Annotated in this window: 52 protein-coding genes (1 of these 52 running past the window's edge); 18 read left to right on the plus strand and 34 right to left on the minus strand. The window is 73.0% G+C overall.

The features are described 5' to 3' along the window. Positions 1-422: 422 nt before the first annotated feature. From proC to ACWCWD_RS31460, 6 genes are all read right to left on the minus strand, one after another. Entirely contained in the window at positions 423-1,232 is an 810-nt protein-coding gene (gene proC, locus ACWCWD_RS31435; RefSeq protein WP_450778093.1) for a pyrroline-5-carboxylate reductase, read from the minus strand. 132 nt (positions 1,233-1,364) lie between these two features. Next, complete coding sequence (locus ACWCWD_RS31440) at positions 1,365-2,150, minus strand: ABC transporter permease (RefSeq protein ID WP_450778095.1); 786 nt, start codon at positions 2,148-2,150, stop codon at positions 1,365-1,367. Beyond that, positions 2,147-2,965 (minus strand): ABC transporter ATP-binding protein, encoded by an 819-nt coding sequence (locus tag ACWCWD_RS31445; protein WP_450778097.1) that lies wholly within the window; start codon positions 2,963-2,965, stop codon positions 2,147-2,149. Before ACWCWD_RS31445 ends, ACWCWD_RS31440 begins: the two co-directional genes overlap by 4 nt. A gap of 139 nt (positions 2,966-3,104) precedes the next feature. Next, entirely contained in the window at positions 3,105-3,905 is an 801-nt protein-coding gene (locus ACWCWD_RS31450) for a class I SAM-dependent methyltransferase (RefSeq protein WP_450778099.1), read from the minus strand. A gap of 106 nt (positions 3,906-4,011) precedes the next feature. After that, positions 4,012-4,578 (minus strand): hypothetical protein, encoded by a 567-nt coding sequence (locus ACWCWD_RS31455; protein WP_450778101.1) that lies wholly within the window; start codon positions 4,576-4,578, stop codon positions 4,012-4,014. Positions 4,579-4,665: 87 nt separating this feature from the next. Beyond that, positions 4,666-5,079: an SH3 domain-containing protein gene (locus ACWCWD_RS31460; protein ID WP_450778103.1), complete on the minus strand. Its 414-nt coding sequence runs from the start codon at positions 5,077-5,079 to the stop codon at positions 4,666-4,668. A 124-nt stretch (positions 5,080-5,203) separates the two neighbouring features. Here ACWCWD_RS31460 and ACWCWD_RS31465 point away from each other — a divergent pair, with 124 nt between their 5' ends. Then, positions 5,204-7,543, plus strand: a complete 2,340-nt coding sequence (locus ACWCWD_RS31465; protein ID WP_450778224.1) for a protein kinase domain-containing protein — start codon at positions 5,204-5,206, stop codon at positions 7,541-7,543. Between the two features lie 111 nt (positions 7,544-7,654). On the opposite strand, the gene ilvD is transcribed toward ACWCWD_RS31465, so the two are convergent. From ilvD to ACWCWD_RS31485, 4 genes are all read right to left on the minus strand, one after another. After that, positions 7,655-9,505: a dihydroxy-acid dehydratase gene (ilvD, locus tag ACWCWD_RS31470; protein ID WP_450778105.1), complete on the minus strand. Its 1,851-nt coding sequence runs from the start codon at positions 9,503-9,505 to the stop codon at positions 7,655-7,657. A 120-nt stretch (positions 9,506-9,625) separates the two neighbouring features. After that, complete coding sequence (locus tag ACWCWD_RS31475; RefSeq protein WP_450778107.1) at positions 9,626-10,441, minus strand: TetR/AcrR family transcriptional regulator; 816 nt, start codon at positions 10,439-10,441, stop codon at positions 9,626-9,628. Next, positions 10,438-11,262, minus strand: coding sequence for a sugar phosphate isomerase/epimerase family protein (locus ACWCWD_RS31480; RefSeq protein WP_450778109.1), 825 nt, complete (start codon positions 11,260-11,262; stop codon positions 10,438-10,440). The genes ACWCWD_RS31475 and ACWCWD_RS31480 overlap by 4 nt, the downstream gene beginning before the upstream one ends. A gap of 181 nt (positions 11,263-11,443) precedes the next feature. Continuing rightward, positions 11,444-12,400, minus strand: coding sequence for a Ppx/GppA phosphatase family protein (locus ACWCWD_RS31485; RefSeq protein WP_450778111.1), 957 nt, complete (start codon positions 12,398-12,400; stop codon positions 11,444-11,446). Between the two features lie 39 nt (positions 12,401-12,439). Here ACWCWD_RS31485 and ACWCWD_RS31490 point away from each other — a divergent pair, with 39 nt between their 5' ends. Then, positions 12,440-13,300, plus strand: coding sequence for a hypothetical protein (locus ACWCWD_RS31490; protein WP_450778113.1), 861 nt, complete (start codon positions 12,440-12,442; stop codon positions 13,298-13,300). A 74-nt stretch (positions 13,301-13,374) separates the two neighbouring features. Here ACWCWD_RS31490 and ACWCWD_RS31495 read toward each other — a convergent pair whose 3' ends face one another. Both ACWCWD_RS31495 and ACWCWD_RS31500 read right to left on the minus strand, forming a co-directional pair. Next, entirely contained in the window at positions 13,375-15,510 is a 2,136-nt protein-coding gene (locus ACWCWD_RS31495) for a BACON domain-containing protein (protein WP_450778115.1), read from the minus strand. Between the two features lie 276 nt (positions 15,511-15,786). After that, positions 15,787-16,620, minus strand: coding sequence for a class I SAM-dependent methyltransferase (locus ACWCWD_RS31500; RefSeq protein WP_450778117.1), 834 nt, complete (start codon positions 16,618-16,620; stop codon positions 15,787-15,789). An 82-nt stretch (positions 16,621-16,702) separates the two neighbouring features. Here ACWCWD_RS31500 and radA point away from each other — a divergent pair, with 82 nt between their 5' ends. Together radA and disA are read left to right on the plus strand one after the other, a co-directional pair. Beyond that, complete coding sequence (radA, locus tag ACWCWD_RS31505; RefSeq protein ID WP_450778118.1) at positions 16,703-18,115, plus strand: DNA repair protein RadA; 1,413 nt, start codon at positions 16,703-16,705, stop codon at positions 18,113-18,115. An 80-nt stretch (positions 18,116-18,195) separates the two neighbouring features. Further along, positions 18,196-19,320, plus strand: coding sequence for a DNA integrity scanning diadenylate cyclase DisA (disA, locus tag ACWCWD_RS31510; RefSeq protein ID WP_266707415.1), 1,125 nt, complete (start codon positions 18,196-18,198; stop codon positions 19,318-19,320). A gap of 143 nt (positions 19,321-19,463) precedes the next feature. On the opposite strand, the gene ACWCWD_RS31515 is transcribed toward disA, so the two are convergent. Then, positions 19,464-20,297: a hypothetical protein gene (locus ACWCWD_RS31515; RefSeq protein ID WP_450778121.1), complete on the minus strand. Its 834-nt coding sequence runs from the start codon at positions 20,295-20,297 to the stop codon at positions 19,464-19,466. 264 nt (positions 20,298-20,561) lie between these two features. On the opposite strand from ACWCWD_RS31515, the gene ACWCWD_RS31520 reads away from it, so the two are divergent. Further along, complete coding sequence (locus tag ACWCWD_RS31520) at positions 20,562-21,467, plus strand: A/G-specific adenine glycosylase (RefSeq protein WP_450778123.1); 906 nt, start codon at positions 20,562-20,564, stop codon at positions 21,465-21,467. Between the two features lie 122 nt (positions 21,468-21,589). Here the strand turns inward: ACWCWD_RS31520 and ACWCWD_RS31525 are convergent, their stop codons facing one another. Then, the gene (locus tag ACWCWD_RS31525) at positions 21,590-22,297 is read right to left on the minus strand and encodes a M23 family metallopeptidase (RefSeq protein ID WP_386890337.1); all 708 of its coding nucleotides are present in this window, start codon (positions 22,295-22,297) and stop codon (positions 21,590-21,592) included. A gap of 476 nt (positions 22,298-22,773) precedes the next feature. On the opposite strand from ACWCWD_RS31525, the gene ACWCWD_RS31530 reads away from it, so the two are divergent. Together ACWCWD_RS31530 and ACWCWD_RS31535 are read left to right on the plus strand one after the other, a co-directional pair. After that, entirely contained in the window at positions 22,774-23,133 is a 360-nt protein-coding gene (locus tag ACWCWD_RS31530) for a trypco2 family protein (protein ID WP_450778125.1), read from the plus strand. A gap of 26 nt (positions 23,134-23,159) precedes the next feature. After that, complete coding sequence (locus ACWCWD_RS31535; RefSeq protein WP_450778127.1) at positions 23,160-26,468, plus strand: NACHT domain-containing protein; 3,309 nt, start codon at positions 23,160-23,162, stop codon at positions 26,466-26,468. Between the two features lie 104 nt (positions 26,469-26,572). On the opposite strand, the gene ACWCWD_RS31540 is transcribed toward ACWCWD_RS31535, so the two are convergent. Next, entirely contained in the window at positions 26,573-29,104 is a 2,532-nt protein-coding gene (locus ACWCWD_RS31540; RefSeq protein ID WP_390958465.1) for an ATP-dependent Clp protease ATP-binding subunit, read from the minus strand. A 685-nt stretch (positions 29,105-29,789) separates the two neighbouring features. Here ACWCWD_RS31540 and ACWCWD_RS31545 point away from each other — a divergent pair. Beyond that, positions 29,790-30,329, plus strand: coding sequence for an SCO3374 family protein (locus ACWCWD_RS31545; RefSeq protein WP_450778226.1), 540 nt, complete (start codon positions 29,790-29,792; stop codon positions 30,327-30,329). Here the strand turns inward: ACWCWD_RS31545 and ACWCWD_RS31550 are convergent. The 10 genes from ACWCWD_RS31550 to ACWCWD_RS31595 all read right to left on the minus strand — a co-directional run bounded on the left by ACWCWD_RS31550 (position 30,308) and on the right by ACWCWD_RS31595 (position 39,371). Then, complete coding sequence (locus ACWCWD_RS31550; protein WP_450778129.1) at positions 30,308-30,649, minus strand: histone-like nucleoid-structuring protein Lsr2; 342 nt, start codon at positions 30,647-30,649, stop codon at positions 30,308-30,310. The two genes, ACWCWD_RS31545 and ACWCWD_RS31550, sit on opposite strands and share 22 nt — an antisense overlap. Before the next feature lie 156 nt (positions 30,650-30,805). Further along, on the minus strand, positions 30,806-31,375 hold the full coding sequence (locus tag ACWCWD_RS31555) for an amino-acid N-acetyltransferase (RefSeq protein ID WP_450778131.1): 570 nt from the start codon (positions 31,373-31,375) through the stop codon (positions 30,806-30,808). A 9-nt stretch (positions 31,376-31,384) separates the two neighbouring features. Next, positions 31,385-31,975, minus strand: a complete 591-nt coding sequence (locus ACWCWD_RS31560; protein WP_450778133.1) for a BlaI/MecI/CopY family transcriptional regulator — start codon at positions 31,973-31,975, stop codon at positions 31,385-31,387. Positions 31,976-32,600: 625 nt separating this feature from the next. Beyond that, positions 32,601-32,780, minus strand: coding sequence for a hypothetical protein (locus ACWCWD_RS31565; RefSeq protein WP_327177195.1), 180 nt, complete (start codon positions 32,778-32,780; stop codon positions 32,601-32,603). Between the two features lie 154 nt (positions 32,781-32,934). Next, the gene (locus ACWCWD_RS31570; protein ID WP_450778228.1) at positions 32,935-33,516 is read right to left on the minus strand and encodes a hypothetical protein; all 582 of its coding nucleotides are present in this window, start codon (positions 33,514-33,516) and stop codon (positions 32,935-32,937) included. Between the two features lie 170 nt (positions 33,517-33,686). Continuing rightward, positions 33,687-34,484 carry a type III pantothenate kinase gene (locus ACWCWD_RS31575; RefSeq protein ID WP_450778135.1) on the minus strand — a complete coding sequence of 266 codons (798 nt, stop codon included), beginning with the start codon at positions 34,482-34,484 and terminating at the stop codon, positions 33,687-33,689. Further along, positions 34,484-35,527: a carboxylating nicotinate-nucleotide diphosphorylase gene (nadC, locus tag ACWCWD_RS31580; RefSeq protein WP_450778137.1), complete on the minus strand. Its 1,044-nt coding sequence runs from the start codon at positions 35,525-35,527 to the stop codon at positions 34,484-34,486. Before nadC ends, ACWCWD_RS31575 begins: the two co-directional genes overlap by 1 nt. Before the next feature lie 120 nt (positions 35,528-35,647). Beyond that, positions 35,648-37,324 (minus strand): L-aspartate oxidase, encoded by a 1,677-nt coding sequence (locus tag ACWCWD_RS31585; protein WP_450778139.1) that lies wholly within the window; start codon positions 37,322-37,324, stop codon positions 35,648-35,650. Then, complete coding sequence (panC, locus tag ACWCWD_RS31590) at positions 37,321-38,388, minus strand: pantoate--beta-alanine ligase (protein ID WP_450778141.1); 1,068 nt, start codon at positions 38,386-38,388, stop codon at positions 37,321-37,323. Before panC ends, ACWCWD_RS31585 begins: the two co-directional genes overlap by 4 nt. Further along, positions 38,385-39,371, minus strand: a complete 987-nt coding sequence (locus ACWCWD_RS31595; protein WP_450778143.1) for a Rossmann-like and DUF2520 domain-containing protein — start codon at positions 39,369-39,371, stop codon at positions 38,385-38,387. Before ACWCWD_RS31595 ends, panC begins: the two co-directional genes overlap by 4 nt. Before the next feature lie 227 nt (positions 39,372-39,598). Here ACWCWD_RS31595 and ACWCWD_RS31600 point away from each other — a divergent pair, with 227 nt between their 5' ends. Beyond that, complete coding sequence (locus ACWCWD_RS31600) at positions 39,599-40,744, plus strand: threonine aldolase family protein (RefSeq protein WP_450778145.1); 1,146 nt, start codon at positions 39,599-39,601, stop codon at positions 40,742-40,744. 77 nt (positions 40,745-40,821) lie between these two features. Here ACWCWD_RS31600 and ACWCWD_RS31605 read toward each other — a convergent pair whose 3' ends face one another. Continuing rightward, positions 40,822-40,998, minus strand: coding sequence for a hypothetical protein (locus ACWCWD_RS31605; protein WP_450778147.1), 177 nt, complete (start codon positions 40,996-40,998; stop codon positions 40,822-40,824). Between the two features lie 104 nt (positions 40,999-41,102). Between ACWCWD_RS31605 and ACWCWD_RS31610 the strand changes: the two genes are divergently transcribed. Then, positions 41,103-42,215, plus strand: a complete 1,113-nt coding sequence (locus ACWCWD_RS31610) for a DUF5937 family protein (RefSeq protein WP_450778230.1) — start codon at positions 41,103-41,105, stop codon at positions 42,213-42,215. A gap of 8 nt (positions 42,216-42,223) precedes the next feature. Here the strand turns inward: ACWCWD_RS31610 and ACWCWD_RS31615 are convergent, their stop codons facing one another. Further along, positions 42,224-42,898, minus strand: a complete 675-nt coding sequence (locus ACWCWD_RS31615) for a response regulator (protein ID WP_450778149.1) — start codon at positions 42,896-42,898, stop codon at positions 42,224-42,226. A gap of 38 nt (positions 42,899-42,936) precedes the next feature. Beyond that, positions 42,937-44,136 carry a sensor histidine kinase gene (locus ACWCWD_RS31620; protein WP_450778151.1) on the minus strand — a complete coding sequence of 400 codons (1,200 nt, stop codon included), beginning with the start codon at positions 44,134-44,136 and terminating at the stop codon, positions 42,937-42,939. Between the two features lie 117 nt (positions 44,137-44,253). Here ACWCWD_RS31620 and ACWCWD_RS31625 point away from each other — a divergent pair, with 117 nt between their 5' ends. Together ACWCWD_RS31625 and ACWCWD_RS31630 are read left to right on the plus strand one after the other, a co-directional pair. Beyond that, a complete protein-coding gene (locus ACWCWD_RS31625; protein WP_450778153.1) occupies positions 44,254-45,225 on the plus strand; it encodes an SAM-dependent methyltransferase in 972 nt (323 codons plus the stop codon). Between the two features lie 70 nt (positions 45,226-45,295). Further along, positions 45,296-46,438 (plus strand): NADH-quinone oxidoreductase subunit D, encoded by a 1,143-nt coding sequence (locus ACWCWD_RS31630; protein ID WP_450778155.1) that lies wholly within the window; start codon positions 45,296-45,298, stop codon positions 46,436-46,438. 29 nt (positions 46,439-46,467) lie between these two features. Here ACWCWD_RS31630 and ACWCWD_RS31635 read toward each other — a convergent pair whose 3' ends face one another. From ACWCWD_RS31635 to ACWCWD_RS31650, 4 genes are all read right to left on the minus strand, one after another. After that, entirely contained in the window at positions 46,468-47,757 is a 1,290-nt protein-coding gene (locus ACWCWD_RS31635) for a hypothetical protein (protein WP_450778157.1), read from the minus strand. Positions 47,758-48,038: 281 nt separating this feature from the next. Beyond that, positions 48,039-49,019: a glycine betaine ABC transporter substrate-binding protein gene (locus tag ACWCWD_RS31640; protein WP_450778159.1), complete on the minus strand. Its 981-nt coding sequence runs from the start codon at positions 49,017-49,019 to the stop codon at positions 48,039-48,041. 136 nt (positions 49,020-49,155) lie between these two features. Further along, positions 49,156-49,833 carry an ABC transporter permease gene (locus ACWCWD_RS31645; RefSeq protein WP_450778161.1) on the minus strand — a complete coding sequence of 226 codons (678 nt, stop codon included), beginning with the start codon at positions 49,831-49,833 and terminating at the stop codon, positions 49,156-49,158. A gap of 3 nt (positions 49,834-49,836) precedes the next feature. Beyond that, positions 49,837-50,583 (minus strand): ABC transporter permease, encoded by a 747-nt coding sequence (locus tag ACWCWD_RS31650; protein WP_450778163.1) that lies wholly within the window; start codon positions 50,581-50,583, stop codon positions 49,837-49,839. A gap of 171 nt (positions 50,584-50,754) precedes the next feature. Here ACWCWD_RS31650 and ACWCWD_RS31655 point away from each other — a divergent pair, with 171 nt between their 5' ends. The 6 genes from ACWCWD_RS31655 (at position 50,755) to ACWCWD_RS31680 (ending at position 55,253) form a co-directional block, all read left to right on the plus strand. Then, on the plus strand, positions 50,755-51,918 hold the full coding sequence (locus ACWCWD_RS31655) for an ABC transporter ATP-binding protein (protein ID WP_450778165.1): 1,164 nt from the start codon (positions 50,755-50,757) through the stop codon (positions 51,916-51,918). A gap of 118 nt (positions 51,919-52,036) precedes the next feature. Continuing rightward, positions 52,037-52,897: a dihydropteroate synthase gene (folP, locus tag ACWCWD_RS31660; protein ID WP_450778167.1), complete on the plus strand. Its 861-nt coding sequence runs from the start codon at positions 52,037-52,039 to the stop codon at positions 52,895-52,897. Further along, positions 52,894-53,400 carry a nuclear transport factor 2 family protein gene (locus tag ACWCWD_RS31665; protein ID WP_450778169.1) on the plus strand — a complete coding sequence of 169 codons (507 nt, stop codon included), beginning with the start codon at positions 52,894-52,896 and terminating at the stop codon, positions 53,398-53,400. The genes folP and ACWCWD_RS31665 overlap by 4 nt, the downstream gene beginning before the upstream one ends. Positions 53,401-53,657: 257 nt before the next feature. Continuing rightward, the gene (folB, locus tag ACWCWD_RS31670; protein WP_450778171.1) at positions 53,658-54,017 is read left to right on the plus strand and encodes a dihydroneopterin aldolase; all 360 of its coding nucleotides are present in this window, start codon (positions 53,658-53,660) and stop codon (positions 54,015-54,017) included. Further along, a complete protein-coding gene (folK, locus tag ACWCWD_RS31675) occupies positions 54,014-54,625 on the plus strand; it encodes a 2-amino-4-hydroxy-6-hydroxymethyldihydropteridine diphosphokinase (protein WP_327177175.1) in 612 nt (203 codons plus the stop codon). The genes folB and folK overlap by 4 nt, the downstream gene beginning before the upstream one ends. 145 nt (positions 54,626-54,770) lie before the next feature. Next, positions 54,771-55,253: a DUF3180 domain-containing protein gene (locus tag ACWCWD_RS31680; protein ID WP_450778173.1), complete on the plus strand. Its 483-nt coding sequence runs from the start codon at positions 54,771-54,773 to the stop codon at positions 55,251-55,253. A 97-nt stretch (positions 55,254-55,350) separates the two neighbouring features. Here ACWCWD_RS31680 and folE read toward each other — a convergent pair whose 3' ends face one another. Together folE and ftsH are read right to left on the minus strand one after the other, a co-directional pair. Beyond that, a complete protein-coding gene (gene folE / locus ACWCWD_RS31685; RefSeq protein ID WP_450778175.1) occupies positions 55,351-55,965 on the minus strand; it encodes a GTP cyclohydrolase I FolE in 615 nt (204 codons plus the stop codon). A gap of 151 nt (positions 55,966-56,116) precedes the next feature. Further along, positions 56,117-56,849: the 3' end of an ATP-dependent zinc metalloprotease FtsH gene (ftsH, locus tag ACWCWD_RS31690; protein WP_450778177.1), read on the minus strand. 1,307 nt of this gene lie beyond the right edge of the window; the window shows 733 of its 2,040 coding nt (coding positions 1,308-2,040); its start codon lies beyond the right edge, outside the window; its stop codon occupies positions 56,117-56,119.

Genomic DNA, 56,849 nt, shown 5'->3' on the forward strand with positions numbered 1-56,849 from the left:
CGAAGCGGGTTTCGCTTTCCAGTTCTTCGCTTTCGCGTTTCCCTTTCCGGCGAGTCCGACTCTATCAGATCCTTTCGGGCCTGATTCCCAGTCAGCGGGGCTTGTCTTCCCGGCCGTTGCGGGCCGTTCCGACGAGTGAGACTTTAGCGGATTACCGGGCTCCGACGCTAATCGGGGCTGTTCTCTCGAACGGGCAATCCTCATTTCACACAAGCACACGCAAAGGCACACGACGGAAAGTCGGGCCTTGTTGAGTGGTGGTGCGGAATGGCTGTCCGGGGACCGACCGGGGTCGGCGCTCACGTCGGACAACTCGGAGCACACTACGGATCGGAGGGCGGCGTGTCAACCCCGGGGCTGCCGCCCTCTGCGGGGCCCGCAGAGGGCGGCGTGACGGCGGGCCCCTCGGGGTCCGTACCGGGTCAGCCCTGGCCGGAGGCGAGCTCGCGGCTGCGGTCGCGGGCCGCTTCGAGGGCGGCGATCAGGGCGGCGCGCACCCCGTGGTTCTCCAGCTCGCGGATGGCGCTGATGGTGGTGCCGGCCGGGCTGGTCACGGCCTCGCGGAGCTTGACCGGGTGTTCGCCGCTGTCGCGGAGCATCACCGCGGCGCCGATGGCCGCCTGCACGATCAGGTCGTGCGCCTGGGCGCGCGGGAGGCCCAGGAGGATTCCGGCGTCGGTCATGGCCTCGACCAGGAAGTAGAAGTACGCCGGACCCGAGCCGGAGAGGGCGGTGGCGGCGTCCTGCTGGGACTCGGGGACCCGGAGCGTCTTGCCGACGCCGCCGAAGATCTCCTCGGTGGTGGCGAGGTGGTCGCCCGTCGCGTGGCTGCCCGCGGAGAGGACGGACATCCCCTCGTCCACGAGCACGGGGGTGTTCGGCATGACCCGGACCACGGGGGTGCCGGACGGCAGCTTGTCCTCGATGAACGCCGTGGTGATGCCGGCGGCGGCGCTGATGACGAGGCGGTCGGCGGTCAGGTGCGGGGCGAGCTCGTCCAGCAGGGTGCCCATGTCCTGGGGCTTCACCGCGAGGATGAGGATGTCCGCGCTCTTGGCCGCTTCCGCGTTGCCGACCGACTCGACTCCGTACCGGGTCCGCAGTTCCTCGGCGCGCTCGGCGCGGCGGCTGGTGACCAGCAGGTTCGCCGGGCGCCAGCCGGCCCGGATCATTCCGCTGAGGAGCGCCTCGCCGATCTTGCCGGTGCCGAGGACTGCGACTGTCTGGGTCATGCGGTTCACCCTCCGGGCTGTGCTCACGGTTCTCGGCACGCGGTGTGCTCCGGGCTCCGTCCCGTGCTCGTCGCGGTCATCCTCGCACCGGGCCCGCCCGGAGCCGGTCGGGTGACCGCAGGGCGGACAGGCTCAGGCGGTACGGCGGCGCAGGGTGGCCGCTCCCAGGCCGAGGACCAGCAGGGCGCAGCCCGCGACCACGGCCACGTCCCGGACGAAGTCGCCGGTGACGTCGGGGTGGTGGAGCACCTGGTTCATGCCGTCCACGGCATACGACATGGGCAGGACGTTCGAGATCGCCTCCAGGACGGGCTGCATCTGGTCGCGCGGGGTGAAGAGGCCGCAGAGCAGGAGCTGCGGGAAGATCACCGCCGGCATGAACTGGACGGCCTGGAACTCGGAGGCCGCGAACGCCGAGACGAAGAGGCCGAGTGCCGTGCCGAGGAGGGCGTCGAGCAGCGCCACCAGCATCAGCAGCCAGGGCGAGCCGACGACGTCCAGGCCGAGGAGCCAGACGGAGACCGCGGTGGCCAGCAGGGTCTGGACGACGGCGATCGCCCCGAAGGCGAGCGCGTAGCCCGCGATCAGGTCGCCCTTGCCGAGCGGCTGGGCGAGGAGGCGTTCCAGGGTCCCCGAGGTGCGTTCGCGCAGGGTGGCGATGGAGGTCACCAGGAACATCGTGATGAGCGGGAAGATCCCGAGCAGCGAGGCGCCGATGGAGTCGAAGGTCCCCGGGCTGCCGTCGAAGACGTACCGCAGCAGGACGATCATCACGACGGGGATCACCAGCAGCAGGGCAATGGTGCGGGGGTCGTGGCGGAGCTGGCGCAGGACACGGCCCGCGGTGGCGAGGGTGCGGGCCGGGGTGAGGGGCCGGGCCGGTGCGGGGGTGGCGGCGGGAAGGGTGTCGCTGCTCATCGCGCGGTCTCCTCGGGCTGGGCGGACGCCTCGTCGACGAGGCGGAGGAACGCCTCCTCCACGGTGGTGCCCGCGGTACGGGTACGCAGCTCTTCCGGGGTCCCCGTGGCGAGGAGGGCGCCCTCGCGCATCAGGAGCAGCCGGTGGCAGCGCTCGGCCTCGTCCATGACGTGGGAGGAGACCAGGATCGTGGTGCCCCGGTCGGCGGCGAGGGCGTGGAAGAGGTCCCACAGGTCGCGGCGGAGGACGGGGTCGAGGCCGACGGTCGGTTCGTCCAGGACGAGGAGTTCGGGCTCCCCGAGCAGGGCGACGGCGAGGGAGACACGGCTGCGCTGCCCGCCGGAGAGGCGCCCGGCCAGGGCGTCGGCGTGGCTCGTGAGGTCCACGTCGTCGATGGCGCGGGCGACGGCGGCGCGGCGGGTGGGGCGGTGGGCCCGGCCGGGGAGGAGCACGGCCGCGAAGTACTCCAGGTTCTGGCGGACCGTGAGGTCGGAGTAGACGGACGGGGCCTGGGTGACGTACCCGACGCGCGAGCGGAGGCCGGGGTGTCCGGCGGGGGTGCCGAGGACGTCGAGCGCGCCGGTGACCTGGGCCTGGGTGCCGACGATCGCGCGCATCAGGGTGCTCTTGCCGCAGCCGGAGGGGCCGAGGAGGCCGGTGATCCTGCCGGGTTCGACGGTGAAGCCGAGGCCGCGCAGCACGGTGCGGTCGCCGCGTACGACGGTGAGGCCCTCGGCGCGGACGGCCGCGGGCGCCGGGGACCCGGGGGGTGGTGGCGCGGGGTCGGGACCGCCGGTGCGCTGATTATTCATCATGCGATGAATATGCTCCGCGGCGGTCTCCCCGTCAAGGCATGGGAAAGCCCGGAGTCCCTGGGAATTCCGGGGCTCCGGGCCGGGTGCGGACGGCCTGCCGTCCGTCTGTCTTCCGCCTGCCGCGCGGTGGGCCGGGTCCTCAGACCGTGACGGTCGTGAGGTCGACGACGTACCGCTCCTCGACCGTGCCGTCGGGGAAGAGCTCCAGCAGGCGGGCGCCCTCCTCGGCGAAGAAGCGGCGGTCGGCCTCGGCGTGCTCCTCGCCCCGCACCAGGAACGCGGAGTGGCTGGCGAGGTTGTCCAGGTGGGTACGGACGCTCACCCGGCGGGACCAGGGCAGCAGCCGGCCCACGGGCCCCTCCTCGGGCAGGCCCACGGCGCGGGAGGGGGTGCCGGGGGCGGGGGTGGCGTGCACGCCGTGGTCCGCGCCCAGGTGGCGGCGGATGCGCGCGTCCTGTTCGGCGACCCAGGGGGCCCGGTGGTCGGCGACGTTCCACCAGAGGGCGAGGACCCCGCCGGGGCGCAGGACGCGGACGGCTTCCGGCCAGGAACGGGCCTGGTCGGTCCAGTGCCAGGACTGGGCGTACGTGACGAGGTCGGCGGAGCCGTCGGCGAACGGGAGCCGGTTGCCGTCGCCGCGTACCACCGGCACCTCGGGCAGGGACCGGCGCAGTTCGGCTGCCATTCCGGCGCCCGGTTCGACGGCGGTGACGCGGGCGCCGCGCCGGACGAGCTCACGGGTGGCGATACCGGTGCCCGCGCCCACGTCGACCGCGCCCAGCGTGGAGAGGGCGCGTCCGGTCACCTCCTCCAGGACCGCGAACACCTCCGGCGGGTAGCCGGGCCGGGCCGCGGCGTACAGGGCGGCGGCACCGCTGAACGAGAGCGCGCGGACCGACGCGGGGGCGGGGGACGGTGTGGCGGGTGGTGTGGGCGGCATGCGACACGTCCTTCGGGAGGTCGAATGGGTGCGGGACGGCCCCTGAAGCGTGTTGCGAAAGTAGCGCCGTCCGCCCGCCGGACAGGCGGGACTTCCGCAACACGCTTTACTTGCCAGTGCGGGGCTTCCCGGCGTTCCCGGCCTTGCGGGCCGCCGGGTTGCCGGTACGGGTCGTGCGGCGCTTGGTGTAGCGGGCGAGGGCGGCCTCGTACTCGGTGCGCAGCAGCGTCTCGCCGGGCGCTTCGCGGAGCGAGCGGACGAAGTACGCGAGCAGGGAGCCGACGAAGCCGATCGTCTTGAGGCCCCGCAGGTTGTCCTCGCGGCCCGGGTCCGCCGGGCGGGCGCGGAAGCCGTCCCAGGTCTTGCGGAAGGCGATGGCGCTGCACACGGCGAACATCAGCACGACCAGGATGTTCAGGAAGCTGCCGATCGCGGCGACCTCCAGGCCGCTGAAGGCGAAGCGCAGGACCACGCAGGAGGCGACGGCCGCGGCCAGTGATCCGGCCGAGACGCCGACCCGTCGCAGCGCGTATCCGCCGTCGTGGTCGACCCAGGTGGTGCCGAAGAAGCGGAGCGTCTCCGGCTGCGGGCCGGGGGCCGTTCCGCGGTGCGGGCTCGCGCCGGTTGTTCCGTCGGTTCCGGTGGTTCCGGTGGTCACGCTGTTCTCGCTCACGCCGTCGATTATTCCGCGCGGGCCGGCCGGCGGGGTGCCCCCACGCCCCCGCCGACCGCCCCCGCCGGCCGGCCCGGCCGGATCGGCTCAGGCGCAGCGGCTGGCGACCCAGCCGTCGCTGCCGGTGTGCACGTACGCGTCGGAGACGAACTCGCCGTTCGCGATGCAGTCCCAGAGATTCGAGGAGCCATAGGGGCCGGTGACCCGCTCGCCCGTCTTCTGGCAGAAGATCGGCACGGTCATCCCGTACGGCATCAGCCGGACGATGGGGTATTCGGTGCCCGGGCCGGTGCGGACGTTGACGCGGTAGCCCGGGGCGATCGGGTAGCGGGCGACCTCGTACGAGGCGAGCGTCGCGGTGCCGGCCGCCGGCTCGACGGCCAGGGTCTTCGCCGTCTCCGGTACGACCGGTACCTGCTCCTGGAGCGTGTCCACCGCGCTCCCGGAGCCGGCTTCGTTCGATGGGGCGGTTACTTCGGCGGTGTTCTCTTCGACGGCCATACGGCCCTCCCCCGGGTCGGATCGGTACAGGTGACGCGCAGGCTAACAACCCTTGCGCGGTACGGACGAAGCATCGAATAGGCTCCGTGCGTCGCGCTTGCGGTCGAACACACGGGGGTGGGTGATGGCGCCGCTGCGGGAAGCCGGGTCGGGTCCGGAAGCGGAACATCCCGAGTACGCCGGCCGGTACCGCCTGGAGGGGCGCCTCGGCGAAGGCGGCATGGGGGTGGTGCACCTCGCCACGTCCGCCTCGGGGCTCCCGCTGGCGATCAAGATCGTGCATCGGAGTTACGCGGCGGACCCCGAGTTCCGGGCGCGTTTCCGGCAGGAGGTCACGGCCGCCCGGCGGGTCAGCGGAGCCTTCACGGCGCCGGTCGTCGACGCCGATCCGGCCGCCGCGCTGCCCTGGATGGCGACGCTGTACGTGCCCGGCCCGACGCTCTCCGCCCAGGTGAAGCGGAATGGTCCGATGAGCCCGGCGCAGCTGCGACGCCTCACCGCCGGACTCGCCGAGGCATTGCGGGACATCCACCGGGCGGGCGTCATCCACCGCGATCTGAAGCCGAGCAACGTGCTGCTGCCGGACTCCGGGCCGAAGGTCATCGACTTCGGGATCTCCCGTCCGTACGACAGCGAGCTGCGTACGGAGACGGGGAAGCTGATCGGCTCGCCGCCCTACATGGCGCCCGAGCAGTTCCAGCGTCCGCGTGAGGTCGGACCGGCCGCCGACGTGTTCGCGCTGGGCGCGGTGCTGGTCCACGCGGCTACCGGGCGGGGGCCGTTCGACTCGGACAGCCCGTACCTGGTGGCGTATCAGGTGGTGCACGACGAGGCCGATCTGACCGGGGTGCCCGCCGACCTCACCGCGCTCGTGGCGCAGTGCCTGGCGAAGGACCCGGCACAGCGGCCGACCCCCGACGAAATCATGGCGGCGCTGCTGCCGCCCTCGTACGACGCGGCGGCCTTCGTGCCGGCCCAGCGGCGCCCGGCGCCCGGGGAGTCCCGGGCCGGAGGGAACCCGGAGCGGCTTCCGGAGGACACGGCGGCACCCACGCACGCGCGGGAGCGGGGCGGTGCCCCAGGCGCCGGGGCTCCGGGTGCCGGGGCCCCGCAGGACGTCGCCCCGGCAGGGCCGCCTCCCTCCGTCGGGACGACCCACGTACGGAGCGTGCCCGCCCCACCGGACCGTGCCCCGGTGGCCGGGCGACGGCCGACGCGCCGCGCGCGGTGGGTGGCCGGCGCGGCGGCGCTGCTGACGCTCGCCACGGGAGGCGCGGTGTACGCGGAGGTGGGCGCGGGTACGCCACCGGGCCGGGCGGCGGAGCCGGACGGCGCGGCGCCGGGCACGGTGGCCGCCTTCGTCCCGTGGCGGACCGTCCTGCCGGGGGCGGCGGGCTCGATCCCGTACTGCTTCACGGCGGCCGCGTCCGGCGGCGGGGGCAGCACGTCCCCGTCCGGCGGCGGGGGCGCGCGCGAGGCCGCGCTCTACTGCTCAGCGCCCGGCTACGGCATCGCCCGCCTCGACCCCGCGGACGGGCACACCCTCTGGTCGCACCAGGACTCCTCGTACAAGGGGGAGGCGCTCGCCCCGGGCGGTCGTGCCGTCCTGGTCGACGAGCCGGGCGGGGCTCTCCGGGCCTACGGCTCCGAGGACGGTGCGCCGATCTGGTCGACGGACACGCCCCCGGCCACCGGCACCCTCCGGAGCACCGGTAACACGCTGCTCCGCCTCGGCGGCGGGGGCGCCGCCGAGGGGCTCGACTCCGGGACGGGGGCGGTGCGCTGGAGCGAACGACTCGCGGGGCACACACTTCCGGCCTTCGGCTTCCACGACCCTTCGACCGGGGTCGCCTATCTCTACGAGAACGCGCCGGACCGGGCCACCACCCTCGTCACGGCGATCGACCCGACGACGGGGGGCCTCCGGTGGCAGCGGCGGCTGGACGGCATGCTGACGCCTGTCGGCGTGTCGGAAGGAGCGCTGATCCTGAAGGCGACGGGAGAGGACTCGGCGACGGACGCTCTGGTGCGGTACGACCCCGGAGGGCGGACGGCGCAACGGATTCCGCTGCCGTTCCGGATGACGGGACCGAACATCGTCGTCGGCGGTGACACCGCCTATCTGCTGGCGCCCGGCGGCGCCGTCGTGGCTCTGCGGACCCGCGCCGCGGCGGACGGCGGCAGCGCCGAACGGTGGCGGCTGGAGACCGGGGTGGGTCTGTCGTCGCTCCCGGTGACGGCAGCGGACGACCGCCTGTACTTCACGGCGGCGGACGGACGGCTCCTCGCCGTGGACACCCGGCGGGGCACCCTGCTCGGGCAGACGGCCCCCCGGCTGGGGTCGGGGGAGCTCTCGACGACCTCCTGGCCGGCCGAGCCCGTACCGGTCGGCGGGCACGTCGTCGGCACCGCGCCGGACGGCTCCGTCTTCGCGGTGGACGGGAACGATCCGGGCTCCTGGTGAGGCGCGGGCCCCGGGTCCGGCCGCCCGGCGGGTCCTGCGGGACCCCGGAACGACGAACCGCCCGGCCCCCCTCGCGGGGCGGCCGGGCGGTTCGTCGCGTCGTACGAGCGGTCAGCCGAGCTTGGAGACGTCGCGCACCGCGCCCCGGTCCGCGCTGGTCGCCATCGCGGCGTACGCGCGCAGCGCGGCCGAGACCTTGCGCTCGCGGTTCTTCGGCGCGTACACGCCGTTCAGCGCCTCGCGGCGGGCCGCCAGCTCGGCGTCCGGGACGAGCAGCTCGATGGAGCGGTTCGGGATGTCGATGCGGATGCGGTCGCCGTCCTCGACCAGAGCGATCGTGCCTCCGGAGGCCGCCTCGGGGGAGGCGTGGCCGATCGACAGGCCCGACGTACCGCCGGAGAACCGGCCGTCGGTGATCAGCGCGCACGCCTTGCCGAGGCCGCGGCCCTTCAGGTACGAGGTCGGGTAGAGCATCTCCTGCATGCCGGGGCCGCCCTTGGGGCCCTCGTAGCGGATGACGACCACGTCGCCCTCCTTGACCTGCTTCAGCAGGATCTTCTCGACGGCCGCCTCCTGCGACTCGCAGACGACGGCCGGGCCCTCGAAGGTCCAGATCGACTCGTCGACTCCGGCGGTCTTCACGACGCAGCCGTCCACGGCGAGGTTGCCCTTGAGGACCGCGAGGCCGCCGTCCTTGGAGTAGGCGTGCTCGACGGAGCGGATGCAGCCCTCGGCGGCGTCCGTGTCGAGGGTGTCCCAGCGCTCGGACTGCGAGAAGGCGGTGGCGGAGCGGACGCAGCCGGGGGCCGCGTGCCACAGCTCGACGGCCTCGGGGGCGGGCGAACCGCCGCGCACGTCCCAGTTCTTCAGCCAGTCGGCGAGGGAGGCGGAGTGCACGGAGTGGACGTCCTCGTTGAGGAGTCCGCCGCGGTGCAGCTCGCCGAGGATGGCGGGGATGCCACCGGCGCGGTGGACGTCCTCCATGTAGTACGTACGGTTCCTGGCGACGTTCGGCGCGACCTTGGCGAGGCAGGGGACGCGGCGCGAGATCTCGTCCATCTCCGGCAGACCGAAGTCGAGCTCGGCCTCCTGGGCGGCGGCGAGGAGGTGCAGGATCGTGTTGGTCGAGCCGCCCATGGCGATGTCGAGGGCCATGGCGTTCTCGAACGCGGCGCGGCTCGCGATGGCGCGGGGCAGGACGGTCTCGTCGTCCTGCTCGTAGTGGCGCTTGGTGATCTCGACGATCGTGCGGCCGGCGTTCTCGTAGAGGGCGCGGCGGGCGGTGTGGGTGGCGAGCGTCGAGCCGTTGCCGGGGAGGGCGAGGCCGATGGCCTCGGCGAGGCAGTTCATGGAGTTGGCCGTGAACATGCCGGAACAGGAGCCGCAGGTGGGACAGGCGTTCTCCTCGATACGGAGCATGTCCGCGTCGGAGATCTTGTCGTTGACCGCGTCGGACATGGCGTCGACGAGGTCGAGGGTGCGGACGGTGCCGTCGACGAGGGTGGCCCGGCCGGACTCCATGGGGCCACCGGAGACGAAGATCGTCGGGATGTTGAGGCGGAGGGCCGCCATCAGCATGCCGGGGGTGATCTTGTCGCAGTTGGAGATGCAGATCAGCGCGTCCGCGCAGTGCGCCTCGACCATGTACTCGACCGAGTCGGCGATCAGGTCGCGCGAGGGCAGGCTGTAGAGCATGCCGCCATGGCCCATCGCGATGCCGTCGTCCACCGCGATCGTGTTGAACTCGCGCGCCACCGCGCCCGCGGCGTGGATCGCCTCGGAGACGATCCGGCCGACCGGCGACAGGTGGGTGTGGCCGGGGACGAACTCGGTGAAGGAGTTCGCGACGGCGATGATCGGCTTGCCGATGTCCTCGCTCGCTACGCCCGACGCCCGCATAAGGGCGCGCGCGCCCGCCATGTTGCGACCGTGGGTGACAGTGCGGGACCTCAGCTGCGGCATCGTCGCTCGCTCCTTCGACAGATAAAGAAAAGACTGTCTACTTCGACGGAAAAGACTGTTCCGAGCCTACGCCCCGTCTCCAGGATCTGGACAGCCTGTCCGGATAACGGGACGCTCTGCTCACGGAGCGGTCGGTGCGGCAGGCGCGGCGGGTGCGGACCCGCCGGGATCCGTCCCGCCGGGGGCTCCCGCCGCCGGGTCCGCCGGGTCCGGCTGGGCGTGCGGGCCGTCCTCGGTCAGATAGCGCTGGATGGTGGGCGCGACCATCGCGACGATCCGCTCCGGGTCCGCCGACGCGAGCGGCTCGGTCCGTACGACGTACCGCAGGATCGCGATGCCGACCAGGTGCGAGGCGGCCAGTTCGGCGCGGAACGTCGGGTCGGGTACGTCCAGCTCCGCCGCGATCCGCTCCAGCAGCCGCCGCAGCACGAAGGTCCGCAGCACCTTCGCCGCCGCCTCGTGGGTGAGCGCGGACCGGACGATCGCCAGCAGCGGCGCCCGGCTGACGGGGTTCTCCCACACCGAGACGAAGTAGCGGGCCATCCGCTCCCCCACCCCGTCCAGCGGGCCGCCCAGGATCTGCGGGACGACGAGGGCGGGTACGAAGGAGAGCTCCACGGCTGCCGCGAACACCTCGTCCTTCGTCCCGAAGTAGTGGTGGACCAGCGCCGCGTCGACCCCGGCGGCCCGGGCGATGGAGCGCATCGACGCCTTGTCGTAGCCGCGCTCGGCGAACTCCGTACGGGCCGACTCCAGGATGCGGGTCCGGGCGTCCGGGCCGTCCTGGGCGGCGGCACGCGAGGGGCGGCCCCTGCGGCGCGGGGCGGCGGGCCGCTCAGGGGCGGCGGGCTTCTCCGAGGCGGCACCGTCCGGGGCGGCACGGTCCGGCGTGGAGCGGTCCGGCGTGGCACCGTCCGGCGTGGAGCGGGGGGTCACGGCCGGGGCGTCCGCTTGGCCGCGGCGAGGTGGAGCCGGGTGAAGGCGAGCGCCTCGGCGAGGTCCGCCTCGCGTTCGGCGGAGGACATGGCCCGGCGGGTGTTGACCTCCAGGACCACGTGCCCGTCGAAGCCGGTGCGCGCCAGCCGCTCCAGCAGCTCCGCGCAGGGCTGGTCGCCCCGGCCGGGCACCAGGTGCTCGTCCTTGCCGGAGCCCTTGCCGTCGGCGAGGTGGACGTGGGCGAGCCGGTCGCCCATCCGGTCCACCATGGCGAGGCCGTCCGTACGGGCCGTCGAGGTGTGCGAGAGGTCGACGGTGAAGTGCCGGTAGTCGTCGTGGGTGACGTCCCAGTCCGGGGCGTACGCGAGCATCTCGCGGTCCCGGTAGCGCCACGGGTACATGTTCTCGACGGCGAACCGGACGTCGGTCTCGTTCGCCATGCGCCAGATCCCGTCGACGAAGTCGCGGGCGTAGTGGCGCTGCCACCGGAACGGCGGGTGGACCACGACGGCGGAGGCGCCGAGCCGCTCGGCGGCGGACTTCGCCCGCTGGAGCTTGACCCACGGGTCGGTGGACCAGACCCGCTGCGTGATCAGCAGACAGGGCGCGTGCACGGCGAGGATCGGGACCTGGTGGTAGTCGGAGAGGCGCCGCAGCGCCTCGATGTCCTGGCTGACCGGATCGGTCCACACCATGACCTCGACACCGTCGTACCCCAGGCGCGCGGCGATCTCGAAGGCCGTCGCCGTCGACTCCGGATAGACCGAGGCCGTCGACAGGGCGACCTTCGCATCGGGGATGCGCACCGCTGGATCTGCCACCTGGACAGCGTACGGGCCCGAACGCGCGCCGCCGAGAGGGCGGGAGCGAAAGTGAGAAGGGCCATGACCGGGCGCGAGCGGCCGTGAACGGCCGTGAACGGCCCCGCCCGCAGGCGCCGCTCGTAGGCGGCCCGCTCGTGGACGGCCCCCGCTCATGGCCCCCGCCCGCAGGCCGTCGGCGTCAGCTCAGCGCGCGGCGTTCCGCCGGGAGGTGGTCGAGGCGGCGCAGGATGACGCCCTCGCGGAGCGCCCAGGGGCAGATCTCCAGCTCGGTGATCCCGAAGAGGTCCATCGCGCCCTCGGCGACGAGCGCCCCGGCGAGCAGCTGGCCGGCCCGGTCCGGGGAGACGCCGGGGAGGTGGCCGCGTTCCTCGGCGGTCATCGTCGCCAGCTTGGGCACCCACTCCCCCAGGGCGGCCGCGGAGAGGGTCCGCCGGGTGTACAGCCCCTCCGTGGAGCGGGCCGCCCCGGCTATCCGGGCGAGCTGCTTGAAGGTCTTCGAGGTGGCGACCACCCGGTCGGGCCCGCCGTGGCGGCTGAACTCCCCGACCGTACGGGCGATTCCGGCGCGTACGTACCGGCGCAGCTCGCGCAGCCGGGCCGGGTCGGCCGGGCGGGCGGGATCGCCGGGCAGCCAGCCGGCGGTGAGGCGGCCGGCGCCGAGCGGCAGCGACACGGCCGCCGCGGGTTCCTCGTCCAGTCCGAGGGCGATCTCCAGCGAACCGCCGCCGATGTCGAGCAGCAGCAGCTTCCCCGCCGACCAGCCGAACCAGCGGCGGGCGGCCAGGAAGGTCAGCCGCGCCTCCTCCTCGCCGCTGAGGACCGCGAGGTCGACCCCGGTCTCGGCGCGGACCCGGCCCAGCACCTCGTCGGCGTTGGTGGCGTCCCGTACCGCCGAGGTGGCGAACGCCAGCACCTCCTCGCACCCCTTGTCCTCGGCGGCCTGGACCGCCTCGGCCACCGTGGCGACCAGCCGGTCGACCCCCTCGGGGCCGATCGCCCCGTCCGCGTCGAGGAGCTGGGCGAGGCGGAGCTCCGTCTTGTGCGAGTGCGCGGGCAGCGGCCGGGCGCCGGGGTGGGCGTCCATCGCCAGCAGATGAACCGTGTTCGACCCCACGTCGAGGACTCCGAGTCTCATACCCGGAACGCTACGCCGAAAGGGACTTACGCTTGGCGCGTGCCAAAGACGAACAAGACGAAGCCGGGCAAAGCGACGAAGAAGCCCAGAACGAAGCAGGATCAGGATCAGGAGAGTCAGCGGACGGAACAGAACGGACCCGACCGGTCCGACGAGAAGGGGATCGATTTTCCCCGGGCGTGGGTGGAGTTCCCGGACCCGGCCGACGACGAGCAGGTGTTCCGCTGCGACCTGACGTGGCTGACCTCCCGGTGGACCTGCATCTTCGGCAGCGGCTGCCAGGGCATCCAGGCGGGCCGGGCGGACGACGGCTGCTGCACGCTGGGCGCGCACTTCTCGGACGAGGACGACGAGCAGCGGGTGGCCGGACACGTCGAGCGGCTGACCCCGGAGATGTGGCAGTTCCACGACGTCGGTACAGAGACGGGCTGGGTCGGCATCGACGACGACGGTGAGCGCCAGACGCGCCGCTGGAAGGGCTCCTGCATCTTCCAGAACCGTCCCGGCTTCGCCGGTGGCGCGGGCTGCTCGCTGCACATCCTGGCGCTGAAGGAGGGCAAGGAGCCGCTGGAGACCAAGCCGGACGTCTGCTGGCAGCTCCCGGTCCGGCGTACGTACGACTGGATCGACCGGCCCGACGACACCCGGGTGCTCCAGATCTCCATCGGCGAGTACGACCGCCGGGGCTGGGGCCCGGGCGGCCACGACCTGCACTGGTGGTGCACCTCGGCCACCTCCGCGCACGGCGCCGGTGACCCGGTGTACGTGACGTACCGCCCCGAGCTCACGGAGCTGATGGGCAAGGAGGCGTACGCGCAGCTGGTCGAGCTCTGCGAGCAGCGGCTCGCCTCGCTGCTACCGATGGCCCCGCACCCGGCGGATCCGGTGACCCCGGCCTGAGGCCGGGCCGGTACCGCGTCCGCGTCCTGGTCCGCCTGTTGCTCGGCCCGCCGGTTGCTCGGCCCGCCTGTTGCTCAGCCCGCCGGGGCCGGTTCGCCGGTACCGGTGGGCTGGGCGGATGGCTCCGGCGACCGAGCGGGTGCCCCGCTCGGCGACCGGGCGGGCGGGGACGGTTCGGCCGGGCCCGAGGTCGGGCCTGAGGTCGGGCCCGAGGACGGACCGGGCGGGTCCGCCGCACCGCTCGTACCGGCCGGGTCCGGCGAGGTGCCCGGCGGCGGCCCGGCGGAGTCCGTCGGGCCCGGCGTCTCGCCGGACCGGGCGTCCCCGGACGAGGTGTCCCCGGACGAGGCCGCGAGGACGGGCGTGGGTGCCGTGGGAGCCGCCGGTGCGGCCGGTCCCGAGGGGCCGGGCGGGGCGGTGGGCGCCGCGTGGTGGAGCGGCCCGCCCGCCGGGAAGCCGGTGAACGCGGGGGCCCGGCCGCGGCCCTCGATCCGTACGTGCTGGGACCCCGGCGCCAGGACGACCCGGGCCCGCCAGGGGTGGCGCGGCTCCCGCGGACGGTCGACCAGGACGTGCACGGTGACGCTCCGCCCCGCCGCGAGCGTGCCCGAGGTGTGGCTGAGCCGCAGCCAGCGGGCATCGGTACGGGCCGCCCAGACGACCGGGGCGCCCCCGGAGGCCGTCAGCCGGAGGCTGGTGACACCGCCGGAGGTCCGCGCGGCGACGGTCAGCGCCCCGGCCCGGTGGGGGGCGCCGCCGGTGGCCTCGGCGCTGATCACCTCGGCGGTGACGTCCGGGGCGCGGGACCCGTCCGGCGAGCCGCCGCGGACACCGGCGCGGACGTCCTCCGCGTGCCCGTCACCGCCGCCTCCGCCACCTCCCCCGCCTCGGGAGGTCCCCTCGGGGCGGCCGTATCCGTCCTGGCCGTCCGCGAAGGTCCCGGCCGAGTCGCCGACCGCGTCCATCTCGGTGGCGGCGGCCGAGGCGCCCCCATGGGCGTCGCCGGCCCACGGCGCTCCCCGGTAGGCCGCCGCCCACAGGGCGATGACGGGGGCGGCGACGACCGTAGCGACCACCGTCGTCGTCATGACCCGGGCGCGCAGCCGGTCGCGACGGGCCGCGTGGTCCTTCGGGTCGAGCGGATAGCCGGTCCGGTCGAAGCGCGGGGAACCGGCGCGCGAGCGCTGGGCGTGCACCATGGCCACGCGCACGGACGGGCGCGGCGCCTCCACGACGGCCAGCCCCGCGGCGGGAGCGACGGCCACGCCCGGCCAGGGGCCGGTGGCTCCGGCGCGTTCGGCGGCGCGGCGGCAGCCCGGGCAGTCGTCGACGTGGCGGACGAGTTCGCGGCGCAGCGGGGCGGAGAGCAGCGACTGGCGGTTGCCGGTGAGGCGGCGGGCGGCGGTACAGGTGCCGTCCTCCGCGACGGCGAGCGCGGCCCGCGTCCGCTCGACCTCGCAGGCCGCCGCCGCGAGGAGCTCGCGCGCGGTGGCCGGGTCGAGTCCGAGTACGGAGGCGACGGCGCGGGGGGTGAGCCCGTGGCGTACGGAGAGTTCGAGCGCCTCCCGCTGCTCGGGCGTGGTGCCGGCCGCCTCCGGCCAGGCGAGCCGGGCGAGTTCGCGGCGGCGGGCCTCCGAGGCGGGGGTCTCCTCCACGGGCGGCACGACCGCCTCCTCGGGGGTGGCCCGGGGAGCCTCCGCGGGGGCCTCGGCGGGCGTCCCGGCAGAGGCCCCGGCGGGCACCCCGGCGGTGCCGGCGACCGTGCCGGAAGCCGGGGCTTCGTCCTGAGTCCCGGCCGGGGCTTCGGCCGGGGCGGCCAGGGCGAGGGCGTTCGCGAGGACGGCACCGCGCTCCTCGCGCGCCCCCCGGCCCGAGTCCCTGGGCGTCCTCCGGTGGGCCTGGCGGCCGCGCTTCTGCTCGGCGAGCGCGCGCAGGCACATCCACCTGGCCAGCGCGTACAGCCAGGATTTACGTTCCTCCTGGCCCGTGGGGCACCGGCCGTCCTGGCGTTCCGCGACGGCGAGTACGGCTCCGAGCGCCTCGGTGGCGGCTTCGTGGTCGCAGAGGACGGAGAGGCAGTAGGTGAAGAGTCCGTCGAGGTACGGCTCGTAACGTGCGGGCGGGCGCTGCGTCGGGAGGTGGGGGGCGCGACGGTGCGATCGGGGTGCGCCGGTGGTGTGCGCGGGGGGCTCCAGCCTGCTGCTCGTCACCTTGCGACCGTAAGCAGAGGAGGGCACACCCTCGGTGCCCCTTCCGGACTTTTAACCCCTATGGGTGAACGTATCGCTCGAAACGGGACAGGAACCCCCGATTCCGGCGCGTGCGCCGTTGTGCGCCCTCAGCGCTCCCGGAGCACTCATGCCGCCTCACGCGGCTCCCGCGCTCCTGTGCGCCCCTCGTGGGCTCCCACCCGGAGCCCACGAGACGTACGCACAGCCAGGCCGTGTCCGACACGGCCCAGTACGTGCCTTCGAGCTGCCGGGCGCCTACGCCACCCGGCCGGACGCCAGCAGCGCGCGGTGCGGCAGCACCAGCAGCTTCTCGTCCTCGCCGCCCGGGAGGGCGAACTCCGCGCTGAGCGTCTCGTAGTGGCGCTTGATCTCCGCCACCGTGGCGGGCGTCTGGGCGGTGACGATGCGGCCGATCGTCGCCACTCCGGCCGCGGCCGCGCTCCACCACTCCTCGACGGTGGCCCGGTGGTCCCAGGCGAGCGATGTACAGGAGACATCCGTCAGCCCGGCCCCCGCCAGCAGGGCGGCGAGCCCGTCGGGGGTCTGCTCGAACGCCTCCTCCGGGGCGAGCGGGGGCACCTCCGGCGGGCGGAGGGCGCCGGCGGCGGCGACCGCCCGGCCCAGCAGCCGCTGGCCGGCCCCGGCCTCGGCCCCCCAGATGGTGACGGCTATCCGGCCGCCGGGGCGGGTCACCCGGCGCAGTTCGGCGAGCGCCTTGCGGGGGCGCCCGACGTGGTTGAGGACGAAGTTGGCGGCCACCGCGTCGAACTCGCCGTCCTCGAAGGGCAGCTCGGGCAGGAGCGCGACGCGCACGTCGGCCGCCGGGGCCGCCTCGGTGGCGCTCTTCACCATGTCCGGTTCCGCGTCCACGGCGGTGACGACCGCGCCCCGCGCGCACGCCGCGACGGCGACCGCCCCGGTACCGGTCCCCACGTCCAGCACGCGGGCGCCCCCGCTCACGCCCGCCGCGTCCAGCAGGTCGGGCACGGTGCGGGCGCAGAGCCGGGCGAAGGACGCGGCGTAGGCGTCGGCCAGGCCCGCCCACTTCAGGCGCTCGGCCTCGTCGAACGGTGTACTGGTGCTGGTCATGCGGTCCCCTCCCACAATGGTCCGCGGTCGCCCGCGGCCCTCCGGAAACCCCATTGTCGTAGCCGGGCCATAAGGTGACCGCATGGTTGCCCGTACGAAGTCCACGAAGGACCGTCCGTCCTACCGCTGCACGGAGTGCGGGTGGACGACCGCCAAGTGGCTCGGCCGCTGCCCGGAGTGCCAGGCCTGGGGCACCGTCGAGGAGTTCGGCGGCGCGCCCGCCGTGCGCACCACCGCGGCCGGCCGGGTCTCCACCGCCGCGCTGCCCATCGGCCAGGTGGACAGCCGGCAGGCGACGGCCCGCTCGACCGGTGTCGGCGAGCTGGACCGGGTGCTGGGCGGCGGGATCGTCCCGGGTGCCGTGGTGCTGCTGGCCGGGGAGCCGGGGGTCGGCAAGTCGACCCTGCTGCTCGACGTGGCCGCGAAGGCCGCGAGCGAGGAGCACCGCACCCTCTACGTCACGGCGGAGGAGTCCGCGAGCCAGGTCCGGATGCGCGCCGACCGGATCAGGGCGATCAACGACCACCTCTACCTCGCGGCGGAGACCGACCTCTCGGCCGTGCTCGGCCACCTCGACGCGGTGAAGCCCTCCCTGCTGGTGCTGGACTCGGTGCAGACGGTCGCGTCGCCGGAGATCGACGGGGCGCCGGGCGGCATGGCGCAGGTCCGCGAGGTCGCCGGGGCGCTCATCCGCGCGTCCAAGGACCGGGGCATGGCGACCCTGCTGGTGGGCCACGTCACCAAGGACGGCGCCATCGCCGGGCCCCGGCTGCTGGAGCACCTGGTCGACGTGGTGCTCTCGTTCGAGGGCGACCGGCACGCGCGGCTGCGGCTGGTCCGGGGCGTCAAGAACCGTTACGGCGCGACCGACGAGGTCGGCTGCTTCGAGCTGCACGACGAGGGGATCACCGGTCTCGCCGATCCGTCGGGCCTCTTCCTGACGCGGCGCGACGAGCCGGTGCCCGGCACCTGCCTGACCGTCACCCTGGAGGGCAAGCGGCCGCTGGTCGCCGAGGTGCAGGCGCTCACGGTCGACTCGCAGATCCCGTCGCCCCGCCGCACCACCTCGGGCCTGGAGACCTCGCGGGTCTCGATGATGCTGGCGGTGCTGGAGCAGCGGGGCCGGATCAGCGCGCTGGGCAAGCGGGACATCTACAGCGCGACGGTGGGCGGGGTGAAGCTCACCGAGCCCGCCGCGGACCTGGCGATCGCGCTGGCGCTGGCGAGCGCGGCGAGCGACACCCCTCTCCCGAAGAACCTGGTCGCCATCGGTGAGGTGGGTCTCGCCGGAGAGGTGCGGAGGGTCACCGGCGTGCAGCGCCGGCTGGCCGAGGCGCACCGCCTCGGGTTCACGCACGCGCTGGTCCCGGGCGATCCGGGCAAGGTCCCGGCCGGTATGAAGGTCACAGAAGTCGCCGACATGGGTGATGCTCTCAGGGTGCTGCCGCGCCGGTCTCGTTCGGAGGCACCACAGGAGGACGGCGCGCGCCGGTAGACTTTGCCCTGGTCTCGCCCGCTCGCACGCGCGGCACGAGGGACGCAAGGGCACCGCAAACCTGTGACCGGAGGAGTGCAGTGGCAGCCAACGACCGGGCATCATCGCCCGGAAAGTCCGGCCAAGGCACCGGTAACGAAGCGCTGATGCGCGCTTCGCTGAGCGCGGTCGCGCCCGGAACGGCCCTGCGTGACGGGCTGGAGCGCATCCTGCGGGGGAACACCGGCGGGCTGATCGTCCTCGGCATGGACAAGACCGTCGAGTCGATGTGCACCGGCGGTTTCGTGATGAACGTCGAGTTCGCCGCGACCCGTCTGCGCGAGCTGTGCAAGCTCGACGGCGCGCTCATCCTCGACAAGGACATCACCAAGATCCTGCGGGCGGGCGTCCAGCTCGTCCCGGACGCCTCGATCCCCACCGAGGAGACCGGAACCCGTCACCGCACGGCCGACCGCGTCTCCAAGTCGTGCGGTTTCCCGGTCGTCTCGGTCTCCCAGTCGATGCGCCTGATCGCCCTGTACGTCGACGGCGAGCGGCGGGTGCTGGAGGAGTCCTCCGCGATCCTGTCCCGCGCCAACCAGGCCCTCGCCACGCTGGAGCGGTACAAGCTGCGCCTCGACGAGGTCGCCGGAACGCTCTCCGCGCTGGAGATCGAGGACCTGGTGACGGTCCGGGACGTGACGGCCGTCGCGCAGCGGCTGGAGATGGTCCGCCGGATCGCCACGGAGATCGCGGAGTACGTGGTCGAGCTCGGCACCGACGGACGCCTGCTGGCGCTCCAGCTGGACGAGCTGATCGCGGGCGTGGAGCCGGAGCGGGAGCTCGTCGTACGCGACTACGTCCCCGAGCCGACGGCGAAGCGTTCCCGCACGGTCGCCGAGGCGCTGACCGAGCTGGACGCGCTGAGCCACCCCGAGCTCCTCGAACTCGCCGTGGTGGCCCGGTCGCTGGGGTACAGCGGTTCGCCCGAGACGCTGGACTCGGCCGTCTCGCCGCGCGGTTTCCGGCTGCTGGCGAAGGTGCCGCGGCTGCCCGGCGCGATCATGGAGCGGCTTGTGGAGCACTTCGGCGGACTGCAGAAGCTGCTCGCGGCAAGCGTGGACGACCTCCAGACCGTGGACGGTGTCGGCGAGGCGCGGGCGCGCAGCGTCCGCGAGGGCCTCTCCCGGCTCGCCGAGTCCTCGATCCTGGAACGGTACGTCTGACGCACGCGGTCGGCCCCGCGGGGCGGCCCCGCGCCCACTCATGACAGAAGCCCCTCCCGGTGGCACGTGCCTCGCGAGGGGCTTTCTTCATGAGCGGGCGGGGCCGAGCGGGCTCCGCGAGCGGGCGGATGCGCTCGGGTCGCTCAGTCCTTGGCGAGGACGAAGGACGCGCGCTGGAGCGGCTCGCCCGGAGCCTTGGCCTCCAGGAGGTACGTCCCCGGGGCGGCCTTCCCGGTCGCCGGGGTCGCACAGTGCGGGGCGCTCCTCGTGCGGTTCCAGTCGATCGTGCGGATCACCGTCTGCCCCGCCGGGACCTTGAAGAAGAGGCTGCCGGACGCGGTCGGGCAGTCCTTCGAGGACCAGACCTGGTCGTCGTCGTCCCCGCTCGCGTCGGTGACGGTGAGCACCACGGCCTTCGGGCCGAGGTCGGCCTTGCAGTCGCCGGTGGACGTGTTCTTCGCGATCAGCTCGAACTTCGGGGTTTCCTCGGGGTCGTACGTCACCTTGGTGCGCACGCTCAACTGCACAGCGGCGGGACGGCAGTCCGGGAGCGCGGAGCTCGCGGGGACCTGGACGCCCGCCGTGCCACCGGCCGGGGCGGCGGAGCCGCCTGCCGTGTCCGAGGAGGCTCCCGCGCCGGCCGAGGGGCTCGTGCCGGGATCGCCGCCGTCGCCGTTCGAGCCGTCGGACGAGCCGTCGGACGAACCGTCGGAACCGTCACCGGCGCCGCCCGACTCGTGGCGTCCGCCGGGCTGTTGGCTGATCGCCGGCCCGGATTCGGAGGGGCCGGGGGTGATCGACTGCGCGGGCTCGGAGCTGCCGGGCTTGGCGTCGGGCGGGCTCTTCCTGCTCGCGCCGGGCAGGAAGACCCAGGCGAGGAGCGCGGCGAGGAGCGCAACCAGAATCGCCGCTACCACCCTCCGTCGCCAGTAGATGCTGGAGGGAAGCGGGCCGACCGGTTTGCGCAGAGATCCCACGTCGCAAACTGTACGAGAGATCGTGGCCAACTCCCGCCCCACCCGCCGCTCCGATCGTCAACTTTTACGGATCATCATTCCGCGAGGGCCTGTTGAGGGGCCGCTGAGGGCCTGCCGCGCCGTACACGCACCGGACAACCGCCAGGAGACCGGCACATAGGGGACAGAACGGGTGGCGTTGTTCGCCCAGAGGCTCTCGCCGGGGGGCGACACCCCCGTGCCCGTGACCGTCGCCGGACCTTCCGTGCCAGGATCGTAGGTGCGATGACTGCCACGACTTCGACACACACGCCCCCCGCTTCCCTCCTCCACACCCCCGTCATCGGGTGGTTCGAGCAGCACGCCCGCGATCTGCCCTGGCGCCGCCCCGAGGCGGGCGCCTGGGGTGTGATGGTGAGCGAGTTCATGCTCCAGCAGACCCCGGTGAACCGGGTCGTCCCGGTGTACGAACAGTGGATGGCCCGCTGGCCGCGCCCGGCCGACCTGGCCGCCGAGGCGCCGGGCGAGGCGGTCCGCGCCTGGGGCCGGCTCGGCTACCCGCGCCGCGCGCTGCGCCTGCACGGCGCGGCGCAGGCCATAACGGAACGCCACGGCGGCGACGTACCGAGTGAGCACGCCCAGCTTCTGGCGCTGCCGGGGATCGGCGAGTACACGGCGGCGGCGGTCGCCTCGTTCGCGTACGGGCAGCGGCACGCGGTGCTCGACACGAACGTCCGCCGGGTGTTCGCGCGGGCGTCCACCGGCATCCAGTACCCGCCGAACGCGACCACAGCCGCCGAGCGCAAGCTCGCCCGCGCGCTGCTCCCCGAGGAGGACGAGCGGGCGGCGGCCTGGGCGGCGGCGACGATGGAGCTCGGCGCGCTGGTCTGCACGGCGAAGAACGAGGACTGCTCGCGCTGCCCGATCGCCTCGCAGTGTGCCTGGCTGCTCGCCGGGAAGCCCGCGCACCAGGGCCCGGCCCGCCGGGGCCAGGCGTACGCCGGTACGGACCGGCAGGTGCGCGGACGGCTCCTCGCGGTACTGCGCGACTCCGTCGCCCCGGTCTCGCAGGCCGCCCTGGACGCGGTGTGGGACGAGCCGGTCCAGCGGGCCCGGGCCCTGGACGGCCTGGTGGCCGACGGGCTGGTGGAGCCCCTCGCGAACGGCCTCTACCGGCTGCCGCTGACCTGATCCGGCCCCTCCGGGACCCGTATCGCTCCGGGCACGGCGAAGCCCCCGGGACTGAACTTCTCGTTCAGTCCCGGGGGCTTCGTGGATCAGCCGTGCTCAGCGCTGGGCGCGATCCCGCTCGGTCAGACCGAGACGTTGACGGTCCGCAGGAAGTTGACCGGGTTGATCGCCGAGCCGTAGTTGGCCGTGGTCCGGACCTCGAAGTGCAGGTGCGGGCCGCTGGAGTTACCGGTGTTGCCGGAGAGACCGATCTCCTGGCCGGTCTTCACGGTCTGGCCGATACGGACGTCGATCTTCGACAGGTGCGCGTACTGCGTGTACTTGCCGTTGGCGTGCTTGATCACGATCGCGTTGCCGTACGCCGGGCCGTCGCCGCCACCGTTCGGGCCGGCCTTGACGACCGTACCGGTGTGGGCCGCGTGGACCGGGGTACCGATCGGCACCGCGAAGTCCTGGCCGGAGTGCTTGTGCGCCCAGCGGTCGCCACCGGTGCCGTAGGTGGCACTCAGGGTGTAGTGCTTCACCGGGACCTGCCACGAGGCGGCGTTCTTCTTCGCTGCGGCCTGCTTGGCGGCCGCGGCCTTCTTGGCCGTGTCGGCCTGCTCCGCGGCGGACTTCTTGGCGTCCACAGCGGCCTTGCTCTGGGCGGACGCCTGCTTGGCGACCGCGTCGGCGGTGGTGGCACTGGTGAGGGCGACGGTGCCCGTGGTGCCGGAGGCGAACGCCGCGCCAGCACCCAGGACCATCGACGCTCCCAGACCGGCGGCCAGGACAGCGCCGCGGACACGAGAGGTGGACGGGCGGGTGGGGGTCGTAACGCGCTTCGACATACGAGTAGGTCCTCCGAAGATGGGGGGCTCCCCGGTCGTTCTGTCCGGGGGGCGAAACCCGAGCGTTTGTCCGGGCTTGCTCCACCTTGGTAACCCGCCCTGGAGCGATGCTCAAGTACCCCATCTACGAGGAAAAGCCGTAGACCGGACACCGGGAATCGGGGGCGGGACGTCCCGCCGGAGAAGCCGCGCGAGCCCCGGGAACCCGCCGACACGAGCCGCTAAACCCCAGGTGAAAACGGTCGAACCTGGACACGGCCCCAGAAACGCGGCAGATCATTCCCACTTTCGAAGGTCCCGGCCACCTCCGGGACCAAAGACCTTCCGGCGATCCCGAGCGCCACTACGAACCCCCCTAGTAGGCTCGAAATGGCCTGTGCGCCTTGTCACCGCCGGTGGGACCAAGGGATGTCCGCTTTGGGACCTTCGGCACGCCACGTCATCTCGCCGCCGGGCAGGCGGTATCGGGGGCTGCCATGAGTACCGACGAGACCCACCCCGTGGACCGGATCGAACTGGCCGACGCCGTCGAATCGATCCGCGACCAGCTCATCGAGGCCGCGGCCCGCGCCAACGGCCGCCCCGTCGTCTTCGGCGTGGGCGACATCCAGATGGAGTTCACCGTGGAGCTCCGCAAGGAGGCCAAGGCGGGCGGCAAGGTCAAGGCCTGGGTGCTGGAGGCAGGCGCCGACGCCTCCCGTACCACCGCCACCACGCACAAGGTCGCCTTCACCCTGCGCCCCCGCAAGGCCGACGGCTCCGGCCCGCTGGAGATCGGCAACGACACCCCGGGCGGCAGCACCGCCCACTTCGGACGGGGACGCGACGGCGCATGAGCGGGGTGCTTCCTCCGGTGCCCCGCATGCGGCACGTACGTCGTCCACGCCCCGCACGCCCCACGGACCGCACCGTCGTCGTCCAGTCCGCCCGCCAGGGCAGCGGGGTGCTGCTCACGGACCGGCTGGTGCTGACCTGCGCGCACGTGCTGGGGGGCGAGGCGAGCGCGTCGGTCGCACACCCGGACCTGCCGGAACCCGTGACCTGCCGCGTCCTCTGGGTGGACGCCAAGCAGGACGCGGCGCTCCTGCTGGCCGACGGTCCGCTGCCGCCCGTCCCGCCGGTGCGCCTCGGTGTACTCGCCTCCGCCCAGGCCCTCCCCGGCTGCGAGATCACCGGCTTCCCCGAGATCCAGCGGTACGGCTCCGAGCGCCATCTGGAGGCCGACCAGTACACCGCCACCGTGGTGCCCCTGGCGGGCCTCCTCCGCAACCTCCTGGCCTGCGATCTGGACAGCCCGCCCCCGGTCGCGGACGAGGACGGCGAGGCCCTGCTGAGCGGCCTCTCCGGCGGCCCGGTCTTCGCCGGGGCGGTCCTCCTCGGCCTCGCCCGCCAGATACCTCCCCGCCGCGACGGACGACGGGTGGAGTGCGTCTCGCTGCGCCCCGTGCTGGAGTCGGCCGGCTTCCGCCAGGCGTACGAGCAGACCACCGGGTCACAGCCCCGTACGGAACAGGTGCACGGCACCTACCCGGCCGACATCCGCTACGAGGAGGAGTACGCGGACGCCCTCGGCGCCGCCTACCGCCGCACCAGGATCTTCGGGCTGGACGAGCTGGGGCGCCGCGAGGACAACTGGGACCTGGACACCGCGTATCTGAGCCTGGAGGCGGAGACGGGCGGGCGGTGGATAAGCAGAGACGTCCGTCTCCCCGTGGCCCGGGCCACTCCCCAGCGCATCGACGACCTCCTGACCCACCGCCCCCGGGTTCTGCTCCGCGGCGACGCGGGAGCCGGGAAGACCACGCTGCTGTGGTGGCTGGCCGCCCACGCTGCAGCCGGGACCCTGCCACCCCGTCTGGCGGCTCTCAACGGTCTCGTCCCGTTCATGGTCCCCCTGCGTACCCTCCGGGCCCGCAGCGAGGAACTGCCCGCCCCCTCGGGCCTCCCCGGGGCCGCCCGGCTGGCCGTGGACGCCGCGCCGGACGGCTGGGCGGGGCGTGTGCTGGAGTCGGGCCGTGGCCTTCTCCTGGTGGACGGGCTGGACGAGGTGCCGTCCGGGGAGCGCGAGGAGGCGTACACCTGGCTCGCCCGCCTTCTCACCCGTTACCCGGAGACCCGCTGCGTGGCCACTGTCCGCCCGCTCGCCGTCGAACCTGACTGGCTGGCCGCCGAGGGCTTCGAGGAACTCCGGCTGCTGCACTTGCGCGACGAGGACATCCAGACGTTCGTGGCGGCCTGGCACGAGGCCGCACGGCTGGACGACGACGACCACCATCGCCTGCGCGAACTGGAACAGGATCTGGCCCGGCAGTTCCGCACCAACCGCACGCTGAGCGACCTCGCCCGCACTCCCCTGCTCTGCGCGGTGATCTGCGCGCTGCACCGGAGGCAGGAGGGCTTCCTGCCGACCACCCGCTGGAAGCTCTACCGGTCCGCGCTCGGCATGCTCCTGGGCAACCGGGACCAGCGGCGGGGCATCGGAGGGCCTGAGGGCATCACCATGGAGGTGGAGGACCAGATGCTGCTCCTCCAGCGGATCGCGATCTGGCTGGTGCGCGAGGGGCAGACGGAGTTCTCCCGCGGTCAGGCCCTGCACCAGCTGGACCGGGCGCTGGCGGGCATGGAACGGGTGCGGCGGCAGGGAACGACGGACGCGGTCCTCACCCACCTGCTCAACCGCAGCGGCCTTCTCCAGGAACGGGCGGACGACAGCTACCAATTCGCCCACCGCACCTTCCAGGACTACCTGGCGGCAGCCGAATTCGTCGAGTCGGACCAGATCAACGAACTGCTGCGGGCCGCCCACAACGAGTCGTGGGCGGACGTGATCGCGCTGGCGTCCGGACACTGCGGACGCAGCCAGCTCTCCGCACTGGTGAACGGACTGCTGGACCAGGCGGAGTCGTACGACGAGGACACGCTCGGCGCCTACGGCGTGGCGGCGGTGCGCGTGCTGGCCGCCCTCTCCGCCCAGCAGGCGACGTGGCTGGACGACGGGACGCGGAAGCGGGTGCGCGCGGCGCTCACCGAACTCTTCCCGCCGACCTCGCTGGAGATGGCGGACCTGCTCGGGTCCCTCGGCGCGGATGCCCTGGCCCACCTGCCGGATCCGTCGTCTCTCCCGACCGATCCCGGCGACAGGCGGTTCACCGTATGGCTGCTCGGGGCGGTCGGCGGGCGGGAGGCCCTCGCGTACGCCCGCGCGTGGGTCGCGGTTTCACCCGAGTCGGCCCTCGAACTGTCCTCCGAGTGGCCGAACTTCCCCACGGAGGAGTTCGCGAGGGACGTCCTGGGCAAGGGGCATCTGGACGGTGCCCACCTGTCCGTCGGTAATCGTGCGGAGCTGCTGGCTCTGCCCTACCTGGGCAGTGCCGGACTGGCCTTGGACCTCACGCTCGACGGACCGTTCGGAGAGGCGGACCTGCGTGAGGGGCTGCGGTACATCCGACCCGAATCACTGACCCACTGGCGCAACCCGCTGCTCACCGACCTTTCGGTACTCCGCGACAGCGGACAGATTCGGCGACTCACCCTCGACGGATGCACCGGCGTGGGCGACCTCTCGCCGCTCAAGGAGTGGACCGCCCTCCGGCGACTGAACCTCCGTATCGACCACCTGCCGCCGGAGCGGCTCCGCGTTCTCCGCGACGCACCGTGGCTGCAGCACCTGGAAGTGAACATGCTGTCGGCAACCGACCGCCTGAGCGAGATTCCGCCCCTCCCGAACCTCCGAGAGCTGGCCCTGCGCGCGTCCGGCGCCGTGGAGCTGGACAACCTGGGCGAGTGGACCTCACTCCAGTCGCTGCGCCTGAGGAAGGTCTCCTCGCCGGGTTCGCTGGTGACCGCTCTCCGGGCGGCCCCGCGCATCACTGCGGTCACCCTCACGCACGCTCTCGGCAGCCCCTGGCCCCGCGACGAGGAGCCGCTGTCCCAACTGTCCGCGCTCTCCCTCGTGGCCGACCAGGGCCCCGCGGCCGAGCTGCGTCCGCTCCGTGACCTGTTCCCCGGGCTGCGGCGCCTGACCCTGCACGGTCGATCGGGGACGACGATCGACCTGCGCCCGCTGCGCGAGTGGCCGGCACTCCACATCGAGGTGCTCCTGGGCGGTGGTGGCGCGCTGGTCGGGGCCGAGCACCTGGAGGGCACCCGCCTGACCGTGACCCGCCCCTGACCGCGCGGGTCCCACGCCTCCGGACCCGACCCGCCCTGCACACAAGAAACTGCCCCGGACCGATACCGGTCCGGGGCAGTTTCTTCACTCACGCACGCCTGGAACTACGACGCGTCCTTCGTCATGTTCGGGCCGGCGCCACCGGCGGCCGACTCGACCGGCGGGACGTCGGGCAGGGCCGACTTCTCCTCGCCGCGGAAGGTGAACTTCTTCTCGTCGCCTTCGCCCTCCGTGCCGACGACCACGATGTGGCCGGGGCGCAGCTCGCCGAAGAGGATCTTCTCGGAGAGGATGTCCTCGATCTCGCGCTGGATCGTCCGGCGCAGCGGCCGGGCGCCCATCACGGGGTCGTAGCCCTTCTTCGCGAGCAGGTTCTTCGCGTCCGTGCTGAGCTCGATGCCCATGTCACGGTCCTTGAGACGCTCATCCACCTTGGCGACCATGAGGTCGACGATCTGGATGATGTCTTCCTGGCTGAGCTGGTGGAAGACGACGGTGTCGTCGACACGGTTCAGGAACTCGGGCCGGAAGTGCTGCTTGAGCTCTTCGTTGACCTTGACCTTCATCCGGTCGTAGTTCGTCTTGACGTCGCCCTGGGCGGCGAAGCCCAGGTTGAAGCCCTTCGAGATGTCCCGGGTCCCGAGGTTGGTCGTCATGATGATGACCGTGTTCTTGAAGTCCACGACCCGGCCCTGGGAGTCGGTCAGGCGACCGTCTTCCAGAATCTGGAGCAGGGAATTGAAGATATCGGGGTGGGCCTTCTCGACCTCGTCGAAGAGGACGACGGAGAACGGCTTGCGGCGCACCTTCTCGGTGAGCTGGCCGCCCTCTTCGTAGCCCACGTAGCCGGGGGGCGAACCGAAGAGGCGGGAAACCGTGTGCTTCTCGCTGAACTCCGACATGTCGAGGGAGATCAGCGCGTCCTCGTCGCCGAAGAGGAATTCGGCGAGCGTCTTGGAGAGCTCGGTCTTACCGACACCGGACGGGCCGGCGAAGATGAACGAGCCACCGGGGCGCTTCGGGTCCTTCAGGCCGGCCCGCGTACGGCGGATCGCCTGGGAAAGGGCCTTGATGGCGTCCTTCTGGCCGATGACGCGCTTGTGGAGCTCGTCCTCCATGCGCAGCAGACGGGAGGACTCCTCCTCCGTCAGCTTGAAGACCGGAATGCCGGTGGCGGTCGCCAGGACCTCGGCGATGAGCTCGCCGTCGACCTCGGCGACGACGTCCATGTCGCCGGCCTTCCATTCCTTCTCGCGCTTGGTCTTCGCCGCCAGCAGCTGCTTCTCCTTGTCGCGGAGGGAAGCTGCCTTCTCGAAGTCCTGGGAGTCGATCGCCGACTCCTTGTCGCGGCGGACGCCCGCGATCTTCTCGTCGAACTCGCGGAGGTCCGGCGGCGCGGTCATCCGGCGGATGCGCATCCGGGAGCCGGCCTCGTCGATCAGGTCGATCGCCTTGTCCGGGAGGAAGCGGTCCGAGATGTACCGGTCGGCCAGTGTGGCGGCCTGGACCAGCGCCTCGTCCGTGATGGAGACGCGGTGGTGGGCCTCGTAGCGGTCGCGCAGGCCCTTGAGGATCTCGATGGTGTGCGGCAGCGACGGCTCCGCGACCTGGATGGGCTGGAAGCGGCGCTCGAGAGCGGCGTCCTTCTCCAGGTGCTTGCGGTACTCGTCGAGCGTGGTCGCACCGATGGTCTGGAGCTCACCACGGGCCAGCATCGGCTTCAGGATGCTCGCGGCGTCGATCGCGCCCTCGGCGGCACCCGCACCCACGAGGGTGTGGAGCTCGTCGATGAACAGGATGATGTCGCCGCGGGTGCGGATCTCCTTGAGGACCTTCTTCAGGCGCTCCTCGAAGTCACCGCGGTACCGGGAGCCGGCGACCAGGGCGCCGAGGTCCAGGGTGTAGAGGTGCTTGTCCTTGAGGGTCTCGGGCACCTCGCCCTTGACGATCGCCTGGGCCAGGCCCTCGACGACGGCCGTCTTGCCGACGCCGGGCTCGCCGATGAGGACCGGGTTGTTCTTGGTCCGGCGGGACAGCACCTGCATGACCCGCTCGATCTCCTTCTCGCGCCCGATGACCGGGTCGAGCTTGGATTCACGGGCGGCCTGGGTGAGGTTGCGGCCGAACTGGTCCAGCACCAGGGAGGTGGAGGGGGTGCCCTCGGCGGGACCGCCGGCGGTGGCGGCCTCCTTGCTGGTGGAGTAACCGGAGAGCAGCTGGATGACCTGCTGCCGCACCCGGTTGAGGTCGGCACCCAGCTTCACCAGGACCTGCGCGGCGACGCCTTCGCCCTCGCGGATCAGGCCGAGCAGGATGTGCTCCGTGCCGATGTAGTTGTGGCCGAGCTGGAGGGCCTCGCGGAGCGACAGCTCCAGGACCTTCTTGGCTCGGGGCGTGAAGGGGATGTGGCCGGACGGGGCCTGCTGGCCCTGGCCGATGATCTCCTCCACCTGCTGGCGGACCGCCTCGAGCGAAATCCCGAGGCTCTCCAGGGCCTTAGCGGCGACACCCTCACCCTCGTGGATAAGGCCCAGGAGAATGTGTTCGGTGCCGATGTAGTTGTGGTTGAGCATCCGGGCTTCTTCCTGAGCCAGGACGACAACCCGCCGCGCGCGGTCGGTGAACCTCTCGAACATCGTTAATCGCTCCTCAGAGCGGTCAGGCAGTTAGGGGTCGGTCCCCTCCCTGTCCTTCCGCAGCTTAGTCCCGCAAGCGGGGACCGCTCATTCCAACTGCCGACCGGATCACCCCCGCAGCAGCGAGGAAACCTTGCCGATCAGCCGACACCTGCTCCAACCCGATGGTGCGAGACGATGTTCCCGCAGGCCAGGCAGATACCCCTGTCACCACTACGCCGGTGGCGAACGTGAGACGCCCCGGTTCTCGTGCCGCCCCTTCCCACCAGTCATGTCTTACCCGCAATTACAGACAGTCCATGCGGCGCGCGCCCGTTCCCTCCGCTACGGGCGAACAACCGCGTGGCGCCGGACGCTCCCTCGCACGCCCTTGACGGGAACCCTTCGTGGCGCTCCGTACACGGCGCGTGACATCCGTCGCGTCCCACGGCCCGGGCGGGAGAACTCCGCACGGCGGCGGGAGTCCTCCGCGTAACCCGGAAGGCGGTCCGGCGGTTCATCGCACATGAGCCCCATCGTCCCGTCCCCTCGCGCCCCGCAGCGGGCCGACACGTCGGCACTGGTCCCGTCGGGTCGCGGGACGGACCCGGACGCGGGAACGCGCCGGGAGGCAGGCCGCGCCGAGAACACGGAGACCACCGAGACCGCTGAGACCACTGAGCGCACGGAGATCGCGGCCTCGGCCATGGAGCGGTGGTACGAGGAGGGGCTCGGCTGGGCGACCGACCGGGACCGCCCGCTGAAGCTGCTGACCGGGGGCCGGTTCGACGTACTGGAACTGCCCGCCGCCGCCGGTCGCGCGGTGCTGCGCCGGTTCGGGCGCACCGGCCCCGTGGCGGTGGCGCGGGGGCGGATGCTGCTGCTCGTGGCGGCCGGGAGCGCGGAGGAACTGCCCGCACTGCTCGACTGGCTGGAGTGGGGCGGCATCGCACTCGATCTCGTGGGCATCGGAGCCGGTGGCGGGATCACCGCACCGGCACCGCACAGGGCGCCGTGGCCCTGTCCGCCGGGGGCCGCGTTCTGGCTGCGGCCCCCCGAGCCGCCGCGGGGCGCGGACCTTTTTCTTCCGGCCCTCGCGGGTTTCGGGAGCAGCGGTGGGGATGCTCCCGATCTCGTACGGCTGGTGGATATGGCGGCGACGGAATGCCACCGGGTCCGTTTGAGGCGTTCCCGGGTACGTCCGCCGGCCGACAGGCCTTCGAGTCAGCCGTTGGCCTGCTCGTAGGCCTCACGGATTTCGGCGGGAACGCGACCGCGGTCGTTCACGTTGTGACCGTTCTCGCGGGCCCACTTCCGGATCTCGGCAGTGTCCTTGTTGCCGCCCGTGCCGGCACCGAGCGCACGGCCCTTGCGGCCCGTGGCGGCACGGCCGCCGGTGCGGCGTCCGCTCTTGGTGTACGGCTCGAGAAGGCCACGGAGCTTGTCCGCGTTGGCCGTGGTGAGGTCGATCTCGTAGGTCTTGCCGTCCAGCGCGAACGTGACGGTCTCGTTCGCCTCGCCGCCGTCGAGGTCGTCAACAAGAAGGACCTGAACCTTCTGCGCCACGAGATATCCTTTCATCGAAAATGGAGTACGCGGAAAGGAAACCGCTTTTCCCGGGAAAACACAAACCCCAGGGAGAGGTTCAGGACCCGGGGAACACGGGAAACGGGCGCGTATCGGACATAGGGATCGCCTTCGGGATCGGCGCAGTTCTACCGATCACAGGTGCAGAAGCATCCGGCTGTTGCCCAAGGTGTTCGGCTTCACTCGTTCGAGACCCAGGAACTCGGCGACACCCTCGTCATAGGAACGCAGCAGCTCACTGTAGACATCCGTGTCGACCGGCGTCTCGCCGATCTCCACGAACCCGTGCTTGGCGAAGAAGTCGACTTCGAAGGTCAGGCAGAAAACCCGGCGGACCCCGAGCCAGCGCGCGGTCTGCAACAGCTTGTCGAGAACCTGGTGACCCACTCCGGTGCCCTTGACCCGGTGATCGACGGCGAGAGTTCGCACTTCGGCAAGGTCTTCCCACATCACGTGGAGTGCGCCGCATCCGACCACCCGGGCGTCCTGGTCGCGTTCCGCGACCCAGAACTCCTGGATGTCCTCGTAAAGGGTGACCGTCGCTTTGTCCAGGAGGATGCCGTCGGTCACGTAGCCGTCGAGCAGCCGGCGCACCGCGCCCACATCGCTGGTCCTGGCACGGCGGACGGTGATGGCGGGCTTTTCGACCGCCGAGTCGGTTTCACCTTCGGATTCCGGCTCGTTTTGCGTCAGGTCTGCAGACATGTCCCGACGCTATCGCCCGCCGTCCTCCGCCGTGCCATCGGCCGGGTCTTCGGCGGGGACTTCAGTGGCGGGTTCGGCGGGGACTTCAGGGGTGGGGCCGGCGGGGAGTTCGGCGCCGGTCCCGGCGGGGGCTTCCGCCGGGTCTCCGGCCGGTTCCCGGGACGTGCCGTCGTCCGTACCGCCCGCGGTGCCGCCCGCCGGGCCCACGGGCGGCGCCGGTTCCTCCGCCGCGCCGACCGCACCAGGAGAAACGATCCGTACGGCGTCCCTGAGGGCCTCCCGCTGCTCGGCGGACATCATTCCGAAGAAGGCGACGAGGGCCGCGGCGGGGTTGTCGCTCCGCGACCAGGCGTCGTTCATCAGTGCGGCCGAGTAGGCGGCGCGTGTGGAGACGGCCGTATATCGATAAGCCCGGCCGTCGACTTCCCTGCGGACCCAGCCCTTCTGGTGAAGGTTGTCCATAACCGTCATGACGGTCGTGTAAGCGATCGAGCGTTCGCGCTGAAGGTCTTCCAGGACTTCTCGCACGGTGACGGGGCGGTTCCATTGCCAGACGCGCGTCATCACGGCGTCTTCCAGCTCTCCCAATTGACGGGGCACACGGCCACCTTAATGCGAGATGTCCGAAATGCGTAGTTATTTTTCCAGGGAGACCCGATCCCGGGAGAACAGGGAGAGAACCCTGAGAACCCGGAGAACCCCGAAGGACACAGAAAAGGCGCACGGCTCGATGCGAGTCGTGCGCTCTTGGAGTGCGCCAGGTTGTGTACGTGATACGGGGGGCGCGAATTACGTACCGCACGCCGGTCGACCGGACCGATAACCGTCCGCACGGTCGGTTGTACACACGGAAGACACGCACGACTCGCGACTCGGGGGATACGCGCGGACCGGGCATACCCGCACCCGGAGAAGCGGGCGCGAAGACGGGCACACAAACGCCGACGCACGGATGAATCACGGTCGGGCACCGGGCGGGTCGCCGGATACCGTCGCGGGGAACGGCCACCCGCGAAGACCGCATACGAACGCCGCGTGCGGGCACTGCTCGTCGGCCCCGTATACGGCCACCGCATACGACCACCGCATACGGCCACCGGGTGCGCGCGCCGGTTACCCCGGAGCCCCGGGGACGAGGTGAAACCGACGGACGAAACCGGCGGACGAAACCGACGGGCGAAACCAGCCGGCGAAACCGGCCGGTGTGCCCGGGGTAATGGGCCGCTCAGGCGCTTTCGGCGGCCGGGGTCTGGCGGGCGGCCTCGGCGCGGGCGAGGGCGGCGTCCACGGCCGCGTCCTCCTTGGCCTTGTTCGGCCCACCCTGGCTTTTCACGATCGTCATCACGAGGCGGATGAAGAATGCGGCCATCACGACAGGCGGAATGAGCGCCTTCACGTAGTCCATGCCGTCCAGAGTAGCGAGCGCGGTGCGGCGGCCCGCAGCGCCCCTCCCGGTGGGTCGGGGCCGGACCGCCGTAAGGGCTGCCCCGTGATCCGTGGTGGATCGCACCCACCGGGGATGACGGAACAGCCCTTACCTACGGGAACGCGCCGGGCGGTCAGCCGGCGGCGCGGTGCTCCTCCGGCGGCGGCACCGGGCGGCGGCGCGGCGGGAAGACCTCGGACGGCTTGGGCATCGGGCGGTCGCCCGGCGTCGGCGGCCGGGACGGCGCGGCCGGGCTCGCGGGGCGCTGGGGCTCGGCCGCCGCGCGGCCGCCCGGCAGGGCGAGCAGCCGGCTGCGGGGGCCCGGCGCGGTGAGGGCGGCGCTGCGGCCCGCCAGCCGGGCCCGCACCGAGCGTTCGGCGAGCACCTGGCAGCGTTCCAGGAGCGCCGCCGCGACCGGTCGGCCGCGCAGCGCCCGCAGGGCGGCGAGGTCGTCCGCCTTGGGGTCGTAGCCGGCGGCCAGGGCGTCCTGGAGGAGCTCCAGGTAGCCGGTGACGGAGCCGGGGAGGGCGGCGCGGTAGCGGGCGAGGTCGGCGAGCAGGAACGCGCGGAGCCGGCCCGCCTCGCCGACCGCATCGTCCACCGCTCCCGCGAGCCGCAGGCAGTCCTGGACATCCTCGTCGGGCAAGGGCATGGGGTGGAGGGCAACGGCGAGAGCGCGTCGGAGTACCCGCAGCTCGTCCGCACCGAACGCCATGCCGCCTCGTGAACCGTAGGGCGTGGGCATGGCGCGACAGTACGTGCTAAAGGGACAAAATCCTCTTAACTGGTCACCTGTGGCGCGGCGCGCTGCGGTGCCGCCGTTCCGGTGCCGGGAGGCGTCGTCGCAGGTGCGCCGGGGTGCGCGCCTGCGACGACCGCGCACGGCTACATCCGCGAGACGTTGCGCTCGTAGACCAGGCGGAGCCCGATGAGGGTCAGCCAGGGCTCGTGCTCGTCGATGACGGAGGCCTCGCCCAACACCATTGGCGCAAGGCCACCGGTCGCGATGACGGTCACGTCGTCCGGGTCGTCCGCCAGCTCGCGCTTCATCCGCGCGACGACGCCGTCGACCTGGCCCGCGAAGCCGTAGACGATGCCCGCCTGCATGGCCTCGACGGTGTTCTTGCCGATGACGCTGCGCGGGCGGGCCAGCTCGATCTTGCGGAGCTGGGCGCCCTTCACACCGAGCGCCTCGACGGAGATCTCGATGCCCGGGGCGATGACACCGCCGGTGTACTCGCCGCGCGCGGAGACCGCGTCGAAGGTGGTGGCGGTGCCGAAGTCGACGACGATCGCCGGGCCCCCGTACAGCTCGACCGCCGCGACCGCGTTGATGATGCGGTCGGCGCCGACCTCCTTGGGGTTGTCCATGAGGATCGGTACGCCGGTCTTGATGCCGGGCTCCACGAGGACGGCGGGCACGTCGCCGTAGTAGCGGCGGGTCACCTCGCGCAGCTCGTGCAGGACGGAGGGGACCGTGGAGCAGATCGCGATGCCCTCGATGCCGTCGCCCAGCTCGACGCCGAGCAGCGGGTGCATGCCCATCAGCCCCTGGAGGAGCACGGCCAGCTCGTCGGCGGTGCGCCGGGAGTCGGTCGAGATCCGCCAGTGCTCGACGATCTCCTCGCCGTCGAAGAGCCCGAGGACGGTGTGGGTGTTGCCGACGTCGATGGTGAGGAGCATCAGGCGTGGGCCTCACCGGTGGCGGCCTCGCGGAAGTCCAGGCCGATGTCGAGGATGGGCGAGGAGTGGGTGAGCGCGCCGACCGCGAGGTAGTCGACGCCCGCGTCGGCGTAGGCGCGGGCGGTGTCCAGGGTGAGGCGCCCGGAGGACTCCAGCACGGCGCGCCCGGCGACGAGCGCGACGGCCTCCTCGGTCTCGCCCGGGGTGAAGTTGTCCAGCAGGATCAGGTCGGCGCCGGCCTCCAGCACCTCGCGGACCTGCTGGAGGGTGTCGACCTCCACCTCGATGGCCAGCTCGGGGAACTCCTCGCGGACCCGCTTGAACGCCTCGGCGACACCGCCGGCCGCGATCACGTGGTTGTCCTTGACCAGGGCCGCGTCCGAGAGCGACATCCGGTGGTTGACGCCGCCGCCGCAGCGGACCGCGTACTTCTCCAGCGCGCGCAGCCCCGGGGTGGTCTTGCGGGTGTCGCGGACCTGGGCCTTCGAGCCCTCCAGGACGTCCGCCCACTTGCGGGTGGCGGTGGCGATGCCGGAGAGGCGGCAGAGCAGGTTGAGCGCGCCGCGCTCGCCGGTGAGCAGGTCGCGGGTGCGGGTGGTGACCGTCAGCAGCTTCTGTCCGGCGGTGACGCGCTCGCCGTCCTCGACGTGGCGCTCGACCTCGAAGTCGTCGGTGCAGACGATGGAGAGCACGGCCTCGGCGACGCGCAGACCGGCGACGACGCCGTCCTCGCGGGCGGTGAAGTCACCGGTGGCGACGGCGTCCTCGGGGACGGTCGCGACGGTGGTGACGTCGACCCCGCCGTCCAGGTCCTCCTCGATGGCGACGTGCGCGACGTCCTCCACCTGGACGGGGTCGAGTCCGGCCTCGGCCAGCAGCTCGGCGAGCGCGGGGTCGAGGCCGCACTCCAGGGCGTCGGGGTCGTACTCGTCGGAGGCGCAGCCGCAGTCGTCGCCGCAGCCGCCCGCGGACGGTGCGGGGGCCCCGATGTGGATCAGCGGAACGTCCACCGGTGTCGGGCGGTTCTCTTCGGGCGTGCTCACGGTTGCGGCTCCTCGGGGGCGTCGGGCGGTGCGGTGCGGTGGTGCAGTGCGGTGCGGTGGTGCTGGGGCGGTGGTGCTGTGTGGTGCGGGGGCGGTGGTGCTGTGTGGTGCGGCGGTCGGTTACGGGCGTACGGGGTCGAAGTCGGCGCCCTCCGTACGGCGCACGGCGAGCGTCCGGTCCTCGCCGACGCGCACGACGAGGTGGGCGCGCCAGTTCTCGTCGTCGCGGTCGGGGTGGTCCTCGCGCCAGTGGCAGCCCCGGGTCTCCGCGCGCGCGGACGCGGCGGCGACCAGGACCCGGGCGACCAGCAGGAGGTTGGTGGTCTCCCACGCCTCCACGCCCGGTACGGCTGCCTTCCCGTCGGGCGCGCCGGCGCCCGCGGCACCGTCGTGCAGCGCCTCCAGCTCCCGGGCGGCGGCGGCCAGGCTCTCGGCGGAGCGGAGCACCCCGGCGCCGCGGGTCATGATCCGCTGGATCGTCGTACGGGTCCCGGGGTCGAGCAGCGCGGCGCGCGGGCCGCCCTCGGGCCGGACCGCCTCGGTGCGGGCGGGGCGGCGCTCGGCGATGTCGGCGGCGATCCGCTCGGCGAAGACGAGCCCCTCCAGGAGGGAGTTGGAGGCGAGGCGGTTGGCGCCGTGCACCCCGGTGCAGGCGGTCTCCCCGCAGGCGTACAGGCCGGGCACGGTGGTGCGTCCGTGCAGGTCGGTACGGACGCCGCCGGAGGCGTAGTGCGCGGCGGGCGCGACCGGGATCGGCTCGGTGACCGGGTCGATGCCGTGCTCGCGGCAGGCGGCCAGGATCGTGGGAAAGCGGCGCTCCCACATCTCGGCGCCGAAGTGCCGGGCGTCGAGGTACATGTGCTGGGTGCCGTGCAGCTGCATCTGGCGGGTGATGGCCTTGGCGACGATGTCGCGGGGGGCGAGCTCCGCCAGCTCGTGCTGCCCGGTCATGAAGCGCGTACCGGAGGCGTCGACGAGGTACGCGCCCTCGCCGCGTACCGCCTCCGAGACCAGCGGCTGCTGGCCCTCGGAGTCGGCGCCCAGGAAGAGGACGGTGGGGTGGAACTGGACGAACTCCAGGTCCGAGATCTCCGCTCCGGCCCGCAGCGCGAGCGCCACGCCGTCGCCGGTGGAGACCGGCGGGTTGGTGGTGGCGGAGAAGACCTGGCCCATGCCGCCGGTGGCGAGCACCACCGAGGGGGCGCGGACCGCGCCGACCCCGTCGTGCTGGCCCTCGCCCATGACGTGCAGGCTGACACCGGCCGTACGGCCTTCGGCGTCGGTGAGCAGGTCCAGGACCAGGGCGTTCTCGATGGTGTGCAGGGCACGGGTGCGTACCGCCTCCACCAGGGCGCGGGAGACCTCCGCGCCGGTGGCGTCGCCGCCCGCGTGCACGATCCGGTTCCGGTGGTGGCCGCCCTCGCGGGTGAGGGCGATGTCGCCGCTCTCGTCGGTGTCGAAGAGCGCCCCGGTGTCGATGAGCCGGCGCACCGCGCCGGGGCCCTCGGTGACCAGGGTGCGGACGGCCGGCTCGTCGCAGAGGCCCACGCCGGCGACCAGGGTGTCGCCGAGGTGCTGCTCGGGGGTGTCGCCCTCGCCGAGCGCGGCGGCGATGCCGCCCTGGGCCCAGCGGGTGGAGCCGTCGTCCAGGCGGGCCTTGGTGACGACGACGGTGTCGAGTCCGGCGGCGACGCAGCGCAGGGCGGTGGTGAGCCCGGCCACGCCGGAGCCGATGACCACGACGTCGGCGTCGATGGTCCAGCCGGGTTCGGGGGCGGTCAGCCGTATTCCGGTCACGAGAGGGCTCCCAGGTCGAGGGGGATGTTGTCGATCAGACGGGTGGCGCCGACCCGGGCGGCGACGGCGAGGACGGCTTCGCCGCCGTCCCGGTCGTCGGGGACCTCGGTGAAGTCGGCCGGGTCCACCAGGGCGAGGTAGTCGAGTACCAGCGGCTCGGCGGCCTGGGCGGCGTCCTCCAGGACGGTGCGCGCGGCGGCCCGGACGGCCTCGGCCGTGCTGCCGTGCGGTGCGAGCGCCACGGCCTGGGCGTCGGCGGCGAGGCGGGACTCGCCGAGCGCGTTGAGCCCGGCGACCCGGTCGGTGCCGGTTCCCGCAGGACCGGAGCCGCTTCCCTCCCGTCCCGGGCCGCCGGTGGCCAGGGCGCGCTCGCGCAGCGCCTGCTGGGCGGCGAGCCGGTCGCGGGCGGCGAAGAGGGCGGCCGACAGGGCGAGGGCGGTACGCCGCTCGGCCGGCGACAGGAAACGGTTGCGGCTGGAGAGCGCGAGGCCGTCCGGGTCCCGGACGGTGGGTACGGCGGTGATCCCGATGCCGAAGTTGAGGTCGCGGACCATCCGGCGGACCAGCGCGAGCTGCTGGGCGTCCTTCTGCCCGAAGAGCGCCTCGTCCGGGCGGGTCAGGTGGAGGAGCTTGGCGACGACGGTGAGCATCCCGTCGAAGTGCCCGGGGCGCGAGGCACCTTCGAGGCGCTCGCCCATCGGTCCGGCGGTGATCCGGACCTGCGGGTCGCCGCCCGGGTACACCTCCTCGACGGAGGGGGCGAAGACCACGTCCGCGCCGGCCGCCGAGGCCACCGCGAGGTCGGCGTCCAGGGTGCGCGGGTAGCGGTCCAGGTCGGCGGCCTCGCCGAACTGGAGCGGGTTCACGAAGACGGTGACCACGACCTGACCGCCCGGTCCCGCCGCCTCGCGGGCGGCCCGGATCAGGGTGCCGTGGCCGTCGTGCAGCGCGCCCATCGTCATGACGGCCACGCGGCGCGCGCCCGCCGGGCGCTCCAGCGCCTCCAGCGCCTCGGCGGTGTGCAGCAGGACGGCGGTGCCCGCCGGGGTGGGTGTGGCGGTCATCGGGGTTCCCCCGGCTCTTCGTCGTCGTCGGGTGCGGAGCCGGCCGGGCGGCCGGCTCCGCGCGTGCCGTCCGCGAGGACGCCGAGCAGGTCCTCGGCGGACTCCGGCTTGAGCAGACCGTGCGCGAGGGCCCGGTCGGCGGTGGCGCGGGCCATCGCGAGGTACCCCGCGACCATCTGCGGGGCGTGCGCGCGCAACTCGCCGACGTGCGCGGCGACCGTGCCCGCGTCGCCGCGCGCCACCGGGCCGGTGAGGGCCGCGTCGCCGGAGCGCAGGGCGTTGTCGAGCGCGGCGCCGAGGAGCGGGCCGAGCATCCGGTCGGGGGCCGAGACCCCCGCCTTGGCCAGCAGCTCCATCGCCTCGGCGACCAGGGTGACCAGGTGGTTCGCGCCGAGGGCGAGGGCCGCGTGGTAGAGCGGGCGGGCCTCCTCCTCGATCCACTCGGGCTCGCCGCCCATCTCGATGACGAGGGCCTCGGCGGCGAGCCGCAGCTCCTCGGGCGCGGTGATCCCGAAGGAGCAGCCGGCCAGGCGCTGGACGTCCACGGGCGTGCCGGTGAACGTCATCGCGGGGTGGAGGGCGAGCGGCAGGGCCCCGGCGCGCAGCGCGGGGTCCAGCACCCGGGTGCCGTACCGCCCCGAGGTGTGGACCAGGAGCTGGCCGGGCCGGACGGCGCCGGTGTCGGCGAGCCCCTGGACCAGGCCGGGCAGGGCGTCGTCGGGGACGGTGAGCAGCACCAGGTCGGCGCGGGCGAGGACCTCGGCGGGCGTCACCAGCGGCACCTCCGGCAGCAGGGCGGCGGCCCGGCGGCGGGAGGCGTCGGAGACACCGGAGACGGCGACCGGGCGGTGCCCGGCGAGTTGCAGCGAGGCGGCCAGGGCGGGGCCGACGCGGCCCGCGCCGACGACGCCCACGGTGAGGCGGGCGGGGCGGTCCCTGGCGTCGAGAGGATCTCTCGGGTCTCGCGGGGATGTCGTGTTCACGCGGCTACGGCCTTCCGTTCCAGTCCGCGGGGGGTACCGGACGATTCCTCTGCATGCTACGCCAGCGCACCGCCCCGGTTCCGCTCTGTCCACAGCCTGTGGGTAACTTCTCGTCACCCTCCCCGGCGCCCGGCGACCCCCGCGCCGGCACCCCGCGCCGGGGCTCCCGCGACCGCCCGCGAAACCCCCGGGTGGGCGGCCCGGACCGGGCGGGCGATGATCGTCGCATGGCAGCAACGGACGAAGAGAAGATGCGGCAGCGCCGGCTGGCCGCATGGAAGGCCTCGCACCGCATCCTGGCGCGCACCTCCTCCGACGGCACGCTCGGCGACCAGCTGGCCGCCCTCGCGGCGGGCGCCGGAGCGGTGTACGACACGGACGAACCGGCCGACATCTACGGCGACGGGGTCGTCGCCGAGGTCGAGAAGCGGGTGGCCGGGCTGCTGGGCATGGAGGCGGCGGCGTTCTTCCCGACCGGCACGATGGCCCAGCAGGTCGCGCTGCGGTGCTGGGCGGCGCGTACCGGCAACGCCACCGTCGCCCTGCACCCGCTCGCCCACCCCGAGGTGCACGAGCGGGGGGCGCTCGGCGCGGTGAGCGGGCTGCGGACGGTGTACCCGACGACCGCGCCCCGGCTGCCCACCGCCGAGGAGGTCGCCGACTTCGCGGAGCCGTTCGGCACCCTGATGCTGGAGCTGCCGCTGCGGGACGCCGGTTTCGTACTCCCGGCCTGGGAGGAGCTGACCGAGGTCGTGGCGGCGGCCCGGGAGCGGGACGCGGTGGTGCACCTGGACGGGGCCCGGCTCTGGGAGTGCACCCCGCACTTCGGGCGCGGGCTGCCGGAGATCGCGGGCCTCGCCGACAGCGTCTACGTCTCCTTCTACAAGTCGCTCGGCGGCATGTCCGGTGCGGCCCTGGCCGGCCCCCGGACGCTGATCGAGGAGGCCCGCACCTGGCGGCACCGCTACGGCGGACAGCTCTTCCAGCAGTACCCGGCCGCGCTCGCCGCCCTCATCGGCCTGGAGAACGAGCTGCCCCGGCTGCCCGAGTACGTGGCCCATGCCAAGGTGGTCGCCGCCGCGCTGGCTGAGGCGTTCGAGGAGTCGGCGGTGCCGTGGTTCCGGCTGCGCCCCGAGCCCCCGCACACCCACCAGTTCCACCTCTGGCTGCCGTACTCCACCGAGGTGCTGGACGAGGCCTCGGTGCGCCAGGCCGAGGAGACCGGCACGACCCTCTTCCGCCGCTGGTCCGCGGGCGCCCAGCTGCCGCCCGGGGTCGCGTACACCGAGGTCACCGTGAACGCGCCGGGGCTGGAGTGGACGGCCGAGGACGTACGGGACGCGGTGCGCGCGTTCGTCGCCCGCCTGGGCTGAGCCCGCGCCCCCCGGGGACCGGAACGCTCACCATGAGCCCGCGCCCCCCGACGCCGGAGCGCTCACCACCGGGCGCCTCACCACCCCGGCCAGGCCCCGGCCCGCCTGCGGGCTTCCGCCTCGCGGCGGGCCCGGAGCCGGCGGCGGAGGTCGCGCAGGACCTCCCGGTCGTGGGTGCCGGGCAGGGGCGGCGGGCGTTCGCCGCTCCGGGTCGCGCGCCAGGTGTCGTACATCTGCTGCTGTATCGCGTCCATACGTTCAGCCTGCGCGGCCCCGCCCCGCACCGCGCGCCGATTGACGTACCCCGTCAAGCGATGTGCGCGGGGAGGCGGGCACCCCGCACCATGGTCCGGTGAGCGTGACCATCGACATCGCCGGGCTGCCCGCCGACCGCATCGTTTTCGAGACCTCCCCGCTGGCCGAGCTGGGGATGGCGCTGCACGCGCTCTCGGAGCCGGGGCACCACCCCGGGCTGCACGGCTGGGTCACCGCGACCGCCGCCGCGCTCCCGCCGGACCTGGCGGACCGGCTGCACGAGGCGGAGTTCCTCTGGCGGAACACCTTCTCCGACATCTTCGTGCCGTTCGCCGGTCTCCCGGGCGGCAGCGGCCGGGCCGGGGCGACCCTCGCCGAGGACCTGGACACCCTGGACCGGCTGAGTGAGGAGCAGTTCGTCTCGGCCGCCCTGGAGTTCACCTCCTGCACCTTCTACGGCACGGGCACCGCGTCCCCGCTGAAGAACGCGGCGGCGGCCGGGCGGGCACGCGAGATGGCCGCCGCGCGCGGCCCGCGCCAGACCGACTTCACCGAACGGCTGCTGGCCGACCCTGGCTCGGTACGCGCCTGGCTCAGGCGGCTCTTCGAGGACTGCGAGGAGGCGTTCTTCGCCGACACCTGGAACCGCGCGCGCATCCCGCTGGTGGCCGACGCCCGGCACAAGACGGAGGTGCTCCGCCGCAAGGGCCTCGGCGAGGCGGTCGGCGCGGTCTCGGCGGCACTCTCGCTGAGCGAGGACGGCGACCGGATCGTGGTCGACAAGCTGAACGCGGCCCGGACCACCGCGACCGGCCCCGGGGTCGAGCCCGGCATCACCCTCGTCCCCACCGGTTTCGGCTGGCCGCACCTGATGATCGGACACGCCCCGGCGTGGCGGCCGGTGATCCTCTACCCGGTGCACCGGCCGGAGCTGCCCTCGCCCGCCTCGGTGGAACTCGTCCGGCTGCGCCTGGAGGCGCTGGCCCACCCCCAGCGGCTGCGGCTCTGCCGGAACCTGGCCCGCTCCCCGCACACCACCGGCGAGCTGGCCGACGCGCACGGCATCACCTCCCCCGAGGTCTCCCGGCACCTGTCGGTGCTGAAGAAGGCGGGCCTGGTCACCACGCGCCGGCGCGGCCGGTACGTCCTGCACCAGCTGGACCTGACGGTCGTCGCCCGGCTCGGCAGCGACTTCCTGGAGGGCGTGCTGCGGTAGGAACCGGGTCAGCGCGCGCCGCCCGCGCGGACCAGCCCCGACTCGTAGGCCATGACGACGACCTGGACCCGGTCGCGCAGCCCGAGCTTGGTGAGGATGCGGCCGACGTGCGTCTTCACCGTGGCCTCCGAGAGCACCAGCCGGCCGGCGATCTCGCCGTTCGACAGCCCCTGGGCGACCAGCAGCATCACCTCGCGCTCCCGCTCGGTGAGCCGCTCCACGCGCTTGTCGCCGGGGCTGGAGGTGGCGCTCGGCAGCAACGGGGAGAACCGGTCGAGGAGCCGCCGGGTGGTGGACGGCGCGACGACGGCGTCCCCGCTGTGCACCGAGCGGATCGCGTTCAGCAGCTCCCCGGGCGGCACGTCCTTGAGCATGAAGCCGCTGGCCCCTGCCTTGAGCCCGGTGAAGGCGTACTCGTCCAGGTCGAAGGTGGTCAGGATCAGCACCTTCGGCGGATTCTCCTGCCCGCAGATGCGCCGGGTGGCCTCCACCCCGTCCAGCCTCGGCATGCGGACGTCCATGAGGACGACGTCCACGGCGGTGGCGCGGAGCACCTCGATCGCCTCGGCGCCGTCGCCCGCCTCGGCGACCACCTCCATGTCCGGCTGGGCCGCGAGCACCATGCGGAAGCCGGTGCGCAGCAGCGCCTGGTCGTCGACGAGCATCACGCGGATGGCTGCCATGGGTCGGGGGTCCTGTCTCGTGGAGTGTGGAGTGGGGGTCACGTGCCCGGTTTCAGCGGGAGCAGCGCGCTGATCCGGAAGCCGCCGCCGGGGCGCGGCCCCGCGTCGAGGGTGCCGCCGACCATGCCGACCCGTTCCCGCATGCCGATCATGCCGTGGCCGGCGCCGTCCGCTCCGCCGTCCTCGTACAGCTCGTGCGGGGCGCCGCGTCCGTCGTCCTCCACGAGCAGCCCGAGGCCGTCGTCGAAGTAGACCAGCCGCACACTGGCCCCGGCGCCGGGGCCGCCGTGCTTGCGGGTGTTGGTGAGCGCCTCCTGCACGATGCGGTACGCGGTCAGCTCGACGCCGCTGGGCAGGGAGCGCGGGGTGCCCTCGACGGTGAAGTCGACGGCGAGGCCGGCCTTGCGGACCTGTTCGACGAGTTCGTCGATCTGCTCGACGTCGGGCTGGGGGACGTACTCGCCGCTGGTCTCGGTGTCCCCGGTGCGCAGCACCCCGAGCAGCCGGCGCATCTCGGCGAGGGCCTGGCGGCCGGTGGTGGAGATGGTCTCCAGGGCCTGGCGGGCCTGGTCGGGTGCCGCGTCCATGACATAGGCGGCGCCGTCGGCCTGGACCACCATCACCGAGACGTTGTGGGCGACGACGTCGTGGAGCTCGCGGGCGATCCTGGCGCGCTCGGCGGCGACGGCGACCTTGGACTGGGCCTCGCGCTCGCGCTCCAGCCGGGCGGCCCGCTCCTCCAGTGCCCGGAAGTACGCCCGCCGGGTCCGCAGCGAGTCGCCGAGCACCCAGGCGAGTACGAACGGCACGGTCAGCACGACCACCACGAAGACCTGCTGGACCCAGCCGCCCTCCTGCTCCGGCCAGCGCGCCTGCGAGATCCCGGCGGCGCCCAGGCCGCAGGCGAGCGCCAGCCGGGACGCCCAGCGCTCCCCGGACGCGGCGACGGTGTAGATGATCACCAGCAGGGCGAAGTCGGCGATGCCCGTCTCGACACCGAGCGCCACCTGGGCGATCCCGATCCCGAGGGCGAGCAGCAGCATCCGCTCGGGCATCCGGCGGCGCAGTGCCACCACGGCGCAGAGCCCGAGGATGACCGGCACCGAGCAGACCCGCTCCCGCAGCCCCGCCGGGGGTTCGGCCACGTAGGCCACCCCGGAGAGCCCGAGCAGGACGACGGCCCAGAAGCAGTCGACGCCCGTCGGGTGTCTGCGGAGGAAGTCGTAGAGGCGCTGCACCTTGCCAGCGTAGGGAAGGGCGCGGGTACCCGGGTCAACCGGAGGGCCGATCCGGTACGGCGGCCCGTACTCCCCAAGGTGGAGAGGTCCGGGAGCGCGATGCCGGAGACTTGCCCCGTGACGGAAGAATGGCTCGGATGGGGTGCGGCGGCGCAGGCCGCGCTGTACGGCGACGGCGGGTTCTACCGGAGGCCGGAGGGCCCGGCCGGGCACTTCCGTACCTCGGTGCACGCCTCCCCGCTCTTCGCCTCGGCGGTGGCCCGGCTGCTCGCGGAGACCGCCGCCGAGCTGGGTACGGACACCGTCGGCCTGGTGGACATGGGCGCGGGGCGCGGGGAACTGGCCGCCGGGGTGCTGGCCGCCGCTCCGGCGGGGCTGCGGATCACCGCGTACGCCGTGGAGCTCGCGGACCGTCCGCCGCGCCTGGATCACCGGATCGAGTGGTGCGCGCGACTGCCGCAGGGTGTCACCGGGCTGCTCTTCGCCAACGAGTGGCTGGACAACGTGCCGCTCGACGTCGTGGAGGCCGACGCGGACGGCACCGCCCGGTACGTCCTGGTCCGGGCCTCCGACGGAGCGGAGCGGCTGGGCGATCCGGTGTCCGGCGCGGACGCGCGGTGGCTGGAGCGCTGGTGGACACCGGCCGCCCCCGGCGACCGGGCCGAGATCGGACTGCCCCGCGACCTGGCGTGGGCCGAGGCGGTCGGCTCGCTGGCGGCGGGGCGCGCGGTGGCCGTGGACTACGCGCACGTACGGGGTGCCCGGCCGCCGTTCGGCACCCTGACCGGGTTCCGGGCCGGCCGCGAGGTGGATCCGGTGCCGGACGGCTCCTGCGACCTCACCGCCCATGTCGCCCTCGACGCCTGCGCCGCCGCCGGGGCGCCCCCCGGCGGCCCGGCGCCCGAACTCCTCGACCAGCGCACCGCCCTGGGCCGCCTCGGCGTCTCCGGCGGCCGGCCGCCGCTGGCGCTGGCCTCCACCGACCCCGCCGGGTACGTCAGGGCGCTCGCGGCGGCGGGCGAGGCGGCCGAACTCACCGCGCGCGGCGGGCTCGGCGACTTCGGCTGGCTGGTGCAGCGGGTGGGGTGAGCGGCGCCCCCGTGCGTACGGGGACGGCTGCCCGCACGCACGGGTTGCCGCGCAAGGAATACTGGGCCGCATGACGGAGACGACGGTCGGCATCGGTGGCGCGGCGGAGAGCACCGACATGGTGCTCAACATCGGTCCGCAGCACCCCTCCACGCACGGTGTGCTCCGGCTGCGGCTGGTCCTGGACGGCGAGCGCATCCTGAGCGCCGAGCCGGTCATCGGCTACATGCACCGGGGCGCCGAGAAGCTCTTCGAGGCCCGCGACTACCGGCAGATCGTGATGCTCGCCAACCGCCACGACTGGCTGTCGGCGTTCTCCAACGAACTCGGTGTCGTGATGGCCGTCGAGCGGATGCTCGGAATGGAGGTCCCCGAGCGGGCGGTCTGGACGCGGACCCTGCTGGCGGAGCTGAACCGGGTCCTCAACCACCTGATGTTCCTCGGCTCGTACCCGCTCGAACTCGGCGGCATCACGCCGATGTTCTACGCGTTCCGGGAGCGCGAGGAGCTCCAGGCCGTGATGGAGGAGGTCTCCGGCGGCCGGATGCACTACATGTTCAACCGGGTCGGCGGCCTCAAGGAGGACCTCCCGGCGGGCTGGCTCGGCCGGGCCCGGGACGCGGTGGCCTCCGTACGCTCGCGGATGGACGTGTACGAGGACCTGGTGCTCGGCAACGAGATCTTCCGGGGCCGCACCCGTGACGTTGGGGTGCTGACCTCCGAAGCGGTGCACGCGTACGGGGTGTCCGGGCCGATCGCCCGCGCCTCCGGCGTCGACTTCGACCTGCGGCGCGACGACCCGTACCTCGCGTACGGGGAGCTGGCGGACGTACTGAAGGTCGTCACCCGGACCGAGGGCGACTGCCTGGCCCGCTTCGAGTGCCTGCTGGAGCAGACGGTCAACGCGCTGGACCTCGCGGACGCCTGCCTGGACCGGATGGACGAGCTGGCGCCCGGGCCGATCAACCAGCGGCTGCCCAAGGTGCTCAAGGCCCCCGAGGGCCACACCTACGCCTGGACCGAGAACCCGCTCGGCATCAACGGCTACTACCTCGTCTCCAAGGGTGAGAAGACGCCGTACCGGCTGAAGCTCCGTTCCGCTTCGTTCAACAACATCCAGGCGCTGACGGAGTTGCTGCCGGGCACGCTGGTCGCCGACATGGTCGCGATCCTCGGCTCGCTCTTCTTCGTCGTCGGCGACATCGACAAGTAGCCCCCGCAAAGCCCCGGGGGGCTGCCCCGTCAGGAAGCCGCGCCCCGGAGGCCGGAGGTGCCGGGGCGGTCCCGGGCGTCCGGCTGCGCGAGGTCGATGACCTTGCCCACGGCACGCGGGTCACCGGCGTGGCTGCGGTGCACGGCCAGCGCCTCCTCCCCGACCACGTCCGCGAGGTCCTCCTCCTGCACGGGCCGGGACTCCTGCACGGGCCGGGCCTCCTGCCGCTGCCCCGCCGCCGGACCCGTACCGGCCGCCGTATCCGTGCCGGCCGCCGGGCCCGCGCCCCCGGGCTGGGTGCCGAAGAAGTCGAACCCGCCCTGCGGCACCTGCGCCCGGCGCGGCGCGGAATGCGGTACGAGGGCCGAGGCCGCGGGGACCGTACGGGCCACCCGGGCCGGCACCTGAGCCGCACCGGCCGCCCGGGGCGCGGGCAGCGCGGGCTGCGCACCGGGCTGCTGCGGGAAGCCGGGCTGCTGCTGGAGGCCGGGCTGCTGCGGTGCGCGCGGGGCCAGGGGGGTGAGGTCCGCCGGGTGCGCGCCGTTGCCGCTGGTGCCGTTGGCCCGATGGTCGGTGAGGTGACCGCCGTACGCGGCATGGTCGCCGGCCGCCCGGTCGCCGTACCCGCCGGCCGCCCGGTCGCCGTACTCCCCGGCCGCCGCGTGACGGCCCCTCGGGCCGTCCGCCTCCGCGGCGGACTCCCGGGCGCGCTCGGCGAGATCCCGCTGCCGGGCCAGCTCGGCGGTCCGGCGGGCCTCCTGGAGCGCGGCGTTGCGGGGCAGGTCGCGCAGGGCACGGGCGGCCGCGAGGTACGCGGACGGGGTGGGCGTGGAACGGGCGGGCGGCAGCGCGATCGGAGTGGCCGCCGCCTCGATGGCGAGCTGCCTGCGGCCCTCCAGCGCGCTGGCCCGCTCGGTCTCGGCGGTGGCGTACCGGCGCAGCAGCCCGGCGTGCTCCCCGCGCAGTCCGGCGAGTTCCATCCGCTTGGAGCGCAGTTTGGTCTCCAGCCGGGTGCGCAGCTCGCGCGCCTCCTCCAGCTCCTGCTCCAGCTCCGCCGCCCGCTCCTCGGCGCGCCATTCGGCACCGGCCTGGGCGCGCTGGAGCTCCGCGACACGGAATCCGGCGGCCTGGTCCCAGGTACGCATCAGATACGCGCCGACGAGACCGGTGGCGGCGGCGGCCGTCGCGAGCAGGCGCAGCGGGAGCGTGTCCAGGGGCGCCCACGCACCTGCGGCCAGTGCGACCGACACTCCGGCCACCGCGGAGGGCGGCAGCAACTTGTGCAGGGGTGGCGAATGGCGATGGCGTCCACGGGGCATGGCTGGAATTTACCGCGTGCGATGGGCGTACGGGAGTCCGCCCGGCTATTTGTTCCCCTGCGGTTACCTGACACCGCGTCGAACAACGCCGGGCGCCTCATTGCTCCCGCTTTCCGGCGGCCGGAGATCCCGTCAGGAAATCTCCGGCCGCCGGGCGGTCACCCGGATACCGCCGCCGGATACCGGCCGCCGATACCGGCCCCGATACCGGCCCACGTAAACGGGCCGCCCGATACCGGCGAGCGCCGATACCCGTGAGCCGATACCGGGGGGACGGACCGTCAGCCGATCAGCTTCTTCGAGGTCAGATACTCCTTGGCCACATCCGCCGGCTTGGCGCGCTCCGCGTCGACCTTGCGGTTGAGTTCCGCGAGGTCCTCCGTGGTCAGAACCCCGGTGACCTTGGCCAGCAGTTCGGCGACCTCCGGCGAACCGGCGTCCTTGGCATTCACCACGGGAAGGAGGTTGTCGGCGTTCTGGAGGTGCTTGTCGTCCTCCAGGAAGACGAGGTCGTACGCGTCCAGGACGGCGTCCGTGGTGGTGCTGAGCACCAGCTGGTCCACCCCGTCCTTCACCGCCTGCTTGGACTGCGGAGTACCGACGCCCTTGGGGTCGATACCGGCCACGTCAATGCCGTAGGTGGCCTTCAGCCCCGGGGCGCAGAAGGGCCGTACCGCGCACTCGTCGCCGGCCGCGATCTTCACTTTGATCTTCGACTTACCAAGATCGGAAAGGGTCGTCAGCTTGTTCTTGGCGGCGAATTCCTTGGTCACCGCGAACGCATTCTGGTCGACCGCCTCTCCGGCCGGAAGGACCTTCAGGCCGAGCGGGGTCGCCAGCTTCTCCAGCGCGGCAACGGTGGCCGCCACGTCTCCGGAGGCCACCGGGGTCTTCTCCGCCTCCTTCGCGCCGTTCACCTTGGCGTTGAGGAATTCCGCCAGGGTCGCCGCGTATTCGGGGATGACGTCGATCTCGCCCTTCTCCAGGGAGGGTTCGTACAGCTCCCGGTTCTCCACCGTGGTGATGGAGGTCTTCCAGCCTCCGTCGGCGAGGATCTGGGAGTAGAGCTCGGCGAGCACCTTGGACTCGGTGAAGGCCGCCGAACCGATGACGAGCGTGCCCTTCCCGGCCTCCGCCGGCGCGGAGGAGGCGGCGTCCTTGCCGCCGTCCTTCTCCAGGCTGTCGCCCCCGCAGGCAGCGAGCGACCCGGCCAGCGCGATCGTCCCGATGACCGCACCCGCTATGCGCGAGGTTCTGCTCATGTTCCTTCTCCGTCCACGGCTGTTGAGAATCCTGAGGCTGTTGAAGCTTTGGAGCTGTTGAAGCTGTTGGAACTGTTGAAGCCGTCGGCCCTGTCGTAGCTGTCGGCTCTGTCGAAGCTGTCGCGTGCGGCGCCGTTCACGCCCGGCGCCCCCGCCGCCGCAGCGGCGACAGCAGCCGGTCGAGCGCCAGCAGTACGCCCTCCACGGCCAGGGCCAGCAGGGCGACCAGGACCGCCCCCGCGAACACCTGGGCGGTGTCGTACCGGTTGAACCCGGCGGTGATGACACGGCCGAGCCCGCCGAGCCCGGCCATCGCCGCGATCGAGGCGGTGGCCACCACCTGCACGGCGGCGGACCGCAGGCCGGACATGATCATGGGCTGGGCGAGCGGCAGTTCCACCCGGAGGAAGACCTGCGTCCCGGACATCCCCATGCCCCGGGCGGCCTCCACCACCGCGCGGTCCACCCCGGTCATGCCGACGTACGTGTTGGTGAGCAGCGGCGGTACCGCGAACAGCACCAGGGCGATCACGGTCGGCAGATAGCCGGAGTTGCGCAGCGGCGTGAGCATGAAGAGGGCGAGCACCGCGAAGACGGGCACCGCCCGGCCCACGTTGGAGATGTTGATGGCGAGCGCGCCGCCCCGGCCGAGGTGGCCGAGCCGGAGCCCGAGCGGCAGCGCGAGCGCGCAGGCCACCAGGAGGGCGAGCCCGCTGACGTAGAGATGCTCGGCGAGGCGGTGCGCCGCCCCGTCGGGCCCCGACCAGTTGGAGCCCGTGACCAGCCAGGTCCAGGCGTCCGCGACCACTCCCACGGCTCAGCCCACTTCCCTAGTCGCGGCCTTCGCCGTCGGCGCCTTCTTCGTCGCACGTACCGTCACCGTCGCGGGCGCGCCCGCCCGTACCCGGGTCCACGGGGTCAGCCACCGCTGCACCCCGAGCAGCAGCAGGTCCGCCGCGACGGCGAGCAGCACGCAGAGCACCGAGGCGGCCAGCACCTGGGCCTTGAAGAGGCTGGGCAGGGCGTCCCGGATGAGGTTGCCGAGTCCGCCCTTGCCGACGAGCGAGCCGACCGTGGTGAGCGCCACGGTGGATACCGAGGCGATCCGCAGACCGGCCATCAGCGCGGGGAGCGCGAGCGGGATTTCGACCTCCCAGAGCAGCCGTACGGGCCCGTACCCCATGCCTCGGGCGGCCTCCTTGACCTCTTCGGGCACCGCTTCGAGTCCGGCCAGGATGTTCCGTACGAGGATGGTGAGCGAGTACAGCACCAGTCCGGTGACCACCAGCGCGGCGGACAGCCCGAACACGGGCAGCAGCAGGGAGAACATCGCCAGCGACGGCACGGTGTAGATCACCGTGGTCAGTCCGAGGACCGGTCCCGCGAAGTGCCGTCCCCGGCGGGCGAGAAGGGCCAGCGGGAACGCGATCACCAGCCCGATCGCCACCGACACGGCGGTGATCCAGACGTGCTGGACGGTCGCGTCCGTGAGCTCCTGGCTGCGGGAGCGCAGGTACTCGCCGCAGATCCAGTCGTTCGTCACCAGGCAGTTCGCCGCAGCCATCCGCCCCCACCTCCCCATCCCCCGTGCCGGCCCGATTCCGGGGTACGGGCCTGTCCCGGGCCTTCCGGCGGCGGGCACGGCGGCGAGCCTATCCTCGTCCACGGACCCGCACGGAGGCCGTCCCGTTCCAGCAACACGCCCGTCACAAAGGGCGCGCCACAAGGGGGAATCATGATCCGGTTCGAGAACGTCACCAAGCGGTACGCCGATGGCACGACCGCCGTCGACTCGCTCTCCTTCGAGGTGGCCGAGGGCGAACTCGTCACGCTCGTCGGCCCGTCAGGATGCGGCAAGACGACCACCATGAAGATGGTGAACCGGCTGATCGAGCCGACCGAGGGGCGCGTGCTCCTCGACGGCGAGGACATATCCGCCGTCGACCCCGTCGAGCTCCGGCGCCGTATCGGCTATGTGATCCAGCAAGTGGGCCTCTTCCCGCACAGAACGGTCCTGGAGAACACCGCCACCGTTCCCCATCTCCTCGGGTGGAAACGCGCCAGGGCCCGGGAGCGTGCCGCCGAACTCCTCGACCTGGTCGGCCTCGACCCGTCCGTGCACGGCGACCGCTACCCCGACCAGCTCTCCGGCGGGCAGCGCCAACGCGTGGGCGTGGCACGGGCGCTGGCCGCCGATCCGCCGGTCCTGCTGATGGACGAGCCGTTCGGCGCGGTCGACCCGGTGGTCCGCGAACATCTCCAGAACGAGTTTCTGGGACTCCAGGAGCGGGTCCGCAAGACCATCCTCTTCGTCACCCACGACATCGAGGAGGCGGTACGACTCGGCGACCGGATCGCCGTCTACGGGCAGGGCCGCATCGAGCAGTTCGACTCCCCCGCCCGGGTGCTCGGCGCCCCCGCGACCCCGTACGTCGCGGACTTCGTCGGCGCCGACCGCGGCCTGAAGCGGCTCTCGGTCACCCCCGTGGCGGAGGCCGACCTCGACCGGCCCCCGGTCGCCCGCCCCGGTGAACCGCTCCGGGACGCCACCGCCCGGATCGCCGGGGACGGCGCCCGGTGGGCGGTGGTCCTGGACGACCAGGACCGCCCGCTGGGCTGGCTGCCCGCCGGGACCGGGACCCCGCCCCTCGGCGAGGACGCCACCGTCCGCGACGGGCTGCGTCCCCTGGACGCCCGCCTCCCGCTCGGCGCCCCGCTCCGCCGCGCCCTCGCCACGATGCTCCAGCACGACGCGGGGTGGATCGCCGTCGTGGACGACGAGGAGTCCGGCCGCTACCTCGGCACCCTCACCCCCGACCGGCTGCACGCCGCCCTGCGCCGCTCGATCGGCGCCGACGCCGCGAAGGCGGCACCGGGGACGGAAACGGGGACGGGCTGACGGGGACGGGGACGGGGACGGGCCGACGGCCGGGGCTGACCAGGCGCGCGGCCCCTGCGCGTACGCCCGCGGCCCCAGGCGTACGCGCCCCGGTACCACCACGCTCTACGCTGGACGTATGAGTAGCTTGCGCGGACGGGGCACGGTCGAGGGCCTGCCGGAGTGGGACCGCTGTGCGGTCATGGGTGTCGTCAACGTGACCCCCGACTCCTTCTCCGACGGAGGCCGGTGGTTCGACACCACGGCCGCGATCAAGCGCGGGCTGGCCCTGATGGCCGACGGCGCGGACCTGATCGACGTCGGCGGCGAGTCGACCCGGCCCGGGGCGAGCCGGGTCGACGAGGACGAGGAGCTGCGCCGGGTGGTGCCCGTCGTACGCGGGCTGGTCGCCGAGGGCGCCGTCGTCTCCGTGGACACCATGCGGGCCCGCGTCGCCGAGCAGGCGGTCGTGGCCGGCGGCGTACTGGTCAACGACGTCAGCGGCGGTCTCGCCGACCCGGACATGGTCCGGGTGGTCGCCGAGACCGGGGCGCCGTTCGTGGTGATGCACTGGCGCGGGTTCAGCGAGTCCATGAACGCCCGCGCGGTCTACACGGACGTGGTGGGCGAGGTCGTCGCCGAGCTGCGCGAGCGCATGGACGCCGTGGTCGCGGGCGGGGTCGCACCCGAGCGCATCGTGATCGACCCGGGCCTCGGCTTCGCCAAGGACACCGCGCAGGACCTGGCGCTCGTCGCGCACCTGGACGCGCTGCGCGCCCTCGGCCGCCCGCTGCTGGTGGCCGCGTCCCGGAAGCGGTTCCTCGGGCGGACCCTGGCCGGTCCGGACGGCACCCCGCCGCCGGCCCGGGAGCGCGACGCGGCGACCGCCGCGATCTCGACGATCTCGGCGCAGGCGGGCGCCTGGGCGGTCCGGGTCCACGAGGTCCGGGCCAGCGCCGACGCCGTACGCGTGTGCCGTGCCGTCGAAGGAGCCGTGTGACCACGCCGCCCGCGGGCTCCGGCGGGGACGACACCCCCGGCATCCCCGACGCGGCCACCGACGTCGCCGCCGTGGAACAGGCGAACACCGACTTCTACGAGGCGATGGAGAGCGGCGACTACGAACGCCTCGCCGGCCTCTGGCTGCCCGGCGAGGACCTCACGGTCTCCTGCGTCCACCCCGGCTGGCCGGTGCTCCGGGGCCGCGGTGACGTGCTGCGCAGCTACGCGCTCATCATGGCGAACACCGAGTACATCCAGTTCATCCTGACCGACGTGGACGTCGCCATGACCGGGGACACCGCCCTGGTCAACTGCACGGAGAACATCCTCAGCGGCGGCCCCGCCGAGGGCGACGACACGGTCGGCCCGCTGGTCGGGCAGCTCGTCGTCGCGACCAACGTGTTCCGGCGCACCCCGGACGGCTGGAAGCTCTGGTCGCACCACGGGTCACCGGTCCTGACCGAGTCCGACGAGGAGCCGGAGCGGGAGTCCCCGGCCTGAACGGGCCGCGCGCGGAGGGTTGAGCCCCCGGAACAGCGGGTACACGCGGACACCAGCGCCCCGCGCACGGCGCGCGCCTCTCGCGGGGCGCGTGCCGGACGCACCCGACGCCCCGCTCTGTCGGTGCTCGCGGGTAGATTCGGAAGAAGGCGTCTTCGCCGGGGCGCGGTGCCGGTATGCCGGGGCGCGCGGGCCCGGCGCCCTCCGAAAGGAAGGTTCCCGCGCCTCGTGGACCAACAACAGCAGGAGTGATTCGCGTGGATCGTGTCGCGCTGCGCGGCCTCAAGGCCCGTGGACACCATGGTGTCTTCCCCCGGGAACGCGAAGAAGGCCAGGTCTTCATCGTGGACCTGGCCCTGAGCCTGGACACCCGGGCCGCCGCGGCCGCCGACGATCTCTCGCGGACCGTGCACTACGGCATCGTCGCGGAAGAGGTCGTCGCCATCGTCGAGGGCGAGCCGGTCGACCTGATCGAGACCCTCGCCGAACGCATCGCCCAGCAGTGCCTCAAGCACGAGGGAGTCCACGAGGTCGAGGTGGTGGTCCACAAGCCGGACGCCCCGATCACGGTCCCCTTCGACGACGTGACCATCACCATCATCCGGAGCCGAGCATGACAGCATTTTCCGCCCGCGGGCAGAGCGATCCCACTGTCCAGCCGGTGCCGGCCTCGGTCGTCCAGCAGGTGGACGACGCCGACATCACCCTCTCCAACCCGAAGCGGGCCGTGATCTCGCTCGGCTCCAACCTGGGCAACCGCCTGGAGACCCTCCAGGGCGCCATCGACGCCCTGGAGGACACCCCCGGCGTCCGGGTCAAAGCGGTCTCCCCGGTGTACGAGACGGAGCCCTGGGGCGTCGAGCCCGGCTCCCAGCCCTCGTACTTCAACGCGGTGGTCGTGGTGAAGACGACGCTGCCGCCGTCCTCGCTGCTGGAGCGCGGCCACGCCATCGAGGAGGCCTTCGACCGGGTCCGCGAGGAGCGCTGGGGTCCCCGCACCATCGACGTCGACATCGTCGCGTACGCCGACGTGGTCTCCGACGACCCGCACCTCACGCTGCCGCACCCCCGGGCCGGCGAGCGGGCCTTCGTCCTCGCGCCCTGGCACGACGTGGACCCCGAGGCGCAGCTGCCGGGCGCCGGTCCGGTCGCCGAGCTGCTGGCCGGAATCGGACGGGACGGCGTGCTGCCCCGGGCCGACCTGGAACTCCGTCTGCCCGAGTAGTCGTTAGGCTCTGAGGGCTGTCCCCGGTCCGCCCGGACCACGGACGGCACTGGGCAGACATGTGCAGACATGTACGGACGGACCCCGCGGACACCTCGTGGGTGGACCGCGGACGGACCGCGGGCGGCGAAGGGCGGCTTGATCGGTGAGGCAACTACGGCTCCGCGTGCTGGCCGGACTCTTCGTCGGCGCGGGCGTGCTGTCCTGGGCCGGTGCGCGCCTCTGGAACGCCCTCGGCACCCTGCCGAGCGTCCCGCTGGCCGCCCCGATCGTGCTCGCGGCCATCGCCGCCGTCCTGCTGGCGACGGCCCTCTCGCTCCGGTCCCGGCTGCGCGCCCAGCGCGAACGCCGTCCCGGGGCCAAGGGCGTCGAGCCGCTGATGGCCGCGCGGGCCCTCGTCTTCGGCCAGGCCAGCGCCCTGGTGGCCGCACTGGTCGCCGGGGTGTACGGCGGCATCGGCGTGTTCCTGCTGAGCTATCTGGACCTGCCGCCCCGCCGCGACCAGGCGATCTACTCGGGCGCCGCCGTGGTGGCGTCGTTCGCCGTCATCGCCGCGGCCCTCTTCCTGGAGCACGTCTGCAAGCTCCCCGAGGACCACGACGACGACAAGAGCGTGGCCGCGGCCTGAAGCCCCGGCCACGCCCCGGCACCGCACGCCCTCAGCGCCGCACGCCTCAGCGCCGTACGCCCCGGCACCGTACGCCTCAGCGCCGCACGCGCACGCCTCAGCGGGCCATGATGAGGCTCATCGCCTCGGCCCGCGTCGCGGGGTCGCGGAGCTGTCCGCGCACCGCCGAGGTGATCGTCTTCGCCCCGGGCTTGCGGATCCCGCGCATCGACATGCACATGTGCTCGCACTCGATGACGACGATGACGCCGCGCGGCTCCAGGATCTCCATCAGGGACTCGGCGATCTGCGTGGTGAGCCGCTCCTGCACCTGCGGCCTGCGGGCGTAGACGTCCACCAGCCGGGCCAGCTTGGAGAGCCCGGTGATCTTCCCCGAGGTCGCGGGGATGTACCCGACGTGCGCGACCCCCCGGAACGGCACCAGGTGGTGCTCGCAGGTGGAGAAGACCTCGATGTCCTTCACCAGGACCATCTCGTCGTGCCCCAGGTCGAACGTGGTCGTCAGGACGTCCTCGGCCTCCTGGAAGAGCCCCGCGAAGATCTCCCGGTACGCCCGCGCGACGCGCGCCGGGGTCTCCCGCAGCCCCTCGCGGTCCGGGTCCTCGCCGACCGCGATCAGCAGCTCCCGTACGGCGGCCTCGGCCCGCTTCTCGTCGAACTCGCCGTACGGGCCGTTCGCGTACGCGCCGTCCAGCGTCACCGGGTCGGTCATCTGTGCCTCGTTCCTCTGCGCGCCGGCTGCGCGGTGCCTGCACGGCCCAACGAAAAGCCGCGCCCCCACAGGCTAAAACCTGGGGGGCGCGGCATCCATTCCGGTACGGGCGGGCGGCGGGTGAGGGCCGTCACACCTGTTCGGTACGGGGTCAGCTCTCCGGACGGTCCTCCGAGGAGATGTCCTTGGTGCCGGCGGTGGTGTCCGTGGAGGTGGACGCCGCCGAGCCGTTGGCGCTCGCCGAGCCGTTCGTCAGGGCGAGCTCCTTCGGCGAGAGCACCGGCGGACGCGTCGACGGGGTACGCCGGGCCGAGCCGGTCCACGCCGGGCGGGCCGGGCGCTTCACGATCGGGGCGAAGATCTCCGCGATCTCCTCCTTGCCCAGGGTCTCCTTCTCCAGGAGCTGGAGGACCAGGGTGTCGAGGATGTCCCGGTTCTCGACCAGGATCTCCCACGCCTCGTTGTGCGCGGTCTCGATGAGCTTCTTGACCTCTTCGTCGACGAGCGCGGCGACCTCTTCCGAGTAGTCGCGCTGGTGACCCATCTCGCGGCCCACGAAGGGCTCGGTGTTGTCACCGCCGAACTTGATCGCGCCGAGCCGCTCGGTCATGCCGTACTGCGTCACCATCGCGCGGGCCGTGGCACTGGCCTTCTCGATGTCGTTGGCGGCACCCGTGGTCGGGTCGTGGAAGACCAGCTCCTCGGCCGCACGCCCGCCCAGCATGTACGCGAGCTGGTCGAGCATCTCGTTGCGGGTCGTGGAGTACTTGTCCTCCTCCGGGAGCACCATCGTGTAACCGAGGGCACGGCCGCGGGAGAGGATCGTGATCTTGTGCACCGGGTCCGACTGGGGGGAAGCCGCCGCGACCAGGGCGTGTCCGCCC

It is taken from the genome of Streptomyces sp. NPDC001493 (assembly GCF_053597235.1).

Bases quoted from the DNA above. Each gene is read 5' to 3' on its own strand.
- proC (WP_450778093.1), bottom strand. From the start codon at position 1,232: ATGACCCAGACAGTCGCAGTCCTCGGCACCGGCAAGATCGGCGAGGCG.
- ACWCWD_RS31440 (WP_450778095.1), bottom strand. From the start codon at position 2,150: ATGAGCAGCGACACCCTTCCCGCCGCCACCCCCGCACCGGCCCGGCCC.
- ACWCWD_RS31445 (WP_450778097.1), bottom strand. From the start codon at position 2,965: ATGATGAATAATCAGCGCACCGGCGGTCCCGACCCCGCGCCACCACCC.
- ACWCWD_RS31450 (WP_450778099.1), bottom strand. From the start codon at position 3,905: ATGCCGCCCACACCACCCGCCACACCGTCCCCCGCCCCCGCGTCGGTC.
- ACWCWD_RS31460 (WP_450778103.1), bottom strand. From the start codon at position 5,079: ATGGCCGTCGAAGAGAACACCGCCGAAGTAACCGCCCCATCGAACGAA.
- ACWCWD_RS31465 (WP_450778224.1), top strand. From the start codon at position 5,204: ATGGCGCCGCTGCGGGAAGCCGGGTCGGGTCCGGAAGCGGAACATCCC.
- ilvD (WP_450778105.1), bottom strand. From the start codon at position 9,505: ATGCCGCAGCTGAGGTCCCGCACTGTCACCCACGGTCGCAACATGGCG.
- ACWCWD_RS31485 (WP_450778111.1), bottom strand. From the start codon at position 12,400: ATGAGACTCGGAGTCCTCGACGTGGGGTCGAACACGGTTCATCTGCTG.
- ACWCWD_RS31500 (WP_450778117.1), bottom strand. From the start codon at position 16,620: ATGACCAGCACCAGTACACCGTTCGACGAGGCCGAGCGCCTGAAGTGG.
- radA (WP_450778118.1), top strand. From the start codon at position 16,703: ATGGTTGCCCGTACGAAGTCCACGAAGGACCGTCCGTCCTACCGCTGC.
- ACWCWD_RS31520 (WP_450778123.1), top strand. From the start codon at position 20,562: ATGACTGCCACGACTTCGACACACACGCCCCCCGCTTCCCTCCTCCAC.
- ACWCWD_RS31525 (WP_386890337.1), bottom strand. From the start codon at position 22,297: ATGTCGAAGCGCGTTACGACCCCCACCCGCCCGTCCACCTCTCGTGTC.
- ACWCWD_RS31530 (WP_450778125.1), top strand. From the start codon at position 22,774: ATGAGTACCGACGAGACCCACCCCGTGGACCGGATCGAACTGGCCGAC.
- ACWCWD_RS31535 (WP_450778127.1), top strand. From the start codon at position 23,160: ATGCGGCACGTACGTCGTCCACGCCCCGCACGCCCCACGGACCGCACC.
- ACWCWD_RS31540 (WP_390958465.1), bottom strand. From the start codon at position 29,104: ATGTTCGAGAGGTTCACCGACCGCGCGCGGCGGGTTGTCGTCCTGGCT.
- ACWCWD_RS31545 (WP_450778226.1), top strand. From the start codon at position 29,790: ATGGAGCGGTGGTACGAGGAGGGGCTCGGCTGGGCGACCGACCGGGAC.
- ACWCWD_RS31555 (WP_450778131.1), bottom strand. From the start codon at position 31,375: ATGTCTGCAGACCTGACGCAAAACGAGCCGGAATCCGAAGGTGAAACC.
- ACWCWD_RS31565 (WP_327177195.1), bottom strand. From the start codon at position 32,780: ATGGACTACGTGAAGGCGCTCATTCCGCCTGTCGTGATGGCCGCATTC.
- ACWCWD_RS31570 (WP_450778228.1), bottom strand. From the start codon at position 33,516: ATGGCGTTCGGTGCGGACGAGCTGCGGGTACTCCGACGCGCTCTCGCC.
- ACWCWD_RS31575 (WP_450778135.1), bottom strand. From the start codon at position 34,484: ATGCTCCTCACCATCGACGTCGGCAACACCCACACCGTCCTCGGGCTC.
- panC (WP_450778141.1), bottom strand. From the start codon at position 38,388: ATGACCGCCACACCCACCCCGGCGGGCACCGCCGTCCTGCTGCACACC.
- ACWCWD_RS31600 (WP_450778145.1), top strand. From the start codon at position 39,599: ATGGCAGCAACGGACGAAGAGAAGATGCGGCAGCGCCGGCTGGCCGCA.
- ACWCWD_RS31605 (WP_450778147.1), bottom strand. From the start codon at position 40,998: ATGGACGCGATACAGCAGCAGATGTACGACACCTGGCGCGCGACCCGG.
- ACWCWD_RS31615 (WP_450778149.1), bottom strand. From the start codon at position 42,898: ATGGCAGCCATCCGCGTGATGCTCGTCGACGACCAGGCGCTGCTGCGC.
- ACWCWD_RS31630 (WP_450778155.1), top strand. From the start codon at position 45,296: ATGACGGAGACGACGGTCGGCATCGGTGGCGCGGCGGAGAGCACCGAC.
- ACWCWD_RS31635 (WP_450778157.1), bottom strand. From the start codon at position 47,757: ATGCCCCGTGGACGCCATCGCCATTCGCCACCCCTGCACAAGTTGCTG.
- ACWCWD_RS31640 (WP_450778159.1), bottom strand. From the start codon at position 49,019: ATGAGCAGAACCTCGCGCATAGCGGGTGCGGTCATCGGGACGATCGCG.
- ACWCWD_RS31650 (WP_450778163.1), bottom strand. From the start codon at position 50,583: ATGGCTGCGGCGAACTGCCTGGTGACGAACGACTGGATCTGCGGCGAG.
- ACWCWD_RS31655 (WP_450778165.1), top strand. From the start codon at position 50,755: ATGATCCGGTTCGAGAACGTCACCAAGCGGTACGCCGATGGCACGACC.
- folP (WP_450778167.1), top strand. From the start codon at position 52,037: ATGAGTAGCTTGCGCGGACGGGGCACGGTCGAGGGCCTGCCGGAGTGG.
- folK (WP_327177175.1), top strand. From the start codon at position 54,014: ATGACAGCATTTTCCGCCCGCGGGCAGAGCGATCCCACTGTCCAGCCG.
- folE (WP_450778175.1), bottom strand. From the start codon at position 55,965: ATGACCGACCCGGTGACGCTGGACGGCGCGTACGCGAACGGCCCGTAC.